Annotated in this window: 42 protein-coding genes, 1 tRNA gene and 1 CRISPR repeat array (2 of these 44 cut by a window edge); of the genes, 7 read left to right on the plus strand and 36 right to left on the minus strand. The window is 61.3% G+C overall.

Annotated features, from left to right (window positions below):
- The 6 genes from ispD to QNJ86_RS08040 all read right to left on the minus strand — a co-directional run.
- Positions 1 to 742: the 5' portion of a 2-C-methyl-D-erythritol 4-phosphate cytidylyltransferase gene (gene ispD / locus QNJ86_RS08015; RefSeq protein WP_283832087.1), read on the minus strand. 101 nt of this gene lie to the left of the window's left edge; the window shows 742 of its 843 coding nt (coding positions 1-742); it begins with the start codon at positions 740 to 742; its stop codon lies beyond the left edge, outside the window.
- A 102-nt stretch (positions 743 to 844) separates the two neighbouring features.
- Entirely contained in the window at positions 845 to 3,412 is a 2,568-nt protein-coding gene (locus tag QNJ86_RS08020) for an ATP-dependent Clp protease ATP-binding subunit (protein ID WP_283832088.1), read from the minus strand.
- 293 nt (positions 3,413 to 3,705) lie between these two features.
- Positions 3,706 to 5,664 (minus strand): lysine--tRNA ligase, encoded by a 1,959-nt coding sequence (lysS, locus tag QNJ86_RS08025; RefSeq protein ID WP_283832089.1) that lies wholly within the window; start codon positions 5,662 to 5,664, stop codon positions 3,706 to 3,708.
- 39 nt (positions 5,665 to 5,703) lie between these two features.
- A complete protein-coding gene (gene greA / locus QNJ86_RS08030) occupies positions 5,704 to 6,174 on the minus strand; it encodes a transcription elongation factor GreA (protein ID WP_283832090.1) in 471 nt (156 codons plus the stop codon).
- Between the two features lie 162 nt (positions 6,175 to 6,336).
- Entirely contained in the window at positions 6,337 to 6,603 is a 267-nt protein-coding gene (tatA, locus tag QNJ86_RS08035; protein ID WP_283832091.1) for a twin-arginine translocase TatA/TatE family subunit, read from the minus strand.
- A gap of 327 nt (positions 6,604 to 6,930) precedes the next feature.
- Positions 6,931 to 7,007 (minus strand) — tRNA-Pro (locus QNJ86_RS08040).
- A gap of 538 nt (positions 7,008 to 7,545) precedes the next feature.
- Here QNJ86_RS08040 and QNJ86_RS08045 point away from each other — a divergent pair.
- Positions 7,546 to 7,818 (plus strand): toxin-antitoxin system antitoxin subunit, encoded by a 273-nt coding sequence (locus QNJ86_RS08045; protein ID WP_283832092.1) that lies wholly within the window; start codon positions 7,546 to 7,548, stop codon positions 7,816 to 7,818.
- Between the two features lie 130 nt (positions 7,819 to 7,948).
- On the opposite strand, the gene QNJ86_RS08050 is transcribed toward QNJ86_RS08045, so the two are convergent.
- From QNJ86_RS08050 to QNJ86_RS08065, 4 genes are read right to left on the minus strand one after another with little or no spacing between them, the layout of a single operon-like run.
- Positions 7,949 to 9,109: an ABC transporter permease gene (locus tag QNJ86_RS08050; protein WP_283832093.1), complete on the minus strand. Its 1,161-nt coding sequence runs from the start codon at positions 9,107 to 9,109 to the stop codon at positions 7,949 to 7,951.
- Positions 9,099 to 9,785 carry an ABC transporter ATP-binding protein gene (locus QNJ86_RS08055; RefSeq protein ID WP_283832094.1) on the minus strand — a complete coding sequence of 229 codons (687 nt, stop codon included), beginning with the start codon at positions 9,783 to 9,785 and terminating at the stop codon, positions 9,099 to 9,101. Before QNJ86_RS08055 ends, QNJ86_RS08050 begins: the two co-directional genes overlap by 11 nt.
- Positions 9,786 to 9,803: 18 nt before the next feature.
- Positions 9,804 to 10,721, minus strand: coding sequence for an efflux RND transporter periplasmic adaptor subunit (locus QNJ86_RS08060; protein ID WP_283832095.1), 918 nt, complete (start codon positions 10,719 to 10,721; stop codon positions 9,804 to 9,806).
- Between the two features lie 36 nt (positions 10,722 to 10,757).
- Entirely contained in the window at positions 10,758 to 10,982 is a 225-nt protein-coding gene (locus tag QNJ86_RS08065; RefSeq protein WP_283832096.1) for a hypothetical protein, read from the minus strand.
- Positions 10,983 to 11,166: 184 nt separating this feature from the next.
- On the opposite strand from QNJ86_RS08065, the gene QNJ86_RS08070 reads away from it, so the two are divergent.
- Positions 11,167 to 11,847, plus strand: coding sequence for a response regulator transcription factor (locus QNJ86_RS08070; protein ID WP_283832097.1), 681 nt, complete (start codon positions 11,167 to 11,169; stop codon positions 11,845 to 11,847).
- Positions 11,840 to 13,174, plus strand: a complete 1,335-nt coding sequence (locus tag QNJ86_RS08075) for a sensor histidine kinase (RefSeq protein ID WP_283832098.1) — start codon at positions 11,840 to 11,842, stop codon at positions 13,172 to 13,174. Before QNJ86_RS08070 ends, QNJ86_RS08075 begins: the two co-directional genes overlap by 8 nt.
- Here QNJ86_RS08075 and QNJ86_RS08080 read toward each other — a convergent pair.
- The 19 genes from QNJ86_RS08080 to cas9 all read right to left on the minus strand — a co-directional run bounded on the left by QNJ86_RS08080 (position 13,171) and on the right by cas9 (position 41,654).
- Positions 13,171 to 13,596, minus strand: a complete 426-nt coding sequence (locus QNJ86_RS08080; RefSeq protein ID WP_283832099.1) for a PaaI family thioesterase — start codon at positions 13,594 to 13,596, stop codon at positions 13,171 to 13,173. The genes QNJ86_RS08075 and QNJ86_RS08080 overlap by 4 nt on opposite strands.
- A gap of 74 nt (positions 13,597 to 13,670) precedes the next feature.
- Complete coding sequence (locus tag QNJ86_RS08085; RefSeq protein WP_283832100.1) at positions 13,671 to 16,748, minus strand: bifunctional diguanylate cyclase/phosphodiesterase; 3,078 nt, start codon at positions 16,746 to 16,748, stop codon at positions 13,671 to 13,673.
- Between the two features lie 43 nt (positions 16,749 to 16,791).
- Positions 16,792 to 18,264: an extracellular solute-binding protein gene (locus QNJ86_RS08090; RefSeq protein ID WP_283832101.1), complete on the minus strand. Its 1,473-nt coding sequence runs from the start codon at positions 18,262 to 18,264 to the stop codon at positions 16,792 to 16,794.
- Positions 18,265 to 18,503: 239 nt separating this feature from the next.
- Positions 18,504 to 19,649 carry a lysylphosphatidylglycerol synthase transmembrane domain-containing protein gene (locus QNJ86_RS08095; RefSeq protein ID WP_283832102.1) on the minus strand — a complete coding sequence of 382 codons (1,146 nt, stop codon included), beginning with the start codon at positions 19,647 to 19,649 and terminating at the stop codon, positions 18,504 to 18,506.
- Between the two features lie 48 nt (positions 19,650 to 19,697).
- Positions 19,698 to 20,849 (minus strand): ATP-grasp domain-containing protein, encoded by a 1,152-nt coding sequence (locus QNJ86_RS08100; RefSeq protein ID WP_283832103.1) that lies wholly within the window; start codon positions 20,847 to 20,849, stop codon positions 19,698 to 19,700.
- Entirely contained in the window at positions 20,846 to 22,363 is a 1,518-nt protein-coding gene (locus tag QNJ86_RS08105; protein WP_283832104.1) for a lysylphosphatidylglycerol synthase transmembrane domain-containing protein, read from the minus strand. The genes QNJ86_RS08100 and QNJ86_RS08105 overlap by 4 nt, the downstream gene beginning before the upstream one ends.
- Before the next feature lie 188 nt (positions 22,364 to 22,551).
- Positions 22,552 to 23,409, minus strand: a complete 858-nt coding sequence (locus QNJ86_RS08110) for a DnaJ domain-containing protein (protein ID WP_283832105.1) — start codon at positions 23,407 to 23,409, stop codon at positions 22,552 to 22,554.
- Between the two features lie 355 nt (positions 23,410 to 23,764).
- On the minus strand, positions 23,765 to 25,339 hold the full coding sequence (gene purH, locus QNJ86_RS08115; protein ID WP_283832106.1) for a bifunctional phosphoribosylaminoimidazolecarboxamide formyltransferase/IMP cyclohydrolase: 1,575 nt from the start codon (positions 25,337 to 25,339) through the stop codon (positions 23,765 to 23,767).
- Positions 25,340 to 25,681: 342 nt separating this feature from the next.
- Positions 25,682 to 26,173: a YbhB/YbcL family Raf kinase inhibitor-like protein gene (locus QNJ86_RS08120; protein WP_283832107.1), complete on the minus strand. Its 492-nt coding sequence runs from the start codon at positions 26,171 to 26,173 to the stop codon at positions 25,682 to 25,684.
- A complete protein-coding gene (locus QNJ86_RS08125; protein ID WP_283832108.1) occupies positions 26,170 to 26,808 on the minus strand; it encodes a cysteine hydrolase family protein in 639 nt (212 codons plus the stop codon). The genes QNJ86_RS08120 and QNJ86_RS08125 overlap by 4 nt, the downstream gene beginning before the upstream one ends.
- Before the next feature lies 1 nt (position 26,809).
- Positions 26,810 to 27,799, minus strand: coding sequence for an XdhC family protein (locus QNJ86_RS08130; protein ID WP_283832109.1), 990 nt, complete (start codon positions 27,797 to 27,799; stop codon positions 26,810 to 26,812).
- A gap of 30 nt (positions 27,800 to 27,829) precedes the next feature.
- Positions 27,830 to 28,444, minus strand: coding sequence for a phosphoribosylglycinamide formyltransferase (gene purN, locus QNJ86_RS08135; RefSeq protein ID WP_283832110.1), 615 nt, complete (start codon positions 28,442 to 28,444; stop codon positions 27,830 to 27,832).
- Between the two features lie 48 nt (positions 28,445 to 28,492).
- Entirely contained in the window at positions 28,493 to 29,638 is a 1,146-nt protein-coding gene (purM, locus tag QNJ86_RS08140) for a phosphoribosylformylglycinamidine cyclo-ligase (RefSeq protein ID WP_283832111.1), read from the minus strand.
- Between the two features lie 106 nt (positions 29,639 to 29,744).
- Positions 29,745 to 30,857 carry a class B sortase gene (locus QNJ86_RS08145; protein WP_283832112.1) on the minus strand — a complete coding sequence of 371 codons (1,113 nt, stop codon included), beginning with the start codon at positions 30,855 to 30,857 and terminating at the stop codon, positions 29,745 to 29,747.
- Positions 30,858 to 31,200: 343 nt separating this feature from the next.
- Positions 31,201 to 32,973: a polyphosphate--AMP phosphotransferase gene (locus QNJ86_RS08150; protein WP_283832113.1), complete on the minus strand. Its 1,773-nt coding sequence runs from the start codon at positions 32,971 to 32,973 to the stop codon at positions 31,201 to 31,203.
- 181 nt (positions 32,974 to 33,154) lie between these two features.
- Positions 33,155 to 35,606: direct repeats of the CRISPR family, unit length 36 nt; unit sequence GTTTGACTACCAGTCAGTTTGTCACTGCTCCAAAAC.
- 55 nt (positions 35,607 to 35,661) lie between these two features.
- Complete coding sequence (csn2, locus tag QNJ86_RS08155) at positions 35,662 to 36,342, minus strand: type II-A CRISPR-associated protein Csn2 (protein ID WP_283832114.1); 681 nt, start codon at positions 36,340 to 36,342, stop codon at positions 35,662 to 35,664.
- A complete protein-coding gene (cas2, locus tag QNJ86_RS08160) occupies positions 36,339 to 36,647 on the minus strand; it encodes a CRISPR-associated endonuclease Cas2 (protein ID WP_283832115.1) in 309 nt (102 codons plus the stop codon). The genes csn2 and cas2 overlap by 4 nt, the downstream gene beginning before the upstream one ends.
- Before the next feature lie 23 nt (positions 36,648 to 36,670).
- On the minus strand, positions 36,671 to 37,555 hold the full coding sequence (gene cas1 / locus QNJ86_RS08165) for a type II CRISPR-associated endonuclease Cas1 (protein ID WP_283832116.1): 885 nt from the start codon (positions 37,553 to 37,555) through the stop codon (positions 36,671 to 36,673).
- Positions 37,539 to 41,654, minus strand: a complete 4,116-nt coding sequence (gene cas9, locus QNJ86_RS08170; RefSeq protein WP_283832117.1) for a type II CRISPR RNA-guided endonuclease Cas9 — start codon at positions 41,652 to 41,654, stop codon at positions 37,539 to 37,541. The genes cas1 and cas9 overlap by 17 nt, the downstream gene beginning before the upstream one ends.
- Positions 41,655 to 41,909: 255 nt before the next feature.
- Here cas9 and QNJ86_RS08175 point away from each other — a divergent pair, with 255 nt between their 5' ends.
- Positions 41,910 to 42,863 (plus strand): L-lactate dehydrogenase, encoded by a 954-nt coding sequence (locus QNJ86_RS08175; protein ID WP_283832118.1) that lies wholly within the window; start codon positions 41,910 to 41,912, stop codon positions 42,861 to 42,863.
- A 59-nt stretch (positions 42,864 to 42,922) separates the two neighbouring features.
- Here QNJ86_RS08175 and QNJ86_RS08180 read toward each other — a convergent pair whose 3' ends face one another.
- A complete protein-coding gene (locus tag QNJ86_RS08180; protein ID WP_283832119.1) occupies positions 42,923 to 43,759 on the minus strand; it encodes a TrmH family RNA methyltransferase in 837 nt (278 codons plus the stop codon).
- Between the two features lie 206 nt (positions 43,760 to 43,965).
- On the opposite strand from QNJ86_RS08180, the gene cydD reads away from it, so the two are divergent.
- The 3 genes from cydD to QNJ86_RS08195 are packed head-to-tail and all read left to right on the plus strand — an operon-like array spanning position 43,966 to position 48,100.
- Positions 43,966 to 45,684 (plus strand): thiol reductant ABC exporter subunit CydD, encoded by a 1,719-nt coding sequence (gene cydD / locus QNJ86_RS08185; protein WP_283832120.1) that lies wholly within the window; start codon positions 43,966 to 43,968, stop codon positions 45,682 to 45,684.
- A complete protein-coding gene (cydC, locus tag QNJ86_RS08190) occupies positions 45,681 to 47,459 on the plus strand; it encodes a thiol reductant ABC exporter subunit CydC (RefSeq protein ID WP_283832121.1) in 1,779 nt (592 codons plus the stop codon). The genes cydD and cydC overlap by 4 nt, the downstream gene beginning before the upstream one ends.
- A 59-nt stretch (positions 47,460 to 47,518) precedes the next feature.
- A complete protein-coding gene (locus QNJ86_RS08195; protein WP_283832122.1) occupies positions 47,519 to 48,100 on the plus strand; it encodes a hypothetical protein in 582 nt (193 codons plus the stop codon).
- On the opposite strand, the gene QNJ86_RS08200 is transcribed toward QNJ86_RS08195, so the two are convergent.
- The 6 genes from QNJ86_RS08200 to QNJ86_RS08225 all read right to left on the minus strand — a co-directional run.
- The gene (locus QNJ86_RS08200; RefSeq protein WP_283832123.1) at positions 48,097 to 48,978 is read right to left on the minus strand and encodes a patatin-like phospholipase family protein; all 882 of its coding nucleotides are present in this window, start codon (positions 48,976 to 48,978) and stop codon (positions 48,097 to 48,099) included. The genes QNJ86_RS08195 and QNJ86_RS08200 overlap by 4 nt on opposite strands.
- A complete protein-coding gene (locus QNJ86_RS08205; RefSeq protein ID WP_283832124.1) occupies positions 48,978 to 49,403 on the minus strand; it encodes a transcriptional regulator in 426 nt (141 codons plus the stop codon). The genes QNJ86_RS08200 and QNJ86_RS08205 overlap by 1 nt, the downstream gene beginning before the upstream one ends.
- 158 nt (positions 49,404 to 49,561) lie before the next feature.
- Entirely contained in the window at positions 49,562 to 50,323 is a 762-nt protein-coding gene (locus QNJ86_RS08210) for a TatD family hydrolase (protein ID WP_283832125.1), read from the minus strand.
- Positions 50,320 to 51,096, minus strand: a complete 777-nt coding sequence (locus tag QNJ86_RS08215) for a tRNA threonylcarbamoyladenosine dehydratase (protein ID WP_283832126.1) — start codon at positions 51,094 to 51,096, stop codon at positions 50,320 to 50,322. The genes QNJ86_RS08210 and QNJ86_RS08215 overlap by 4 nt, the downstream gene beginning before the upstream one ends.
- Before the next feature lie 123 nt (positions 51,097 to 51,219).
- The gene (locus tag QNJ86_RS08220) at positions 51,220 to 56,355 is read right to left on the minus strand and encodes a DEAD/DEAH box helicase (protein ID WP_283832127.1); all 5,136 of its coding nucleotides are present in this window, start codon (positions 56,353 to 56,355) and stop codon (positions 51,220 to 51,222) included.
- 94 nt (positions 56,356 to 56,449) lie between these two features.
- Positions 56,450 to 57,671, minus strand: the 3' portion of a protein-coding gene (locus QNJ86_RS08225) for a DUF92 domain-containing protein (RefSeq protein WP_283832179.1). The gene runs 299 nt beyond the window's last position; 1,222 of the gene's 1,521 nt are visible here — the last part of the coding sequence; its start codon lies off the right edge, out of view; the stop codon is at positions 56,450 to 56,452.

Genomic DNA, 57,671 nt, shown 5'->3' on the forward strand with positions numbered 1-57,671 from the left:
CTACGAGCACACGGCCACCCAAACGCTCAATGAGCGACGAGTCGTCGGTGCCCACAAAGCCGTCCGACAGCGCCGAGGCATGGGCGCGGCGGTAGATGCCCGCACGGAACACCTGCGGCGTCTGGGCATTCCAGAACACACGGCGGTCGGGCGTGCCCATGATCACGCCATTCTCCACCACTTTAAGCGTGTCGACGGCCGGATGCGCCACCACAGCGCCGTCGCAGTCGATGTTGCCTTTCAGCGTGGCAATGGTATGCCCAATGAGTTCGGGTGAAATGAGCGGGCGCGCGCCATCGTGCAGGATGACGTATTCGTACTCGTCGGGCACGAATTCCAGGCCGGAGAACGCGGACTCCTGACGGCTCGGGCCGCTCGGTGCCACCACCACGGGCGTCACAAACGGGAATGGGTCGATGGCTTTCTTCAGATACTCATCGCAGCGGTCTTCAGGGCACACAATAACAATGAGCCCGATGTCGCCCACCGCGTCAAACGCCTCAGCCGACCACGTGAGAATGGGCTTGCCGGCAATTTCCACCAGCTGCTTGCCGCCCTCTTTGCCGAAGCGCTCCCCCGTTCCGCCAGCCAAAATGATGGCTGCCGTCTGCGGGTTCTTGTCCACTTCGCCCTTCAGCCCGTGCAGCGACTGCGCAAGGGTATCCAAGTCCAAATCATCACTCGTCAACTCCGGCGCGCGCAGCACCTCCGACGAAAAGATAGGGTCAATGGTTTTGGGCATGGCAATCCCTCTCGCAGTCGTTCATTAGTCTTCACATAGTATGACAGAGCGCGCGGCCTTCGCAAGCCGCGCGCTCTCGTTTCATTATAATGTCAGTCGGCGTTAGTCCGCAGCGCCACCGGCGGCGGAGCCGCCTCCGGAGGTGACACCGGCGTGGCCGAGGTCGTAGTTCGTCAGCAGCAGTTCAGCGTCGCGCGCGATGCTATCGCGCTTGCGCGGCTCGGGGATAGCGCCCGAACCCTGCGTGAACACCAGCTCGCCGTCCACGGCATCCACGTCAATGATGGAGCCACTCTCCCACTTGCCCTCGAGAATTTCCTCGGACAGCGGGTCTTCCAGCAGGCGCTGGATGGCACGGCGGAGCGGACGGGCGCCGAACGTGGCATCGGTGCCTTCCTTCGCAATGAGCTTGCACGCCGCATCCGTCAAATTGATGGACATGTTCTGCGCGATAAGGCGCTCGCGCAAATCGGCCACCATGAGTTTCACAATTTCGCCGATCTGCTGTTCGGTCAGGCTCTTGAACACGATAATCTCGTCGATACGGTTCAGGAACTCGGGCCTGAACAGCTTCTTCATCTCGGACATGACGCGGCTCTTGATCTCCTTGTCGGAGAGGCCCGCGTGGTCGTCGGTGGAGAAGCCGAGCGTCGAAGGCTGCGCGATCTCGCGTGCGCCCACGTTCGACGTCATGATGATAACCGTGTTGCGGAAGTCAACCGTGCGACCCTGCGCGTCCGTCAAGCGGCCCTCCTCCAGAATTTGGAGCAGGATGTTGAACACGTCGGGGTGCGCCTTTTCAATCTCGTCGAACAGCACCACCGAGTAGGGGCGCTGGCGCACGGCCTTCGTCAGCTGGCCGCCCTCGTCGAAGCCCACGTAGCCCGGAGGCGAACCCACCAGGCGCGACACGCTGTGCTTCTCCATGTACTCGGACATGTCGAACGAGAGCAGCGCATCCTCGGAGTTGAACAGGAACTCGGCAAGCGCTTTCGAGAGTTCAGTCTTACCCACGCCCGAGGGGCCCAGGAAGATGAACGAACCGGCCGGGCGCTTCGGATCCTTGAGGCCTGAGCGCGAGCGGCGGATGGCCTTCGAAAGCGCGGTCACGGCCTCTTCCTGGCCAATCACACGCTCGTGCAGCACCGATTCCATGCGCAGCAGCTTCTCGGTTTCGGCCTCGGTGAGGTTCGACACGGGCACGCCCGTGGTCATGGACACCACATCCGCGATGTCTTCCACCGTCACCTGCTGGATGGTTTTCTGGGCGTTTTCCTCCCAGTCCTTTTCGGCCTGGGCGCGCTTATCCTTGAGCTGGGCTTCCTCGTCGCGCAACTGGGCGGCGCGCTCGAAATCTTGGGCGGCGATGGCGCCGTCTTTCTCGGCGCGCAGCTTGCGCAGTTCCTCGTCCAAGTCACGCAGTTCCTTCGGCAGCGTCATGTTGCGAATGCGCATGCGCGCGCCCGCCTCGTCAAGCACGTCGATGGCCTTGTCGGGCAGGAAGCGATCCTGGATGTAGCGGCTGGCCAGCAACACGGCCGCTTGCAGCGCCTCGTCGGTGAAGTGCACCTGGTGGTGCGCCTCGTAGCGGTCGCGCAGGCCCTCCATGATGCGCAGCGCCTGTTCCTCGTTCGGCTCGCCCACAGTGATGGGCTGGAAGCGGCGCTCAAGGGCGGAGTCTTTCTCCAGGTGCTTGCGGTACTCGTCGATGGTGGTGGCGCCGACGACCTGAATCTCACCGCGGGACAGCGGCGGCTTCAAAATGGCGGCGGCGTCGATGGAGCCCTCGGCCGAGCCCGCGCCGATGAGCGTGTGAATTTCGTCGATGAACAGGATAATGTCGCCCGCGTCCTGCACCTCTTTGATGCACTTCTTCAGGCGCTCTTCGAATTCGCCGCGGTACTTCGACCCGGCCACGAGCGCACTCACGTCAAGCGTGAACAGGCGCTTGTCGCGCAGAATGTCGGGCACCTGGTTCGACACGATGAGCTGCGCCAAACCTTCGACCACGGCTGTTTTGCCGACGCCCGGCTCGCCGATGAGCAGCGGGTTGTTCTTCTGGCGGCGCGAAAGCACCTGCATGACGCGCTCGATTTCGCCGGCGCGGCCGATGACCGGGTCCAGCTTGCCGTCGCGCGCCTTCTTCGTAAGGTCGGTGCCGAATTCCTTCAGCACGCTGTCGGAGCCCTGCGCGCTCTGATCGAATGCATTGCGACCAGCGTAGACCGGGCTTTGACCCACGAGGTCGTTCAGCGCGCTGCGCACGTCGTCGCCCGACACGCCCAGGCGCGTGAGTACCTCAAGCGCCGTGCCGTCGCCTTCGCGCACGATGCCGAGCAGCAAGTGCTCGGTGGAAATGTAGGATTGACCCATCTGCATGGCCTCGCGCAGGCTGTTTTCCAGCACGCGCTTCACGCGGGGCGTGAACGACAGGTGACCCGACACATCGGTGTCCTCGTCGATGGCCACCACCTGGCGAATGGCTTGCACCACGCCGTCGTACTTGACGTTCAGGCGGTCGAGCGCCTGGGCGGCCAGGCCGTCTTTCTCCTGGATGAGTCCCAGCAGGATATGTTCGGTGCCCACGTAGGGCTGATGCAGCGAGCGAGCCTCGTCCTGGGCAAGGACAAGCACTTTGCGCGCCTTGTCGGTGAACTTTTCAAATGACATGTAAAGCCTCGATTCTCGCGGAGCTTCTTGTGTTTCACGGTACATGCTAGCACTCTCGTCAAGAGAGTGCCAACGCAAAGCAGGCCGCACACGCTCGCTCCATAACTTGAGCCCTTGGCTACAACGGCGACCATCGTATCACGACCTCCCCCAGCCCGCGTACGAGCGGCCGGATGAGACCGAACGTGCTCATTTCTGACGAGGAACTGAAACCTCGGGCCCTCACGTACAAGGAGGCCGCCCGGCATCAACGCACGGACAGCCTCCTGGATAACGCTGCGTACCTACTTATATTAGTACAGCTTCGCTCCTGCGGGGATGCGGTCGTCTACCATGAGCAGGTTGAGGCGCTCCTCGGGCTCGCCGTTCTCGCCGGGTTCCTCGTGGATGGCACTGATAATCATGCCGCACGAGTCCACACCCATCATCTTGCGCGGCGGCAAGTTGGTGATGGCGATAAGCGTGCGGCCCACCAGCTCTTCCGGCTCGTAGTACGCGTGGATGCCGGAGAGGATGGTGCGGTCGGTGCCTGTGCCGTCGTCGAGCGTGAACTGCAACAGTTTCTTGCTCTTCGGCACGGCGATGCACTCCTTCACCTTCACAGCGCGGAAGTCCGACTTGCTGAACGTGTCGAAGTCCACCTCGTCTTCGAACAGGGGCTCGATGACCACCTTCGAGAAGTCGATGGGCTCGGGAGCGGCCGCCGCTGCGGGAGTAGCCGCCGCGGCCGGGCGCGAACGCCCGCCCACTGGGACTTCGTCGCGCATGTGCGGGAACAGCAGCACATCGCGGATGGACGGCGCGTCGGTGAGCAGCATGACCAGGCGGTCGATGCCCACACCCACACCGCCCGCAGGCGGCATGCCGTACTCAAGCGCGCGCACGTAGTCTTCGTCGTAGCCCATGGCCTCATCGTCGCCCGAGTTCTTGGCATCCACCTGCGCCTGGAAGCGCTCGGCCTGATCGACCGGGTCGTTCAACTCGCCGAAGGCGTTGGCGTACTCATGTCCGCAGATGAACAGCTCGAAGCGCTCGGTAAAGTTCGGATCGCCCGCCTTCTTCTTGGCCAGCGGCGACACCTCAAGCGGGTGGTCAATCACGAACGTGGGTTGGATGAGTTTCTCTTCGGCCACGGCCTCGAAGATCTCGGCGATCAGCTTGCCCTTGCCCCACGCGTCCTCGGCGTGGCCGCCGTTCTTCTCCAGGATGGCCACCAATTCCTCGCGCGTGCGCTCGAAGCTGACGTCCTCGCCCGCGCCGGCGCTCGCCAGTTCGGCCATGGACTTGCGCGGCCACTCGCCGGACAGGTCGATGTCCTGCCCCTGGTAGGTGATCTGGAGCGTTCCGCAGGCGGCCAGCGCCGCCGCCTGGATGTAGCCCTGCGTGAGCTCCATCATGCCCTCAAGGTCGGAAAACGCCTGGTAGGCTTCCATCGTGGTGAACTCGGGGTTATGGTACGGGTCCATGCCCTCGTTGCGGAACTGACGGCCGATTTCGAACACCTTCTCAAACCCACCCACCAAGAGGCGCTTGAGCGGCAACTCGGTGGCGATGCGCAGGAAGTAGTCGCGGTCGAGCGCGTTGAAGTGCGTCGTGAACGGCTTGGCGTTCGCGCCGCCCAGAATGGGATGCAAAAACGGCGTTTCCACCTCGTAGAAGCCCTGGTCCTCCATGTAGCGACGGATAGCCGCCACAATCTTGAAGCGCTTCTCGAAGGTGTTTTTGACCTCGGGGTTCATGACCAGGTCGACGTAGCGCTGGCGATAGCGCGTCTCTTTGTCCGCTAGGCCGTGGAACTTCTCAGGCAGCGGGCGCAGCGACTTGCTCAGCAGCTCAAACGATGTCACAGCCACGGACAGCTGTCCGCGCTTCGTGCGCATCATGGTGCCGTGCACGCCAATCCAGTCGCCCACGTCGAGGGCTTTCAATTCCGCGAAGGCGTCTTCGCCCAGCGCGTTGATGCGACAGAACAGCTGCATGTCGCCCGTGGAGTCGCGCAGCTCAAGGAAGGCCAGCTTGCCCTGGTCGCGCTTGGCCATCACACGGCCCGCCACCTGCACTTCGTCCTCGGTGGACGCGCCGTCTTCCAGGTTCGCATACTGTTCGGCCAGATCAGCCAGATGGTGCGAATACTTGAACGCGTGGCCGTACGGGTCCTTACCCGCCGCCATGAGCGCCTCACGCTTAGCGCGGCGCACCGCAATGGGGTCGTCTTCGATGACGTGCTCAGTCTGCTCGGGGGTATCGCTCATAGGTTGTCCTCAAACTCGCAGGTTGGCGTAATGGGAGCCTTAGTGCTCGATTTTGACGATGACCATGGAGATGTCGCGGCCGGTGGGGCCTGTCGTCTCCACTTTGTCGCCCTTCTTGTGGCCCAGCAGCGCGGCGCCCACCGGAGACTCGTTCGAAATCTTGCCAGCGGCGGCGTCGCTCTCGGCGCCACCCACAATGGTGAACACGCGCTCTTTGCCGCCCATGTCCACGGTCACCGTGGAGCCGATGTTCACCTTACTGGAGCGCTTCGGCGTGTTGACCACGGTCGCCTCAGACAGGATGCGGCTGATCTCGGCGATGCGCGCCTCCATCATGCCCTGCTCGTTCTTCGCGTCGTCGTACTCGGAGTTCTCCGAGATGTCGCCGAACTCGCGCGCCACCTTGATGCGCTCGCCAATTTCGGCGCGCTTCTCCGTCTCGAGGAAATGGAGCTCTTCCTCTAGCTTGTCCTTACCCTCTTGCGTGAGGATGAAATTATCGCTTGCCATTGTGCTCACCCGTCCACATACAACAGGCACGCCCGGTTGTTGAGCGTGCGACTTAACTTTATTTTGAACTGATTTTTCGGTCGTGCCGAAGGAATACAAAAAAGCGGCGTGCGCCCGGCCGAGCCGTCGACGCACACCGCGAACCGGTTCGCTACCGTCGAGCTATTCAGCCTTCTTCTTGGCGGCCGTCGTGGTCTTCTTGGCAACTGTCTTGCGGACAGGCTTCTCTTCCTCGACCTCTTCGACGATTTCTTCCTCATCCTCGGCTTCTTCGATGGCCTTCTCGCCGCCACCCATGCCGTCGCGCAGGTTCTTCACGGTCTTGCCGAGGGCGCTACCGAGCTTCGGGAGGTTCTTCGGCCCGAAGATAAGCAGGATGACCGCCAGGATGATAAGCAGCTCCGGCATGCCCATACCCAGGATTTTCATACATTCCTCCAAGCTTGTCGTGCGAAGCAAACCCCGTCTGAGCGCTCCGCCTACTCTGACCCTGTCAGAGTAGCATATTGCTATGCAAAAAAGGGATGCCCTTCAAAAGCTACATCCCTTTCAGCTCCGTAATGTGGAACCTGAATTCCCCATTGCCCCCTGGACGGGAGCGCTAACAAAAATAGCATTACCGAACCGGGAAAACAAGCCTCAATCCCCCGAAAACGCGGGGCTGACAAAAACAAAAGACACGAATCGCGAAGGCTTACCAATTGAACCATTAAGATACAAAAAAGGTCAGCCGTGTGTGGCTGACCTGATTATTCGTGGTCGGGTTGACAGGATTTGAACCTGCGGCCTCTGCGTCCCGAACGCAGCGCTCTACCAAGCTGAGCCACAACCCGAAGTACTGCGTTAAGCAGCGACGGATATAATAGCACAACGAATAGAAAAGCAAAAGAAATTACCCCGACATTTTCGCATCCATCGCATCTTCAAGCTCAAAGCCACCATATTCTTACCTTTTCTTAGCCAGCCGAGTTAGATGTAGGTAGAGTGGTTACAGCCTGGTGAAGGTATGGATGAGGCGGTGATCACACTCTTACATTACACATTTTACGGTGGTATTATATTTTTGTAATATTGTTTTGTAACTATCCTGGGAGGCGACGTGAATATCGTCTATGTTGACGACAGAGTGCCAGCAAGGCACGCTGAAATCTCGAAAGAGGACGCGGCGCACGCGTGGGAACACTGTATTTGTAGTAGGGCACGGCTGGACAAGAACCCCGACGAGTATTTGGCTATAGGCTACGATTCTAAGGGTCGATCTCTTGAGTTGGTGGCTCTACGAAATGCGGAAGGCGATTGGTTGATTTACCATGCGTATACTCCCCCGACGGAGAATGCTAAAAGGGAACTTGGGCTGGGAAGGAGTAAGCGATGAGCAACGATGTGCATAATAAGTTTGGCATAACAGCTGAAGAGCTGGACGAGCGCGCTGCTGAGTATGAGTCCGAGAACTGGTCGCATATGGAGTTCGGCGAAATTGTCAAAGGGCGCCCAAAACTCTACGATGAAAAGATGGACACCATTGTGGTGAAGGTACCCCACTCCCGCGTAGTAGCAATGAAGAGGGTAACCAGCCAGCAGGGCGGCACACGATCTGACTTTGTCCGACGCGCTATCGACAACGAACTCATTGCCTCGAATTAAACTAGAGCGCAACAACCGACCATAGTAAACGAGCGCTTCTTTACTAAGAGAACGCCGCCCTTTTTGTTGGAGGGCGGCGTTTTGTTTGAGTGCTTGGTAGGTATGGAAAGATGGGGGCGCGTTGCTTCCCCTACTCTGCCCGCAGCGCGTCGATGGGGTTTTTGCGGGAGGCTCGGTGGGCGGGGAAGATGCCGAAGGCGAGGCCGATGGCGGTGCTGGCGGCCACGGCGGCCCAGACAGCGTTCCACGACACGACGAACGTGAGGCCCACCGTGTTCAGCAGCAGGCCGAGCGCGATGCCGGCGCCGATACCCACCGCGCCGCCGACGATGCTCATAATAAGCGCCTCCAGGAGGAACTGCGCCAGGATGTCCATGCGACGCGCGCCGAGGGCCTTCTTGATGCCAATTTCGCGCGTGCGCTCCGTCACCGACACCAGCATGACGTTCATCACGCCGATGCCCGCCACCACGAGCGAGATGGCGGCGATGCCTGCCAGCAGCAGCGTCATGGTGTCGTCGATGTCGTTACCGGCGCGCAGCATTTCGTCTTGCGAGGTGACGTCGAACATGCCCGGTGCGATGCCGGCCTCGCCGCCCAGGTAGGAGCCGATGGCGGCCTTCGCCTCGTCGATGCGCTCCTGGCCGCGCGCCTTCGCGTAGAACGAATCCACGTCGGCACCCGCCCCCATGCCCACCGCGGTGGAGAACGGCACAAGCGCCACGCTGCCGGTGTTCAGACCCATGGACTCACCCTGGTTTTGCAGCACGCCCACCACGGTGAACTCGTCGCCGTCAAGCTTGACCGTGCGGCCCACGATGTCAGTGCTGCCGAAGAGTTCGGTGGCCACGTCGGTACCAATCACGATTACCTTGCTTTTGTTTTCGCGGTCGACGGCACTGAGGTTGCGCCCGGCGAGCAGTTTCAGGTTGCGCACGTGCAGATAGTGCTCATCGGTGGCCTCGATAAACGCCTTGTTGGACACCGCCTTGCCCGCCGAGAGCTTCTTGGAAAATAGCTTGGACGGAGCCGCGCCGTCGAGAGATTCCAACTGGCCAAGGGCGGCCAGATCGTCGTAGCTCAGTTTTCCCTGGTAGACGTAGGTCGACAGCGCGTCGCCGCCGAGTTCTTTCATCTTGGCCTGCACCTGCTGGTTTGAGCCATCGCCGATGCCCACCAAAATGATGACCGACGAGATACCAATAATAAGTCCCAGCATGGTAAGCGCCGTTCGCAGCCCGTTTTGAAACACAGCGCGCACTGCCGTACGCACGAGGTGGCTAAGCCGCATGATGACCCCTTTCCACTTCTTCCACGAGGCCATCGGCGATGCGAATCACACGGTCGGCCTCGTCGGCGAGCTCCGGGTTGTGGGTGATCAGCACCACGGTTTGCCCCTCGGCGTGCAGGCGCTTGAACAGCTCCATGATTTCCACGCCGGTGCGCGAATCGAGCGCACCGGTAGGCTCATCAGCCAAGATGATCTCGGGCTTGCACACGAGCGCCCGCGCGATGGCCACGCGTTGCTGCTGGCCGCCGGACAGCTGGTTCGGCAGATGATGCTCGTGGCCTTCGAGGCCCACCTGCGCCAGCAGCGTGCGCGCCCGAGCGTCGGCCTCCTTCGTGCGCACGCCGGCGTAGGCCAGCGGCAGCTTCACGTTTTCGAGCGCCGTCAGTTTGCCCAACAGGTTGAAGCTTTGGAACACGAAGCCAATCTTTTCGTTGCGGATGGCGGCCAGACGGTTGTCGGGCAGCTGGCCCACGTCTTGGCCGTCGAGCAGATACGTGCCCTCATCAGGCACATCAAGCAGCCCGAGGATATTCATGAGCGTGGATTTGCCCGAACCGGACGGCCCCACAATGGCAATAAAATCGCCGGAATGTATGTCGAAGTTGACCCGTGAAAGGGCATGGATGGTCTCCCCGCCCAGCTCATAGGTCTTGCCGACGCGTTTCAAACGGATCATGCGTGCGCTCCCGTCTTGTTACGACATCACGATGGACACGGAGGACGCGGCACCGGCGTCTGCTGCTGCGCCGCCCGCTTCGCCACCTGCCTCGTTGAGCACCACGGCGTCGCCTTCGTGCAGCATATCGCCGGACACTTCAACCGTGGTGCCGTCGGAAATGCCGGTGGTCACAGGCACCTGGGCGAGAGCGCCATCCTTGTACACGCTCACGAACTTGGCATCGCCCGCGCCACTGACGGCACTCACGGGAACGGTAAGCACGTCGGTTGCCTCAGCCACCGTGATGAAAAGGTTCGCAGACATGCCCAGCTTGATGCTGCCGTCGTTCGGCACCTGCACCGTCACCGTGAACGTGGAGCCCGTCGCGCCGTACGTGCCCACCTCGTTGATGTTGGAGATGGTACCGTCGTAGTGCCGTGTTTCATCGGCGCCCATCGTGACACGCACCGGCTGGCCTTCCGCCAGGGAGGCGAGGTCGGTTTCGGAAGCGGCCAGCACAATGTTCACCGAGTCGATGCGCTTCACTTCGATGAAGTGGTTGTCCTTCGTGACCGCACCCTTGTTTTTCTCGGGCAGGGTGTAGGAGGTCACCACCAGGTCAAACGGCGCGGTCCACGTTTCGCCGTTCGCGTAGGTGACCAGCGTGGTGCCCGCGGCCACGCGCTTATTGAGCGGGGCGTCGAACGATTCGAGCCAGTGCCAGCTGTCGGCGGGCTTCAGCTTCTCGGTGGAAAGCGGCTTCACTTCGCCCGCGCCCGTGACCGTTTTTTGAACGGACCCGCGGGTGACGGGGGTCGTGAGCGGCGGCGCTTCTTCGGCGGGACTGGAGAAGGCGTGCGCGAGGTCATCGCCCAAGGCGAGCCACGTGGCCAGACCGCCCGCAACGGCTACCAATGCAGCGATGACGAGGACTTTTCCGAGGGTGCTTTTCATAGGTGACGCTCCTTTCGAGGACAACAACAAGGCCGGTTAGTTCGCGGCCTCGTCGCCGGGTTCGAGCACCTCGGTCGCGCCGTCCGGCGGCAGCGGCAACGAGGGGTCGTCGGCCACCGCACCGGCGGGAATCTCCTTGCCGCCCTGCGTCGTTGCGTCGCTCGCGCCCACGCCGAGGTTCTTGGCCACCAGCAAACCACCCAACACGAGGATCACCACAACCAGCACGCCGACAACAATCTTGAATCCCTTCGCTTTCATGTTCGCTCCTTTCGTGCGCAGCCTCCATGCCACGCTGTTTTGCTTTGCCGGCGGCCAGTCTAGCGAAGGCCACCTTAAAACTTCCTGAACTGCGAGGGAGATTGTCAAAACGGTCGCACGGTTCCGTTTCAGGAAGCGTTAAGGTTGGGCGTGCTAGAATGGGGCGAAAGACGGACGGAGGGTCATGAAACTGCTGATCGTGGAGGATGATCGCCTTCTTTCGAGCGCGCTCGCCCGCACGCTTGGCTCCACCTATGACATCGATCAGGCCTTCGACGGCGAAGAGGGCCTCTTCTACGCCGCGCAGGATGTGTATGACCTCGTGGTGCTTGATGTGATGCTGCCCGAACGCGACGGGTTCTCGGTGCTTGAGGCGCTGCGGGCGCACGGCGTGAACACCCCTGTGCTCATGCTCACCGCGAAAGGCACCACGGCTGACAAGCTACACGGCCTGCGTACCGGCGCGGATGACTACCTCACCAAGCCCTTCGACCGCGACGAGTTGCTTGCGCGCATTGAGGCCATCCTGCGTCGCGCCACGGGTCGGCGCGACGTGTCCACCATTACCTTCAAAGACCTCGTGCTGCACACCCAAACCAAGCAGGCCACGCTTGCGGGCGAGCCGCTTACGCTCAAGGGCAAGCAGTACGACGTACTGGAATACCTGGTCAGCCACCGTGGCAGCCTCATTTCGAAGGAGCGGCTGTTCGACAAGATTTGGGGATTCATGTCCGACACGTCCTCAAACGTGGTGGAGGTGTACGTGAGCGCGCTGCGTAAGGCGCTTGCCCCGTCGGGCTACGACCGCTACATCACCACCATTCGCGGTGCAGGGTACCTGTTCAGCGAGGACGATCATGAGTGAGCGCACCCTTATTCGCCGTGAGCTAGCGAAGCAAACGGCGCTGTTGTTCCTCGTATTCACGCTGCTGTTTGCGCTGTTGGGAGTTGGAATTTACTCCATGCTGAGCGCGAGCATCTTTCAAACAGCCGACGAAACGCTGCGCTCGCTTCAGGCGGACGGAAACCTGCTCACGTTTGAGACCGAACCGAGCGGGTCTGCCGCCATCGTGCCCGACAACACCAGCGCCACCACGCCCGACGAAACCGAAGTGGACGACCTGTCGTACTCCCTGCAAAAGAGCATCGTAGACGTTGACCCGCAGTTCATCACGCTTGTGCGCGACGCAAACGGCGAGCTGGTAGACACCGTGGGCCTGTACGCCTCCTACCCCGCCTTCCTGCGCGCTATCCCCTTTGATGCGGGCGACCTCGACCACATTTACCAAACGGCAGCCGGCGGGCATACCTACCGCGGCATCACGTACCGACTGGCAGACAATGGAAGCTCCGCGTACGTGCAGGTGCTCGTGAATGTGGACTCTGAACTGGCTATTCTCGATGGATTTACGCGCATGCTTGCCGCGTATTTGGCCGTGGCGGCGCTCGTGTCGGCGGCGGCCGGCTACCTGCTGTCGCGGCGCACGCTCAAGCCCATCGTGGAGAACTGGCGTGCGCAGACGGAATTCGTGCAGAACGCCTCGCACGAGTTGCGCACGCCCCTTGCCGTGATTCAAACCACCAGCGAGTTGCTGCTTGACCACCCCGAAAGCCGCATTGTTGATAGGTTCGAAGACGTGAACGTGATTGCGTCGGAAACGAAGCGCCTTGCGCGCCTGGTGGATGACCTCATGACACTCTCGCTCAGTGACGCCGGGCGCACGTCACTCACGTACGCGGAGGTAAACGTGGGTGCATTTCTGCGCGAAACCGCCAGTGCCTACGAGGATTTCGCCGCGCTCCAGGACAAGCGAATTGAAGTGGACGTGGACAGCGACCTTATGGTGCACGCTGATGCCGATAAGCTGCGCCAGCTGCTGGGCATCCTCGTGGACAACGCGCTCAAGTACACCGAAGCCGACGACGTCATACGTCTGAGCGCCCAGGTAAAAGGCGCGAAGTGGGCGCTGCACGTGGCGGACACTGGCTGCGGGATTGACGCGGAGGATCGCGCGCACGCCTTCGAGCGGTTCTATCGCGCCGACAAGGCTCGCGGTCGCAGGACAGGCGGCCACGGCCTGGGGCTTTCCCTCGCGCAGAACATCGTGGAAGCCCACGGCGGCACTATTACGCTTGAGGCGAACGAGCCGCACGGCACCGTGGCCGTAGTCACGCTGCCCATGGCACGCTAACGGGCCTGGTTGCGCTCGCGTTCCTTCTCCGCCAAACGTGCAAGCGGCACAATCTTCGCCATGATGACGCCTTCGGATACTACATCGCCCTCGTCGTCGTAGGCGGCAACGTTCCAGAACTGCTTGACCCCACCCGCGCGCGAGGGCTCTTCGCGCTCCAACTCAGCCACGGCGCGAAGCATGCCCTCACACCCCGGCTTGCGGTGGCGCACCTGCACATCCACGCCGAACGGGCGCTCGCGCTCAAGGTCAACCTCGAAGGTAGCTCCCGCGCTCGCCGCCGTCTCCAACAGCGCAAGGGTGGCGCCACCATGCACGAAGCCAAACGGTTGCAGCACGTCAGGCGTGATGGGCATGGTTGCTTCCACGCGCTTGGCGCTTGCCGACACCACGCGAATAGCAAGAAGGTCGGTTAGACCCATGGAATTCCTCCTTGTTCAAGTTGTTATGCGGCCGCCCCGGCAGCGAGGCAAGGGGACCCCGAAGCCCTGAGGCTCTACCGCGCGCCCGACAGACGGCGAATGAGGTCGCGCACTTCATCGGGCACACCCGCGGGCTGCGCCGCGGGCTTCCCCACCAGGTAGCCCTGCACGTAGTCCGCCCCCAGTTCAATGACCACCGCCAACTCGGCCTCGGTTTCCACGCCTTCCGCGATGACGCGAATGCCGCGGTCGTGCGCATAGTGTATAAGATTGCTGGCGATATCGCGATGATCCTTCATGGTATCAATGTCGCGCACAATGCCCATGTCCAGCTTCACGAAATCAACCCGATAGTCCAACAGCGCCGTCTCGCCGTTGTAGCCGCTACCGAAATCGTCAATAGCCAATCGCGCACCCCAGCGCTTCGCCAGGCCCTCCTTATAGAGCGCCATTTCGCGACTGTACTCCGTCTCCGTAATCTCAATCACCAGGCGCCGGAGCAGGGGGCCGAACCGTTTTTGCAGCTCTACCTCGTCGTCGGACGACAGGCGCTGCGTGGCGATGCTGTTCACAAACAGTGTGGTGTCGCCGGCGCACGCGTGGTGGCTGTACTCCTGCAGTGCGCCGAAGAACGTGAGGCGCTCCACCCGGTAGAGTTTCGACTGCGAGCGTGCCAGCATGAGCACGCGATCAGGCGTGGCGATGGACTCCAACCGCGGACGCATGAGCGCCTCGTAGGCCACCACTTCACCCGCACCCGTGTCCACGATGGGCTGGAAATAGTAGTTGACCAGGTTTTCGTCCAGCAGGCGGTTCAGGTCTTCCTTGTTGTTGAGGATGAATGCGCCTTCCTCGTGGCTCTTGCGGTCGAAGCGCAGAAGCGCACCCTTGCGCCGGTTCTTCGCCTCATACATGGCGAAGTCGGCGAACTCGCGCAGGTGGGCGAAATCGGTAGCGTCTTCAGGATAGAACGCCACGCCCACCGAGGCGCGTACCTTCAGCACCGCACCGTCGGGCGCTTCCAGCACGCTGGTGTCGAGCGAGCGCATGAACTCGTCAAACAGCGTCCACGCCTCGTCGATGTCGGCGCAGCGGTCGACGAACACCAAAAACTCGTCGCCTGAAATGCGCGCGCAGTAGCCTTCGTCTGCAAACGAGCGCTCAATGACCGACGCAGCGGCCTTGATGTAATGGTCGCCCCAATCGTGTCCGTACGTGTCGTTGATGTACTTAAGATTATCCAGGTCAAGCATCAGCATGGCACCAAACGCCGGCGGATTGTCCGCCAAGCGATCGGTGACGGTCTGCTCGAACGCGCGGCGGTTGGAAAGGCCCGTCAGCACGTCGTGGTCGCGCTCGTGCTCGATGCGGCGGCGCGTGGCAATTTCGTCGGTCACGTCTTCCACTAAGCCGAACTGGCGTGTGTGGTCGTTGCTTTCCATGGTGACGAGGCGCACCCAGCGCCGCCCCTCGGCATCCGACACCAGCCAGCGGAAGTCCGCTTCGCGCTCAAAGCGATCCGCCAACAACTCCATCGTGTGTTTGAACTCAGCCAGCGGCAAAGAACCGCCGCCCGCCGTACCGCCACCTACAGCGTGCGCTTCCACTTCCCTCACCGTTTCACGCCCCAACACCGCCTCAAGCGTGTCGAAGAAACCATCGGTGAAGGAGGCAGTGCCCGCATCCAAGTTGCATTCGAACGCCGCGATGGAGCGGTCGGACAGCTTGAGAATTTGCGACAGGCGCGAGGCGGCGGTGGCCACCTCGGTACCCAACAGCTCAATGGACTCGGAAAGTTCATCCACTTCCACAATGCCCGTGGACGTAAAGGCAATCGGCTGATCGGGACTGGCGGCACGCACCTCCTGCATGAGGTTGCGCAAGCGCGACGACGACACCCACGCCGTAATAATGGCTATGACCAGGCCTATGGCGAACGAGGCACCCAGCACCTTCAGCAGATTCTCCGACAGCGAGCGCGACGCGGAGAAGAGGTCCGCCTCACGCTCAAGGCCCACGAGCGCCCAATGCTCCGAGGCGAACGGCGAGGTGCTGTCATACAGCTTGATTTCCGCAGACGCAGCACTCGCACGCGGCACCGCGTCGCGATCCGTCGGCTCCACTGCCATGCGGCCCTTGTCATCGACAACGGCTTCAAACGATTCATTGTCCACATACAGGCTTTGAGACGCGCCGGTAGCCGTTAGCACATCGTAAAAGCGCGGGCGTCCCACCAGCGGCACCGCGCCGCCATCGCGCGCGAAGCCGCCGTCCTCGTTCGTGATGGTAAGAAGGTAGGACCCGTTGCCTTCCTCGTTCAAGTCGCGATACGGGAAGAACGATGCCACACGGTCGAGGCGCACTTCCACGCCGAACACGCCCACCACATCCCCCGCCGCATTCTTCACGGGCTTGCTGTAGGTGATGGACTGCGTGCCGGTCCAGCCCAGGTCAACCGGACGGCCCCAGTAGCCCAAATCGTTCGGATCGGCGTTGGGATACTGCTCAGCCGCGCGCAGCGGCTGGTAAAAAAACGCACTCTGCTCTTCGCCTTCGGGCGCCAAGGGAAACGCCGCCGACCACTGGCTGTCAAGCGCAATGTCCAAGCGCCTCCCCACGCTGATGGGGCACGCCGCCAACAGCAAGTCGGACCCATTCGCCACATCTACCTTGGGGTTTGAGTCGCGCACATAGAATGCCGGAAGCTCTTCGTTTTCCCGCGAGCCATCGCCCAACACCAGGTAGACGCCATCCACCTCGGCGCGGCGCGCCAGCTGCAGTAAATCTTCTGACGTTCTATCAATCACCGTCAGTGCTGTTTCGGATCCCGCCGTCAGCGCGGAGGGAGTCGCGCCTGCTTGCACCAGCACGTCATCAATACGCTCGCTCACGTCATCCAACACCGAGTCAAAATTCGACCAGCGGAAGATCATGTCGTTTTCGAGATACCCCGCGCGACTGATAACCCGCTCGGAAAACAGATCGTACGCATCGGCTTCCATCTGCTCAAGCGTGGCACTCTGCGTGAGCACAAGAGTGCACACCACGCCTTGGATGGCAAGCGCAACGCAAAACGGCACCACCACAAGAGCGCGGAACGTTAGTCCGCGTCGCTTGCCGCGTCGCCCCCTTGCCTGCAAGCCCTTGTTCAAGCCGTGCCGCCTTCCCGGTTTCGTGCGCCCGTGCGCATACGCGCTAGGCGACGACCGCCTGTAACTGCTCCGTCACGTCGGCAAGCCACGCGTCAAGCACCGACTCTTCAAGATACGGCGCTATGGCCTCTGCGGGTGCGGTGCCAGCCTCAATGGCAGCTACGACGGCTGCGCGGTCGGCGATAGCTTTGTTGGACAGCGCTTTTTCAAGCAGAGCGCGTGCCTCGACACCGCCCTTGAACGGCTGATTCGCGTACACACCCGCCTCGATGGTATCCAACGTAGCAGGCAGGTTCGCCAAGTAATTCTGGGAAGCGCCTTCCGCCTCGGCTGCGGCCTGCAAGTTCTCAAGTGTGAGGGCATCCTTCTTCACCGGCACGTACCCGGCGTTGATGGAAAACGCCGTGTTTTGCTCCTTGTCGGTGAACCACTTGAGGAACTCGACACACGCCGTCTCTTTGCGCTCGTCAGACTTGGTTACCACAAAGCCCGCGCCCTGCTGAGGCGCGCAAGCCGTACCGCCTTCGAAGGTGGGGTTTTCCAGCGCGGCCAGCTCAATGGGGTAGCTGGTCTCATCATCCACCGTCACCGTTGTGGGGAAATACACCACTGACGAGGACGACCCCACATAGCACAGCAAGCCGCCCGTCTTCACGGCATCGGAGCGGAACTTGCCCTCGGCCGAAAACCATCCCTGCACCATGGGCACGTAGTAGTTATCCCAAAGCTTTTTGATCGTAGCGCGATCCAGGTCAAGCGTGCATTCGCCACCTTCGATGTTGAAGATATCGTGACCGAGCTGGCGCGAACCGCAAATGAGGTAATTCGCCATAGCATCACGCCCGAAGAACGGCCGGCCGTCGTTCGCCACGTCCGGCGTTTGCGCGTCGGTCCATTCGTAGTAGCGCTGCGCAACGGTGGTGATGCCTTCCACCGTGGAGAGCTCTTCCAGCTGAGAGCCCGTGGCATCGGCAAACTTCTGCCAATCGGTGAGGTTGATCTGCAGCGTTTCGGTTGACTTGCCCACGGGGAACACCTTAAGGCCGCCGTCGCCTGAGAGGTCGCCCTCGGCGAGGAAGCTGTCAACGTACTGGACTTTTTCGTCATCGGTCAGGTAGCTCGACACGTCGGCCACCTTCCCCATGCTATCAATGACCGACGCGGTGTCCGAATACGACAGGAAGGCATCGGGCATGGCGGCGGAGCCCACGAGTTCCTGTGCGGAATCGGTGACGGCTTGTGCCAGATCGTTCACGCCACCTTGACTTGAACTGGTCACCACCACGCCCAGATCCTTGCCACGGCTGGCATTGAACTCTTTCACCAGGTCTTCAAACGCCGTCTGCTGCGTTCCGTTGTAGTACGTCCACAATTCCACCTGAACGGGGTCCGACGGATCGAGCGGGGATGCGGAAGATTCCGGCGCACCCTGCTGCGCGGACGCACAGCCTCCGCAGACAAGCACTCCCGCAACGGCCAGTGCCGCTACTGCGCCCCTCAGTTTGCTTCGCTTCATGTCTCCCCTTTCGAAGGCATCCGCCGCCCCTCATAACTACACCATCTCACTATTCTATAGCATGCGAGCACTTCGCTAAGGCGGAAACCGTCAGTAGACTCTTATTTGAGGGCCGAAAACCCCACTTCATAAGTGGGGTTTTTGCGGGTGGTGACGGCGCGGGGTGGTGGAATGTGCACCGCAGCGTGTGCGAGAGGGGGGGGCGTGACGCGTGCGGGGCGCGCTGCGCTTGGGCCTGATCAGCGCTTTCGCGGGGCCTCTTCGGGCTTGGGGCGCTTCGCGGGAATCACGGGGTCTTCCTTTACGGCATCGAGGCGCTTGGCCTGGCCTTCTACACCGCGCAGGCGGTCGTTTTTGTGCTGCGCACGCACGCTTTTCTTCGCTTCGTGCTTAAAGGTTTTGGTGGTTTGGATGAGGATGGCCCCAATGAGAAACGGCATCCAGAACACGATGCCGCGGTACACGAGCGCAATGGAGAGGCCAGCCGCGCTTGACACGCCGAACGACGTGAACGCCACCACCACGGCCGCTTCCACCACACCCACGCCCTGCGGCGTGATGGAGATCATGGCAAACAGGGTGGCCACCACGTATCCGCAGATGAGCGCCTCAGGCACGGTCACGCCGAAGCCCACGCCCACCAGCGTAAAACACGCGAGTTCGCACGACGAGGCCACAATGGAGCAGCCGAACGTCTTGGCCGTAGCCTTCGGATTGTGCGCGATAAGCCCCGCCGCATCCGAGAACGAGCACACCGTACGCTCCACCCACGGGTCGAGCGGGCCTTTCTTGAAGCGGGCGCGGATGCGGTCAACCAGCCGCTCGATGGGACGCAGCACCCGCAACACAAGCGCCGGCCGCTTGCGACCCAGCACCAGTACCAGCACCATGGCCGCCACCAGCGCAATCACCAGCAACCCCAACAAAAACCAGAGCGGCGAGAGCCCCACCGTGAACGCGAGGATGGCAAAGCCTATGAGCATGATGGTGGCGAACCCCGTGTCCACGGTAATCTGCATGAGCAGCGCCGCACTGGTAGCTTTACCAGGTGCAATGCCGCGCCGCCGTGCGTCGTCCACCACCAGCGTGGTGCCCGCCAGGTTGAGCGAAGGCGCAATGGTGTTCATGAAGAATGTGCCGAACACGAGCGGTAGCGTGCTGCGCGGGTCCATGTGCTCGTCCACCGCCTCAAAGGCAAACGAGTAGGCGAAACTTTGCGCGAAGTATTTCCCCAGCTGAGTACAAAGCGCCGCTACCAGCGGAATGGCCGCGCCCTTCTTTATGGTTTCAATCAACTCCACCAACTGATCGCCGCGCAGCAGCACTACCGCCAGTACAATCACAATCACGAGACCTATCAGCAGGTTGCGCACATTCAGCTTCATGACCTGCCTCCGTCCCGTTTCATCGCCCGCGCCTGTACTCCCCCGCGCCTAACGGAGGAACTCCTTCAGGTCGGAGTTCTGCAGGAAGTCCAGCTCAGCCTTCGTTGAGGGGTCGGTTTCCAGGAACAGGAAGCCGTAGCTGCCTACGCGGCGCGCGTCGAACGGGCGCAATTCCAGCACATGCGAGAAGCGCGCACGGAAGTCGTCGTAGTCGAAGCGCTCATCGCCGGTGGCATCGCGCGGGGGGTTCAGCAGCGACATGGTGTACAGCTTGTCGTCCTTTCCGGCGAAGGCCACGTCGAAGTCGGGCGCGTCGTTTTCGAGAAATGCCTGGTACGTGCGGAATCCGTAGGCGTAGTAGCTCACGTCGGTGCCACCTAAGCCTGCGAAGCGCAGCGGGTTAAACTCGATGGGGCTCACATGCCCGTCGTGCACGCGCACCTCCACGTGCACAGGGAAATTGCGGGCACCCACCAGCGCATTTACGCGGTCGAGCCACGCGGCGAAGGCCGGACCGTTTTCGCGCACGATGGCGGCGCTCGTCACATACATACGATCCGAGGTGTCCTCGGGCGAGGAAAAGTCGTGACGCAGCACGTTCAGCACGTGTGCCGCGCCGTTTTCATCAAAGTAGGCGTCGAGCGCGTACTCGGTGCCCTCCAGGTAGCCTTCCAGGATGAACGACCCGGAGCCGATGACGCTTTCAGGATACCTATCGTGCCATGACGAGGCGTTTTTCTGAATATCAGCCAGCGCGCGCTCCCAGTCCTCGCGGCTGTGGATGGCGTACACACCCACACTGCAAAAGCCCACGGAAGGCTTGAGCACAAAGGGCAGGGGCAGGTGCTCGAAGTCCAGCTTGAAGAGTTCGTCGATGGAGCAGGTCTTGAAGAACAGGTCGGGGTCGAGGCCCGCCAGCGCGCGGCGCATGGCCGCCTTGTCCTTGAAGAGCTCGATGGCGCGCACGAGGCCCGCGTTGCTTGCGTTCTCAACGATCCACGCAAGCGCGTTTTCGGAGTTCGTATACACACGCTCACCTGCGTCGATGCGACGCGTAGCTTCAGCGGCATCCACGAGAGTGAGACCGTGGCCGCACTCGGCGATGCGGCGAGACACGGCGTTATCAAGCACGGGATGGCCCGACGCCTCCAGCCAGTCAATCAAGGGTTCGGACACATAGGGCTCGTCGAGCACGATCATGACGGTTGTTCCTCCTTCTCGAAGTCCTCTCCGGAAAGTATACTCTCGCCCTCAACCTGTTGCTTGATGAGGGCTCCCTTTTCGGCACGCTGTTCCCAAGTTGTTGCGGTTGGGTCGTCGTTCGGGCGCAGGGTGGTGCGACCGAACGTGAGTGGGCGGTCGAATGCGGCGCGCTTCCAGAAGAGCCATACCGCCAGTGCCACCGCCGCAAGCGCCACCTGCCACGTGTTTACGTAGAGGAATTCCGCGCCTGCCACCAGCACCAACACGCCTATCGTGAGCGCCCAGGCGGTGCGGAACCGCAGGATAAGGCCCACAGCCAGCACCATCAGAAGCACGCTGCCGCCGATGAGCGCCGGGCCTATGAGCAACCCGCCGATGTTCACCCACGAGGTGAGCATCGTGAACGGCTCGAAGGTTTGTGGAATGAGCGCCATACCCAGGTTTACCGCGCCCACCACCAGCACCAACGTACCGGCAATCCACCCGATATCCTTGCTGCGCTGCTCGTCGGTGGGCGTTTTCTTGTCCGCGAAGAAGCCGGATTGCGACAGCAGCACCGCACCAATGCAGAACGGCATCCAGAACATGATGCCGCGATACACCAGCGCAATGGCCGTGGCCGTGGCGAGCGAGCACGCGTGCGCCGTAAGGATAGCCGCAATGGCCGCCTCCACCACGCCCACCCCTTGCGGCGTGGGGCTTAAGATGACCGAGATGGCCGCCACCGCGAAGGCCGCCACGAGCGGTGCCACGTCTTGAAAGCCGAACGCGTAGCCAATGGCCACAAGGCACGCCATATTGAGAATGGCCGAGAACGACGCGTAGGCCACGGTGATGAGCGTACCCTGCGGATTCTTCGCCAAAATGGTGGCCGACGAGATGAACGAGCTGGCCGTTTTGCGACCCCAGCCTAGCTTGAGGTGCTTCTTCACCAGGCCAATAAGTTTGTTCAGCAGCGACTCAATAACCAGAAACACGCGGAACAGGATGCGCGGCTTGCGATAACCCACCATGAACAGGCCCGACAGGATAATGAGCACGCCCGCGAGCGCGAGACCCCCCACGAGGAACAGCGTATTCATGGAGCCCGAGATGAGCATGGTCAGAAAGCCGATGACCGAGATGACAAGGATGGCCGCGAAGTAGCCGATTTGCGAAAGGATGGCGCCAGAGGTGGCTTGGCCCGCGTTGGCGCCCGAGCGGTGCGCATCGTCGATGATGAACGCGACACCGGTCGCGCCCGAGAACAGGCAAAACGTGTTGATGAACACCAGCGAGAAGATGAGCACGACGTTGTGCCAGAAGCCGGTTTTATGGCCGACGGCCTCGAACGCTGCGTCGTAGGACGCCGCCTGCACGAGATGGCGCGCGAGCATGAGTACGCACGACACGATAATCGGCACGAGCGCGCCGGTTTGGAGGGTATCGAGAAAGCTCGCCAGGTAGTCTGCGTTCGCGATGAGGAAGCACACCGCCACAATGCCAATGACGAGCAGCAGCGCCTTCTTCAACCGACCCCTTCCCGCGACCTGTAGATACAAAGCGGTAAGTATAGCATGAGCCCGTGGATGCGCGATGGAGGCGCGGGTGAGGTGGGCGCACGGGCGAGATGAGGTTGGCGCGCGGCGCGAGGGTAAGGCGGGCGGGCGGCATGCGAGGGGTGCGAGCGCGGCGCGATGGTGCGCGCGGGGCAGGAGGACTACTTCGTCGCCTTGCCGGCCGCCTGCTTCGCGGCGCGCCAGGTGGCAATACTGGTGCGCAGGTTCGACACGTCGAAGGCAAGCGCAATAAAGAACGCCACGGCCAAAGCCACCGTCACGCCTCCCTGACGAGGGGCAATAAGGAATACAAAAGGAATGCCCACCACAGCAAGCGGCACCAAAAGTCCAATCAGGCACGATCCCACACGTTTCCAAAGGCCAAGGATCACCGAGGCCATTACGTAGAGAAACAAGCCCGTAGGCGCTGAGCCGAGCACGGCCAGCAGCACGAGGACGGCCGCCTTCGCGGCCACACGAGTCACTTCTGCTTTAAGGTTGCGCTCGGATTCGGCCAGCACCTCGGCCGGCGTGCGCTGCGGCTGTGCGGCATAGAACGGCGCGAAGGGGTCGAACCCTTCGAAGGGATTCGCGCCCACACCTGCCGAGCGACCGCCCTCACCCGCCGTGTGCACGCCATCCCACGACGTCCATACATAGGTAGTGGTGCGTCCCTGACCAAACGGCCAACCAGCAAAGGGGTCAGGCGGGGTGTTACCGCTCTGCCCCGCTGGACGCCCGGCTCCGGTGCCAGAATAGGTGGGATGCGCATACGGGTTCGCATAGGGCCGCGCGTCGCGGCGCGGATCGAACTCGGGTGTCCACGAGCGATTGAGCAGCACGTCGCGCGCCTCATTGATGCGCTTGGTGAGTTCCTCGGCGTCGGTGTGTTCTTTGGAACCAAGCGGAAACTTGTCGGGGTGATGCGCAATAACCAACTTACGGTGAGCCCGTTTCACCTCATCATCGGTCGCCCCGTCAGACAACCCCAGTATCTTAAGCGCTTCAGATTTCTTCATGAGGCCACTTTACGGGAAAGCAACGTCCCGCACGTTTGACACCCCCACCCCGTTGCCATGCCGTCAAAGAACATCCACAAACGAGAGAGAGGATTGGTAGGTTGAGAGCCCCAGGTTGGCGTTGTAAGCCAGCAAAGGATGCTCTGGTGCTCGAGATTCGCGGGATGGCGAAGAGTAGTCACAACGCGGCGCTAGTCCCCAAGGAAAAGGATCCCGTGTGGTGTCAGCTGGAAGACTTCCTGCTATCGCCGCTCGGGATCCTTCCCCTGCGGGACTAGCTTCGCGTCGCGACTACGCGCCTGGCGGCGCTCAGGATGACAGGGGGTTTCGGCGGCCGCAGCCGCCGAAACCCCATTTAGTGACGGAAATGACGGTGACCCGTAAACACCAGAGCCACGTTCTGCTCATCGGCGGCGGCGATAACTTCCTCGTCGCGGATGGAGCCGCCGGGCTCGATGACGGCGGTCACGCCCGCTTGAGCGAGCGCGTCAAAGCCATCGCGGAACGGGAAGAAGGCATCGGAGGCTGCCACGGCACCTTCGGCCTTTTCTCCTGCCTGCTCCACGGCGATGCGAGCGGAGTTCACGCGGTTGGGCTGGCCGCCTCCCACGCCCACGGTCGCGTAATCCTTAGCAATAAGGATAGCGTTCGACTTCACCGACTTGCACGCCTTCCAGGCGAACAGCAACTGCTCCATTTCCTCCGGCGTGGGCTGACGCTTGGATGCCACCGTGAATGCCGAGGTGTCCTCTGCCACAGCATCGGAGTCCTGGCACAAAAGGCCGCCTTCGACGGAGCGGTACTCCACTTCCCCACCAGCCGGGTTCACGCCACCGGTGGAAAGGAGGCGCGCATTCTTCTTGGCACTGTACATGTCCAGCGCGTCGCCCGCAAATTCGGGCGCCACGATGGCTTCCACAAACTGCTTGTTCTCGAAGATAGCTACCACAACGTCGCTGGTCACGGGGCGGTTGAACGCCATGACGCCGCCGTAGGCACTCACCGGGTCGCACGCGTGGGCGCGCTGGTAGGCGGCCACGAGGTCGTCATCCTGGCACACGCCGCAGGGTGTGAGATGCTTCACGATGACACAGGCCGGGCCCTCGAACTCGCGGACGGCCGTCCAGGCAGCGTCGAGATCGAGATAGTTGTTGTAGGACAGCTCCTTGCCCTGGTGCTGCTTCGCGTGCGCGAGCGAGTGCTCAGCGTTCGCGTAGTCGTCGCGGCGATAGAACGCGGCGGCCTGATGCGGGTTCTCGCCGTAGCGCAAATCCTGTACCTTGGTCAGGCGAACCGTGCGCTCAGCAGGGAATTTCCCGTCGCCTTCGCCTTCCAGCTGCGCGCCCATCCAGGCGGCAATGGCGCCGTCATATGATGCCGTGGTCTGGAACACATCGAGCGCCAGTTTCGCACGCGTCTCACGCGTAGTGGCGCCGCCGTTCGCACGCATCTCGGCCAGGATGGCGTCGTAGCTTTCCGGGCGCGTAACCACGGCCACACTCTCAAAGTTCTTCGCAGCGGAGCGCAGCATGCTGGGACCGCCGATGTCGATGTTCTCGATGCACGTGGCGAAGTCGGCGCCGCTTTCCACCGTCTTCTCGAAGGCGTAGAGGTTCACCACCACCATGTCGATCATTTCGATGCCGTGCTCAGCCGCCTGAGTCATGTGATCCGCGTTGTCGCGCTTGGCCAGAAGGCCGCCGTGCACGCGCGGGTGCAGCGTTTTCACACGCCCGTCCATCATCTCGGGAAACTGCGTCACGTCGTCGATGGGGGTAACGGGCACGCCAGCGTCTTTGAGCGCGCGGGCGGTACCTCCCGTGGAGATGATCTCCGCGCCGAATTCCTCCACGAGTGCGCGGGCGAAGTCCGCGACGCCCGTCTTGTCCGTCACGGACACGAGCACGCGCTTGACCTTAGGATTGCTCATATGGCCTTACATCCTTTCCTCTCGTCTCTCGACCGGACGACGGCGCCGTCCGACCTTTGCGCGATCATGGTACCATCTGCGCGCACCGAGCAGCAGCGCGACATGGGCGTATTCCGCAAACGCGCACGGGGAAGGGATCGGCGAGCAGCAGAGCAGTAACGAGCAACGTGAAATATCCAACTTCGCGGCGCAGATCGCGTCTTTTGTATGGATTTGGCCGATATACCGAGCCACCGCACGAACAGCTTCCATCGTTTTCCCAGATCTCGTTTCATGGGTACGGTTTTTGAGCACGGAAACCCATGCACAAGGGAGTCCGTGCCAGTTCGGGCCGATTCTCCGTCAGATGTCGGACGACGGAACGTCCCGGCGCCGGAACGTTCCCGACAGCGTGGCCGTCTGCAGGACGTGACCCTCGATGGCTTGCAGTACGTCGGCGCGGCGACCGCTCGGCGGCACATCGACGAGGCAGTCGACCGCGTACACAGTGAACGTGTAGACGTGCTCGGAGCGGAACGGGGGCTTCGGTCCCTTGTAGCGATGTCGTCCGTAGGCGCGCCCCTGCACGGCGCCGCCGAGTGACGCGACGCGCTCGCCCGGCGGCACGGCCCCCGGTACGACGTCGGCCGCGGGAACGTTCCAGATCACCCAGTGGTTGTAGTTCGGGAACAGCGGATGCGAGGCGTCGTCGAACGTGACGACGAGGGACGCCGCGCGCGGGTCCACGCCGGAGAGCCGCAGCTCGGGCGACCAGTCGGCCCCGAGCGGCGTGTGCTCGACGGGAATCCGGCCGCCCTCCGCGAACGCGGGGCTCGTGAGCGTCAAAGAACTCATCGCGCGCCTTCCCCGAACGCGCGCACCACGTCATCCGCGCACGTCACGTGCGCGTAGCGGTTGTGCCAGATGTGATTGGCGAAGTAGGTGGTGAGTGTGTCGCCGGGGGCGAAGTCGGTGTCGAACGTGGTGACGGCTTCGCGCGGGATGGTTACGTCATAGCCAAGCTCGAAGGCCACCTTCACGGACACGTCGAAGCAGAATTCCGTTTGCATGCCGCAGAGTACGAGGCGATGAGCGCTGAGCGCTTGGAGGCGCTCGTGTAGGTTCGTTTGACGGAATGCACTGTTGAAGCGCTTGTTAATGATGGCTTCGTTCGCGCGCGGCGCCACGGCGGAATGCTCACGCCAGCCATCAGAACCGCGTTCAAGCTCGTCGCCTGGCCCGCCGTCGTGGCGGACGTGCAGCACCGGCACGCCCGAGCGGCGTGCGGCATCGACCAGCGAGGCCACGGCCGCGAGGAATCGCTCCTCGTTCGCCGGGTGGGCGTTCACGAGCGCCTGTTGCACGTCGATGACGACAAGGGCGTCGTACGCGGCGGGCTCGCACGTCGCGTCAGCAGCGCCCATCACGTCAGAAGCGTTCGCCGCGTCCAAGGCCTCCAGCTCAGCCCCCGTGTTCTCCCCTTCTTCCATTTTAGCGGCCCAGGCTTTGTTCGTGCTTCGCGCGGGCGGATTCGCTGTAGCGCTGGCGGTAGCGGACGTCTACCAGTTCGGCGACGATGGCTATGGCCAGTTCGGCGGGGGTTTTTGCGCCGAACTTGAGGCCGATGGGGCGCTTCACGCGTTCCCAGTCTTCCTCGGTGGCACCACTTGCCAACACGAGTTCGCGCACACGGTCGTTCTTGCCCTTGCAGCCCATGAGGCCCACGTAGTGCGCGTGGTGGCGCGTGGCCCACACGCAGCCTTCAGGGTCGAACATGTGGCCGCGCGTCAGCACGCACACGTAGTCTTCCGGCTTGCATTCCAGCTGGTCAAGGGCGTCGAAGTTGCCGCCCGGCAGCACGATGCGCTCGGCGTTCGGGAAGCGCGCTTCGCTCACGTAAGCGGTATCGTAGTCCACCACGGTCACGGCGAAGCCCACGTGGTGCGCGAGCGCCGCCACCTCGCTGGCCGCATCGGACGCGCCGAGCAGCCACACGTGTACCTGGTCGAACAGCGGCACGGAGAGCCAGGTGAGGCCCTCGAACTGCTCGTTGTGCATCGAAGGGCCGCGCGTAATGTCCTTCATCTGGAACGTGTCGCGCGGGCTCGGCTCCCGCGAGGACACGATCTCCTTGGTGTCGTTGCAGAAGAACACGAGCGGTTGCCCGTCGGCCGAACCGGTGTCGCCGTACTTCTTCGTCACCTCGTTATCGGTGTTGCGGATGGCCTCGGCGGGGTCGTAGACGATTTTGAAGCCGAGCCACGCGAGGTCGCCCTCGGCCAGCGCGCGCAGGGCCCGCTCAAACGTGGGGACATCGGCCACGGAAAGGCTGGCAGCAATAACCTCCAGATACGCAGGCGACACGTGCTCATTACCCTCAAGCGCCTCAGCCGAGAAGCAGGAGAAATCATCAGGCGAAAGAGTTGGCGTGCGGCCCGCCTTAAGGTCGGCAACAATCTCTTCGAGCGTTTCCTTAACCATATACGTCAGCTCCTTCGCTGTTGTTGTGCTTTACGCGACATGCACCTTGCGGTCGTCGCCTACTGTTACGCGACCTTCGGCAACCAGGCGGAGGACCTGGGGATACAGCGCGTGTTCTACCTCGTGAATGGCGGCTTCCAGCTCTTCGAGCGTCCAGCCCTCTTGCACCTCAACGGCGCGCTGCGCCACGATGGGGCCCTTGTCGTAGTCTTCGTTCGCGAAATGCACGGTCACGCCCGTCACTTTCACGCCCGCTTCGTACGCCTCGGCGATAGCATGCGCGCCCTTGAACGACGGCAGCAGTGCCGGATGCAGGTTGAGCACGCGATCAGGGAATGCGTTCAGCATGACCGGCGTCACCTTGCGCATGTAGCCCGCCATAACCACGTATATCGCGCCCGCAGCCCGCAGCGCCTCCACGATGCGCGCGTCGGCGGCCTCTGGATCGGCGTATACCTCGCGGTTGAGCACGGTGGTGGGGATGCCTGCCGCTTTCGCCCGCTCGATGCCGTACGCATCCGGGCGCGACGACACTACGTGCACGATATCCACCGGCAAGCCGTCATCGCGTACCGCATCGATAATGGCTTGCAAGTTCGTCCCACTACCCGAGAGCAGTACACCAATCTTGAGCGGTTCAGTCATACTAATCCTTTCGGCTCCCTCACGCGCCATCCGCGCAGCTTCGTGCGTCTACCCCTCAAACCCGTACAAATTACCTTCGTTGGTGTAGCTCACTGCGCCCGTACCCTTGGTGATGCGACCTACGCGGTAGGTGGTTTCACCGGCTTCGGCGAGCGCGGCTTCTACGGCTTCCACCTGGGCGGGATCCACAATGAGCACCATGCCCAAGCCCATGTTAAACGTCTTGAGCGCCTCCGTCTCATCCAGATGCGCGGCATTGCACACGAACGTGGCGATGGCAGGCACGGGCCAGGTGCCCAGGTCAACCTGGGCGTCGCAGGTTTTCGGCAGGGCGCGGTCGAGGTTCTCAGAGATGCCACCGCCCGTGATATGCGCGAGCGCGCGCACGGCCCCGGGACATGCGTCCAGCACGGCGCGCACGGGCTTCACATAGATGCGCGTGGGCGCAAGGAGCGCCTCCTGCAAGCTTGCGCCACCCAGCTCCTCGCGCTCGAGGCGCAACTCGTAATGAGTTTTTCCTTCCACGCACACCTTGCGGGCCAGCGAGTAGCCGTTGGAATGGAGGCCGCTTGAAGCCAGGCCCACCAGCACGTCGCCTTCGCGCACGCTTTCCGGATCGAGCATGCGCGGCCGATCGACCAGGCCCACGCAGAACCCGGATAGGTCGTAGTCATCCGGGTCCATGACGCCGGGATGTTCTGCCATCTCGCCGCCGATAAGCGCGCATCCCGCCTGCTTGCAACCTTCGCCAATGCCGGCGACAATTTCGGCCACAGCCTCGGCTTTCAGCTTGCCCACAGCCACGTAATCCAGGAAGAACAGCGGCTCGGCGCCGGTGGCCAGAATGTCGTTTGCGCACATGGCCACCAGGTCGATGCCCACCGTGTCGTGCTTGCCGGCCAGCTGCGCCACCTTGAGCTTCGTACCCACGCCGTCCGTGCCAGAAACCAGCAGCGGATCGGCCATGTCCTTGGCCGCCGCCACGGAGAACAGGCCGCCGAAACCGCCAATGTCCCCCACCACCTCGGGGCGATACGTATCATGCACGACACCCTTGATGGCATCGACCGCGCGCGCTCCCTCGGCCGTGTCGACGCCCGCCTGGGCATACGTAAGCGCGTCCTCATCCATCCAGCTGGGCATATGAGGGCCGTCTTCGGTCTGCGCGGCGTTAACGGTAATTCTTTCAGTCATCTTCTACTCCTTGCGCCCTGAAAAGCTATCGAAGCCGGGCTGTCGTCCAACACGCTCGCCTGAGCGTCTGTTCCTGTCGTTGCGAAGTGCACCTGGGCGAACTTCCTTAGGCAGCCTCCTTGGCTGCAGCGTCAATGGCGTCGGCATCGAGCGGGTTCACCGTGGTACCGGAGGCATCGCCCGACGACTCTTCGATGGAGGCGTACAGCACGTAGCGTCCGTCCGAGGGAAGGTTATCGCAGGTAGCGAGCGCGAACGTGCGGGTAAGTTCGGAAGCAGCCGGCACGTCTGAGACCTGCACCACCGAACGGTCTATCTTGTCCTGCACGTAGGCCGTCTGCTCCGCCGCGTCAGCGAAGGATGTTTGCGCGAGCGGGTCATTTGCTGCCACGTGCACGAGCGCGAACGTGCGCAAGCGGTAAGTGGCTTTGGGCGTGAGCAGGTACACCGTGCGATGGGCATCGAACTGCACCTGATCGTCGAAGCCCGCGATGGCGGCGAACATAGAACCATCATTTAGGTGGTGGCCATACATAATGTTGTTCGCGTCCGTGAAGTCAGGTGCGTTCGCTGCAGCGAGGAAGATGGCGCCAAACGTGGCAATCCACCCCTCCGAGCCCTGGAAGTCATGCGTGAGGTACTTCTCGTCGTCCGTGGTGTGCACGATGGGATAATTAATAGGGGTGCCGGGCACGTAAATCCACCCCACCGTGTCGGGGTTGATGGCCGTGAGCGCATCCCAGTCGACCGTGAGCTCAGACAGCGGCGCGGCGGCAATGTCGTCTGGCGCCCCGAAGGCCTGATCGGCCACCTGGTTGTAGGAGTTTTGGCCCTGCCAATAGCTGAACGCGATAACGCCCAGCGCCACGAGCGACGCAACCAACACCGCCAGAGCCACCCAAAACACCACGCGCCAGGGGCCGCCCTTCTTGGGAGCGCGCTGCGAACGTGCTGCCCCTTGCGTTGCCCGTGAGCGAACCGATTGACCAGCAGCATTCCCCACCACCTGCGAACCGCCCTGTTCCGCCGCGGACGCAACCCGCTGCACTGGCTGTGCGGCAGCACGACCAGCGTGTTCAGCGCGACCAGCACGCACACTGCGAGCAGCCGGCAGCCGTTGTGCGCTCACGCGCCGCTGGTCCTGAGCGGCTGGCGAGGGCTGCGCGGCGTGACGCCCACGCGGCGTTTGTCCGTCGGAGTATGGTCGTTGCTCGGGCATTGCTCCCTTTCAAGTGGGCGAATCGGCAACCCGCGCGCGGGCGCGACATCCGCCGTTTTCAGACCGTTACCATAATAAGCAAACGCCCCCGAAATGGGGGCGCGATGCCGTGAAAACGCTCATATTTCACGCAGCAGTACGAGCAGCGCTACTTCTTCTTCATCTCGTCAATAAAGCCTTTCGCAATGAACACCACAATGATCAGGACAATGATAGCAATAATGACCCACACAGCCCACATAGGTACAACGCCGAATAATGAATCCATGTTCGGTACCCCTTTTTTCAAGCACGCCGAAGCATGCGGTTTCGCTTCCAATTATCTTGACATGGTAACGCTTACTCACTTTTCGCGCAAGCGCGCTTCAAGGGCCTCGTTGATAATTTTGAGGGCTTTGACCCGGGCAAAACGCTTGTCGTCGCTCTCCAGAATAATCCAGGGAGCGAACGGGGTGGACGTCAGGCGGAACATGTCTTCAATGGCAGATTTGTACTGGGGATACTTGTCCCGATTGCGCCAATCTTCGTCCGTGATTTTCCACTGCTTGGCCGGGTCTTGCTCGCGGTCGTGAAAGCGACGCAGCTGCTCTTCGGGGCTCACGTCCACCCAGAATTTCAGCAGAATGGCGCCCCAACGCACCAGTTCACGCTCAAACTCGTTGATTTCGTCGTAGGCGCGGCCCCACTCGGCCGGCGTGGCGAAACCTTCCACACGCTCAACGAGCACCCGCCCGTACCAACTGCGGTCGTAAATGCCCACGTGACCCGCCTTCGGCAGACGCGTCCAGTAGCGCCACAGGTGCGGGTGCAGAAGTTCCGGCTTGGTGGGTGCCGGCGAGGGAAACACCGTGTAGGCGCGCGCGTCGAGGGCCTGAGCCACGCGCTTGATGTTGCCGCCTTTGCCGGCGGCGTCCCAGCCTTCGTACATGATCATGAGCGGAATGCGCTTCTGATACATTTCCATTTCCAGCTTGTTGAGACGCGCCTGCTCGGCTTTGAGCTGGGATTTGTACGTTTCGGGGTCGAGCGCAAGGGTGTGATCCACCTCGTCGAGCACCGGGCGTTCGGCCTGCACGACGAAGCGAGAAGCACGGGGGGCGTGCGCGTGCGCCTCGGCGGCCTCGCGTTCGGCGGCGGCGTGGATTGCGGCTTCTTGTTCGGGCGTGCGCTCGGCGGCGGGGGTGTCAACCAGAAGTCCGGCCGAGTTTGCCTGCGCCTTTGCCGCCGCGGCAGCAGCGTCCGGGTCGGGCTGGGCGGAGAGCGCGCCTTTGATGGCCTCGACCAGCGTCTCGGCAATAGCCAGGTTCGCCGCGCGCTTGTCCTCGCCGTTGATCAGGCGCCAGGGAGCATAGGAGAAGTTACTGCCTTCCAGAAGGTGGTCATACAGGCGATAGGCCTGGGTATAGTTGTTGACGCTGGCCAGCTTTTCCTTGCTCACGCGCCAGCGCGTGGCCGGGTCGTTGTGCAGGCGCTCAAGGCGCTTCTTCTGCGCCTCCTGCCCCACGTGGACGAAGAATTTCACCACCACGTAGCCGTCGTCGACCAGTTGCTGCTCGAAGTCGGCCGCCGAGGTGAGGTAGCGGTGCAGTACGTCGATATGTCGCTCGTCGCGCGCCTGTTCAACGGCGGCGACGGCGGTTTTGTGGTGCGCCTTGTTCTTCCCCGTGCCGCTGGCTCCGTCTTCCGCGTTGCGCACTCCCGCCAGCGAAAGGTCGCCGAACTCGCTGTAGAGCATGTGCTGGGTGGCGGCCGTGTACCAGCCGCGGTCGTAGAACGTGATGGCGCCGCGCGGGCCAAGCGCGCGCCAAAACTCCTGCATGACCGGGTAGAATCCCGTGACGTCGTGCGCCGCACCCGCGAAGGACCGAGCCGCTTCCACATCGAGGTCCTCAGTGACGTAAACGCTGGTGGCACGCGCGTCCAGGTTGTACATGAGGTCGGAAATGCGGCTTCCCTTGCCCGCACCGTTCCACCCTTCAAACAGCACAACAAGGCCGACGCCCTGCTTCACCGCCTCTTGCTGCAACACCACCAGCTGCTCCATGAGCGCATCTCGACGACGCTTATACTCATTCTTCTGCAAAGGCTCCCGCGTAAAGTCAACGGCCTCCAACATAAGCGCGTCCTTCCCCCCGACATCGTGCCGCCATCATAGCACAGGGCGGAAACGACGTTCGAAGGCAGTACCTACTCGTTTGTTGTTAATTTAAAAACAAGCGTTAGACAAATGAAAAGTATGCTCAGAAAATGAGAAAAGACTGCAAGGTACGAAACCCTACAGCCTTTTCAGCTCACTCTCTTAATTACCAGTCAGTTTGTCATTGCTTCAAAACTTATAATCATAAGAGTGAAAAATTAAAGCAAGCAATTAGTTTCACTGCTTAAATGATATCAGAATTATACACAACTCCTAACTCACAAGACCAGTCAGTTTGTCACTGCTCCAAAACCGAAAAACCTCCCACTCGTTTGCACTCATCGTTTGACTACCAGTCAGTTTGTCACTGCTCCAAAACTACGTGCCGTCCGTGCATCGCACGACCCTCGTTTGACTACCAGTCAGTTTGTCACTGCTCCAAAACTCGAAACCGTTAATGCAGAGGTTGCCTACTGTTTGACTACCAGTCAGTTTGTCACTGCTCCAAAACGACGTCCTCTTTGACGCTTAAAATCTGCTGTTTGACTACCAGTCAGTTTGTCACTGCTCCAAAACTTCAAACGCGACCGTGGGGCGAACATTAGGTTTGACTACCAGTCAGTTTGTCACTGCTCCAAAACTGGTGCGAAGGGTGACCCCATGAGTGAACGGTTTGACTACCAGTCAGTTTGTCACTGCTCCAAAACCCAAGAGCAATGTCAGCAGCCCTTCTACGAGTTTGACTACCAGTCAGTTTGTCACTGCTCCAAAACGCGCTCGAAACACCGCTACGACGTGGTCAAGTTTGACTACCAGTCAGTTTGTCACTGCTCCAAAACAATTCGTACCCCGGGAACTCGCGGTGTTCGGTTTGACTACCAGTCAGTTTGTCACTGCTCCAAAACTACAGATGTTGCGGTGTGGTTTCAGAACATGTTTGACTACCAGTCAGTTTGTCACTGCTCCAAAACTGTCAGGGTTGGACGTTTGGCGTCTGGCTCGTTTGACTACCAGTCAGTTTGTCACTGCTCCAAAACGTGGTGTTTGTTGTTGTGAATAGTATAGCAGTTTGACTACCAGTCAGTTTGTCACTGCTCCAAAACATCTTCCAAGCGGATTGCGAACTTCCACGAGTTTGACTACCAGTCAGTTTGTCACTGCTCCAAAACATTGTGTTTGTGTATGTGAATAGTATAGCGTTTGACTACCAGTCAGTTTGTCACTGCTCCAAAACACCTAGAGGCAATCGTCCACGACGCGCAGGGTTTGACTACCAGTCAGTTTGTCACTGCTCCAAAACAGCCTGCTGCTGGTCGTACTCGTCGCTGTCGTTTGACTACCAGTCAGTTTGTCACTGCTCCAAAACCGCAAGAGATTTTTTCACCTGCGTGAGGTTGTTTGACTACCAGTCAGTTTGTCACTGCTCCAAAACCCTACTGGAAAATGGCCGAAACGTATCTCAGTTTGACTACCAGTCAGTTTGTCACTGCTCCAAAACGTGGCGTGTGTTTACCTCCCCACTGGGGGAGTTTGACTACCAGTCAGTTTGTCACTGCTCCAAAACCACGGCGATCAAGAAATGTCTGTGAAGTGGGTTTGACTACCAGTCAGTTTGTCACTGCTCCAAAACGATACGCTCGTGGGCCAGTTTCGCTACACGTTTGACTACCAGTCAGTTTGTCACTGCTCCAAAACCCTTATTTCTTTCGTACATTGACTCCAGCTGTTTGACTACCAGTCAGTTTGTCACTGCTCCAAAACAGCACGGCACGGGAACTTCCGGCAACTGTGTTTGACTACCAGTCAGTTTGTCACTGCTCCAAAACCGCCGTGCGCGGGGTAAGCTGCTGATAGTCGTTTGACTACCAGTCAGTTTGTCACTGCTCCAAAACATAGCGTTGCGCATACGGGATGCAGAATAAGTTTGACTACCAGTCAGTTTGTCACTGCTCCAAAACTAGAAGTCCTGATCGAGCAGCATGCACTGGTTTGACTACCAGTCAGTTTGTCACTGCTCCAAAACCTGCCACAAGCGCTCGCCGCGCATACAGGCGTTTGACTACCAGTCAGTTTGTCACTGCTCCAAAACGGATTCAGTCGGCCAGCTGATCGGGGTAAGTTTGACTACCAGTCAGTTTGTCACTGCTCCAAAACGCTGGTCGTGGCCTCGAAGTCTGCGGCCCGTTTGACTACCAGTCAGTTTGTCACTGCTCCAAAACTACCACCGCTCGCCGCGCATACAGGCTATGTTTGACTACCAGTCAGTTTGTCACTGCTCCAAAACCTATTAACGTAGTAAATACCCTCGCGTATAGTTTGACTACCAGTCAGTTTGTCACTGCTCCAAAACCATCGCGGATGCCAACGATGCAGTTACGGGTTTGACTACCAGTCAGTTTGTCACTGCTCCAAAACTGCACTGAATCAGCCGCGGCCCAGACCTTCGTTTGACTACCAGTCAGTTTGTCACTGCTCCAAAACGCAATTTCTTGCAGCGTAAGCATGCTTTCTGTTTGACTACCAGTCAGTTTGTCACTGCTCCAAAACGAAATTGAGCGTTGACAGCGCATAGACGTGTTTGACTACCAGTCAGTTTGTCACTGCTCCAAAACCGTTGGGGCAAAATTCTTTCTGCGGAAGAACAGACAACGGACTGGCTGGCTCTCTTCATGATTGAAGAAAGTCCTTGTCAATACACATTTTTCTTTCATACTCATAGCTTGTATCATCAGGAACATTCTCCAGCAACAGCACCTTCAATTCAGAAAAAACTGCTTGCCGATAAAACTCTTGCAGCTCGTTTTCCTCTAAAAATTGCTTCAGATTCACGAAAACGAGTTGCTTGGCGAATGCTGCATCAGACGCAAACTTCAAAAACTTTATCAGGTTGTCAAGGAGCGAGTCGGAAGGATCAATATCAACGCCAAAATCGAACGCCTTCAGATACTTCCGCATATCCCATTGTACTTCAAAAGCATAATCTGATTTAAGGCGCAAACCCAATGATGCAACCCGATCTGATAAAGCTCGCCCCATGGTCTCGATTTCCTGGCGCTCTTTATCCTCAGACAGAAACATGTTCTCAACCCGTTCGAGAACCTCGCCAAATAATGCTCGCTCCGTCCATGGAAGTTCAAACGGATTGAAAACAAAAAGGAAGTAATTCCTCGAACTACGGCGTTCCTCTCCTTCCCACAGTGCGTACGGCTCCACCGCCGCTTCATCAAGCTCAGAAAAGAAAGACTGGCACACGCGAGCAAACAGCGTGCGATTGTGAATCTCCACTACCGAAACCGCATCGCGCTCCAGTGCAAGCGATTCAGAAAAACCCGACAATGACAAGTTCATAGCACCACGAACCCCTCTAGGGTATCCACCTCGGCATACGATTCCCGCTCGCCCGTTATGAACTCCATGGCCGCAAATTGCTTCTCGGTTACTTTGAGCACTTGCACCAATCCGTATGGTGGGCGATGCTGGCGCAGGCGGCTAATACTCGCGCCAGCTTGCGCATCGTTCACCACTAATTTGGCGTAGACTGATTCCTGTAGCATAAGGAATCCCTCTTTGATGAGGTGCTTGCGGAATAAGCGGTATTCTTTTCGCTGCACCGCCGTATCAACTGGCAAGTCGAAAAACACGAACACCCTCATGAACCGCACCCTCTCTTGAACGCTCATAACTGCTCGAAGCCCTCAATCTCGGCCACTACCATAGTTTTATTAAGGGCCGCAAGACAGTCTTGCACATACAACGACACCACCGAATGCAAGCGATACGAACCTCCTTTGTACGCCACGACACGGTTCCCCAAATCGCCCAACAAGCGCCGTACTTCCTTGTCGAACACCTCCTGAGCATATTTGTACACGAGCCCATCAACCACAGGACGAAAGGGCTCCATCAAGTCGCACGAGAAGTTGAACTGGTTATATTCGCTCCGATGGCATATACCGCACTGCGTCAAATAGCCTCGGGAAACTATTTCCCGGTTCACCATAGAAAGCAGAACGGCATAGCCGTAATTCAGGGCGGCATTTGTAGGAACATTGTCATCACGAGTAAAGTCATGACCGAAAAGCGCAGCAAAATACTGTCGCGCGGCATGCGCCTCCCGGTTTGTCGTGTCCCCCGACTTCACCTCATCCCTACATACATACAAAGCCTTTGCCGCATCCGCCTGATCATTCTCCTCAAGCACGCGTGCCTGTTGGCGTATCTTCTCTTTCACAACGTGCTGCCATACCCGCTTTTTGATAGGCTCACCCCACGACAGCTGCTCCTGTACGCGTTTGCTTGCATTGTGTGCACCATAGAGCGGAAGATACTGCCCAATAGGGTTGCACTTTTCGTCAGCCACCACGAGCGATATCTTGCATTTTGCCAGCTCAGAAAGCAGATAGGCACTGAGATACACCTGTGTATTTTGCAGAATGATGGAAGATATTTCGGACAAATGAATCTTCGCAGTGTCATCTGTTTTGCGCACCACCAAGTAACCGCCTTGATAGCTGCAGCGGCATTGACTCTCGATGAACACCGTCCTAAAGGCCAATCTCATACCGCCTTTCCAGCATTCCCGTGACCGACGAGTCCACGAAGTATATCGAGCCTGAAGAAAGTTCCTTCGAGAAAGTGACGTTCATACACCCTGCGTATTTGGAACCACCAACCGCCGACAGATCAATCATATTCACGTGTGCACCAGCAATGGACACAAGCGAAAGCAATACACGACGCCGATCAGCCTCGCTCGCCTTCCGGAAAGGCTCTTCCAGGTTCATCACTTGCATTTGCTGCAACAAGCGAGGCGCATAATGCGCATACTTCCCCTGAATTGACCTGAATAAGTCAAGCAGCTCATCCTCCGAACAAGCAGCACCAGCTTCAATGCGACAAATCAACTCGGTTTCCTCCTGAGAGAAAGCCAGCTGCTGGGCATTGCGCACTTCCTTTTTCCCCGTGATATAGAGCCGAGAGTCGCCAAGGATAATCTGCTGATACTTGTACACCTTACGCCGACGAATGCGCTGAAACACAAGGCCGCTCTCTTCCGCCAACTCGCGCGCATACGTCTCCAACGCCTGAGGATCGCTTGCAAGCGCAGACGCAACCCGCACGGGAACCGGCGCAAATTCAAGCACACGCTGATTCTTCTTCGGCTTCAAAGCTTCATAGACGAAGAAGTAGGCGAATTGCTCACGTGAGTAACTTCCATATTTCTGCGGGTCAAGACCTTTCTTCAAGGGGAGGTTCAACGTTTTGCCTGCCGCTTTTGGCGAGTATATGGTCTCATCCCAAAAAGCCCCGTGCGTTTCCTCAGGCATATGCGAAATGAAGCAGTCTTTGTAGTCGAAACAGCGCCTGATACGGTCAACCTCAGCACCAGCATCCCATGCATCGCGGAATATCTCACCCGTTTCCACGTCGAACCCTGGAGTAAGGAAACTCGACACAATAAATCCTGCCGATCCGGGCAATTCGCGCGTCTTGCGGAATACTTCGGCTTGCCGCTTAATGAAGCGCTTCACCACCGCCGCCATCTTCACTGGCTCTGCGTACACATCGCCATGGCGATACCGAATGAATCGCCCTATCTGACTAGCCAAATAGGCATCATGTGCATGGTGGAAATCATTGATCGTACGACTCTTTGCTAACCCACATTCCTCTCGCAATTGGTGAGACATGCCTGCCTTGACCGGCAGTACCTCGGCGTCAGGATAGCGAACCTGCAAAAGCTGCTGCACCTGCTTGACAACCTGCCCCGTCTCGACAAGTTGGCGATTGATAAACTTTTTCAAAAGCTCGTCGCTCACCGTTGTGCGCGTCAGATTGTTGAACTTCTTCTCGCCGATAAGCCCTGCGTCGCGCAACGTACGCCAGAAACCGCGCATGCGACTGATAAGGTGCTGATCAAGCAAAAGCGTATCGAGCTTGCGTTGGTTTTCTTCCGCATACACCAGCACCTTATTTTCAAAACTGTCGTCCTTGATATAAGACTGCGGCAAAATATGATCCACCTGATACAAGTGCAAGCTATTGATGTCCAGTGGTTTTCCCGAGTACATGCATTTGCCGCACTGCATGAAGTAGAGGGTCAATCGCTCATTATTGAGGTCGCGCGGATCCCGGTCTTTCAGTTCAGTGTACACATCGGCGTACTGACTCTTTAAGCTGGAAAGCGCCGCCCCCAAGGCCTTATATCGACTTGTGGTTCGCCGACCCTTGTTGCGCGCGCTTTCGTCGCGGGTCACCTCAAGGAAGATGCATGCGGGTTCTTTTCCAGCAAGGTGCACAATCTCGTCCACAATTCGAAGAGCCTGATTGATACCGCGACGCAATGCCGGAGACCCCGTCACCTCATCAAGCGACCCACTGCTCGCGTCAAGCGCGCGGGCAAGATTGCGCTCGTCGATTTTCGACTTAAACGCCAACACGTCGTCGCTCAGTATTTCCATGAGGTTCATGGCCGCCCCCATGCGCCTGGCATGGTTCGGGTCGCCTTCCAGCAAAATATCCATAATGGTTTTAGGACCATTGTCGGTATCACTTCTCAATCCACACAAAAGCGCATTCGAAAGCCGCCCCCACCCGGTATAACGCTTCTGGCACAGCTTGCGAATCTGCGCATCACTCAGGCGCTCCCCATACACACGTTTAATTTTGCGCTTCAAAATAGAACGATCTTCAAAGACCGTATTCCAAAGAATAATGTCTTCCGCCATAGCGCTATCAGCGTCTGACAGTTCATCGACCTCAAGAATCTTACAAAAATCAAAGTGAGAAGAAAGTTGCGACTCAAACGCATCCTCTCCCTGACCCCCTGAAACGTGGTAAGCTCCCCCAGCCGACTTGCCACCTTCTGGTCCATGCTTTTGCGCCAGCCACTTCTCCACCATCTCATAGGTAACACGCTTTCGCCTCATGAACAAGTCTTCCAAAATGCCCAGTCGATCCGCCGCATCGAAGCGGTAGCTCTTGTCTCCATCCTGAGTATAACGCGCCCCATTCAGCTCATTGAGAACGCAAAACAACTCATACGTCAGCGAGCGACGAGCTAGCACCGGCTCGCCCTTCAAATAGGTGCATGTCCCGGTCATACGACGGATGAAGTCCTCAGCGCTTTGGTCCTTATCGATGACCTCTTCCCAGTTCCAGGGGTAGATGCGCTCATTCTCCTTACCAGGCAATCGGGACGACCATGCAAAGCGTGTAGCATCCTGTGCATCCCGCGCAGCATTTTTCAACGTAAGGGGTCCCACATAATATGGAATGCGAAAGGTCACCAAGGAATTAAGTTTATCCTTCTCCTGTGCAAGGAAAGAATAATACGCTGCCTGCCGCTCGATGATGGCATTCATCTCTTCCAGATGAAGCTGATAGGGAATGGTTCCGTTGTCACTCGTCTTGAGACGGCGAAGGAATGTACCCGCGTCAATCGCACGCTGAACAGCCGCATAACGCTCGTCCGCTTGGGCACCGATGCGCTCAAGCAGCTTTCGCACTTCCTTGAGGAAATCTTCGTGGGAGAGTTTACTGGTGCCCAGGTTGTACTTGGTGTAACCCTGGGCTTTGCTCGCGTCATAGTCATGGGTTCCTTCATAGAAAGGCCCGCGGAAGAATTCGTCATAGCATTCGGGTCCATAGGTACGCACGAGGTCTTTGAGCGTTTTAAGATCGCTGTGATAGCGTTCGTACTCCTTCACCTTGCAAAACGACAGCATCTCTCCTTGCGCTTCACTGAGAATACCCATGAGCACGTAGGAGGAATATACCGCGCGCAACGCTTCAAAGAGGTCACGCCCCTCATCAGGGCAGGCGTAGCCTTCAACCTTCTCGTCGTTTGAAAGCGCAAACTTGCTGGCCTCCGATTCAGCGAACATGATATGCGCGAAGTCAACCGTGTATCCAACCACTGCGCCCGAAACCGCTTTCGCCAGTTTCTTGTACTCCTTTTCGACACCCAGCGCGGCTTCCGCCTGATCGCGCTTCTCGGCTGGACGCAAGGATGCATCGCCCAGCGCCTTTGCAAGCGCTTCTGCATTGCAGGCACACTGGATGTCGTTGTTTTCACACCAGTCCTCTAGTGCCTGGCAGAGTTTTTCGGCTGCATCTTTCATGTTGGCATTCGTTGCGCTCAGCTTTGGGTTGTCCTGATACAGGAAATTACCGCGATGCTTCACGATGTTATGAAGCGCTAGATACACGAGCCGAATGTCGGCTTTTTCGTCCGACTCGATCAGCTTCTTGCGCAGATGATAGATCGTGGGGAACTTCCGATAATAATCTGCTTCGGCAAAATCACTGTCGTTAAAGAGAGGGTGATGATAGTTGGAATGGTTGGGGTCGCGATCTTCCGGCAAGAGACGCGCTTGGTTCAAGCGGATAAAAAACTCCGGGTCCACATTCGCCATTTCCTCTGCGAAGAATCCTTGCAACAAGTCGAGTCGTTGGCGACGCCGATCATAACGACGCCGCTGACCGCGATGCACGCGCGTTTCGGCGGCGGGGCTCGCCTCGGTAAACACCCGACTTCCCCAGGTAGGTTTACCTTTGAAGCGACAGATATCTCCCTGGTCATCGATTGCTGCCCACCCCACCGATGCGGTTCCAATATCCAGACCAATGTAATACGACCCAACGTTGCGCAGATTCATATATTCCCCTTTCTCAACGTTCCTGTTAGAATGGAGTACATCTTGATACCAGTCAAGATGTCACTGCGAGTCAAAATAAAGGCTCAGCCTTATCTGCCCTCTTCGGAGGGCGCCGCGGAGGCGGCACCTTTGACTCAAAACGAAAGGCCCTTCGGGGCCTTTCGTTGTTTGTGCGGGTAACGCTTGCATCGCTTGACGGGCTCCTCGGGTTGGGGTAGGTTCGACCTCTACTACTTGGGTGGAGAGGGGTTTTCTATGAGCTTATCAGTTAATGAGAGAAAAGTTGCTATTGTTGGATGTGGGTTTGTGGGATCGGCTACGGCGTTTGCGCTGATGCAGAGTGGGTTGTTCACTGAGATGGTGCTGGTGGATGTTGACCGCGACCGCGCTGAGGGCGAAGCGCTTGATATCGCTCATGGCATGCCGTTTGCCAGTCCCATGAACATCTACGCAGGTAGCTACGACGACGCGGCGGATGCGGTCCTCATCATTGTGACGGCGGGCGCAAACCAGCAGCCGGGCGAAACGCGGCTTGACCTCGTGCACAAAAACGTACGCATCTTCAAGTCCATCATTCCCGAAATAGCACAGCGCGACTTCGGCGGCATCCTGCTGGTGGTGTCGAACCCGGTGGACATCCTCACCTACGTGGCACTGAAACTCTCAGACCTGCCGGAGAACCGCGTCATCGGCTCGGGCACGGTGCTCGACTCCGCGCGCTTCAAGTACATCCTTGGCGAGCACCTCGGCGTGGATCCGCGCAACGTACATGCGCGCATCATCGGCGAGCACGGCGACAGCGAAATTGCGGTTTGGAGCACGGCAAACGTCTCCGGCATCCCCGTGAACGACTTCTGCGAACTGCGCGGCCACTTCGAGCACGAGGAATCCATGCAGCGCATCGCTGAGGACGTAAAAAACAGCGCCTACGAAATCATCGCGAAAAAGAAGGCCACCTACTTCGGCATTGCCATGGCCGTGAAGCGCATCTGCGAAGCCATCGTGCGCGACGAGAAGCCCATCCTGCCCGTGTCGAACTACCAGCACGGCATCCACGGCCTGCACGATGTGGTACTTTCCATGCCCGCCGTCGTGGGCAAGGATGGCATCGAATACCAGGTACCCGCCCCGCTCTCGGACGACGAACTCGCGCGCCTGCACGCCAGCGCCGACACGCTGAAGGCCATCATCGCAGAGCTGGATTTGTAAGGGATGCCGAGGTGTCGGGGCGGCATGCCACGCCGCGCCATGCCGCACTGCGCGACCCGCTAGCGCCACTTCGTGCGCAGCTCCCAGAAGGCAACGGCGCTCGCAGCGGCTACGTTTAAGGAATCGACGTCGTGGTCCATGGGGATACGCACGACGTAGTCGCAGGCAGCAACCGTGGAAGCAGCAAGGCCGTCACCTTCGGTGCCCAGCACCAGCGCAAGCTTCTCACAGGCACGCAGCCGCGGGTCGTGGAGGGGCAGCGCATCATCGGCCAGTGCAAGCGCGGCGGTGGCGAACCCGAGCGAACGCAATAGCGGCACACCCTCGCGCGCCCAATCGCGCTCGTAGCCGATGCGCGTCCACGGCACCTGGAACACCGTACCCATGGACACGCGCGCCGCGCGGCGATAGAGCGGGTCGTGACACGAGGGCGTGACCAGCACCGCATCAATCCCCAGTGCCGCGGCCGAACGAAACGCCGCGCCTATGTTGGTATAGTTCGTAATATCCTCAAGCACGGCTACGCGGCGCGCGCCCACCAACAGGTCAGCCACGCTTGGTAGCGGCGGCCGTTCAAGGGCTGCCAGCGCGCCGCGCGTCACCTCGTAGCCCGTCACGGCGTGGAACTGCTCACGCGTGGCCACCAGCACGGGAATCTCCGGGTCATCCGCCAGCAAGCCCTCGATAAGCGGACCCGTCTGCGCAAGCCACTTCTCTTCCAAAAACAGCGACACCGGGCGCACGCCCGCGGCCAGTGCGCGGTCAATCACCTTGGCTGACTCGCCTATGAACAGGCCATTCGCGTACTCGGGACTCTCGCGCAGCTGCGCGTCGGTCACTCCCGAGTACACCGCAAGATGCGGGTGGTCTGTCCCCTCCAAATGCACAAGCGGCATCGCGCCCTCCTTTCAGTCGGCGACCATGGTAGCACGTCACGCGCCATCCCTTCCCCATCTTCCCCACCCGTCTCTTTTATGCTACTATGCAAGTAACATTTACCGGAGCGCAACCACGGCACACCGCACGGACTGGGCTATACTAGCTGCCACGAAACCACTCACCCGCGCGCCGCGCCCGCGCTTCACATGGCAAGGGGAAGCAGATGATCGACAAGTCCATCTTCGCGCTTCCGGGGATCAAAGGCATCCTCGGGCTGCTCGCGGTTCTCGCGGCGCTGCAAGCGTGCGCGGTGCTCGGGCAATCATGGGCGCTCGCCTCCGCCCTCACCGACCTCTGGCTGGGAGGGCAGGTTGTGGCCCAACTCCCCCTCGTCGCCATCTTCTTCGTGTGCTTCGTTGGACGCCAAGGTGTGCTCACGGCACAGTCGGCCCTGCTCGACCGCTATGCCGCCGCGCAAGCAGACACCCTGCGCCAGGAGCTGCTCCGCAAAATTTTCGCCACGAACGCCGGGCTCGTGCGCACGCATGGCACCGGCAGTGTGACCGCCGCCGTACTGGAGGGCGTCGACCAGGTGGAAACCTACTTCAAGCTCATCCTGCCAAAAATCATCGGCATCGGCGTAATCCCCCTCATTCTGCTGGTGGCCGCGGTGGCGCTTGACTGGGTGTCGGGCCTCATTATGTTTGTGGCCTTCCCGTTCATCATCTTATATATGATCATCATGGGCCACACGGCGAAGGAAAAGGCGTCGCGGCAGCACCGCACGTTCCAAATTATGTCGAACCACTTCATCGACACGCTACGCGGCATCGACACGCTGAAACTGTTCGGCATCAGCAAGCGCTACGGCACCAGCATTTTCGAGGTGAGCGAGCGCTTCCGCGAGGCCACCATGAAAACGCTTAAGGTGGCGAACCTCTCCAGCCTCGTGCTTGACCTGTTCGCCACGCTCTCGGTGGCGGCGGTGGCGTTTATGCTGGGAATGCGCCTGATAGATGGCTCGGTGGTGCTGTTTCCCGCACTGGCACTGCTCGTGATTGCGCCCGAATACTTCCGCCCCATCCGCGAATTCGCAGCCGACTACCACGCCTCGCTCGACGGCAAAAACGCGCTCATCTCGCTGCAAGCCCTCATCGCCACGGCCGACAATGCGCCTGATGAGCGCCCCGTTCGCCCCTGGAGCGAAGACGCCAGCCTGGCGCTTGACAGCGTCACCTTCTCCTACCCGGACTTCACGGCACTCGACGGCATCACGCTGGAAGCGCACGGCTTTCAGAAGGTGGGCATCATCGGTGCCAGCGGTTCGGGGAAGAGCACGCTCGTGAACCTGCTCGGCGGGTTTTGCGCGCCTGATGAGGGGCGCGTGCTCATCAACGGCGAGGACGTGGGCAGCCTGCGTCTGACCGCATGGCAGCGCCAGGTGGTCTACATCCCGCAGGACCCCTACCTCTTCCACGCCAGCCTGCGCGATAACCTGGCCTTTTACACGCCCGACGCCTCCGACGAAGACATCGCGCACGCCGTGGAAACGGTAGGCCTGCAAGCGCTGGTTGATGAGTTGCCCGAAGGCCTTAACACGCGCATTGGCGAAGGGGCGCGGCCGCTCTCAGGCGGCCAGGCGCAACGCATCGCACTCGCCCGCGCGCTACTCGACCGCTCGCGGCGCGTGCTGCTGTTCGACGAACCCACCGCTCACCTGGACATAGAGACTGAACAAGAACTCAAGGAGCGCATGTTGCCCCTGATGGAAGGCCGACTCGTGTTCTTCGCCACGCACCGCCTACACTGGATTGACAACATGGATCTGGTGGTGGTCATGGAGAACGGGCGCGTGGCTGAATGCGGAACGCCGGAAGAACTGCGCGCGTCGCAGGGAGCCTTCGCGCGCCTTGCCGCGCGGTTGGAAGGAGGCGCGGCATGAGCCAGAACAAGCGCGAAACCGACCGCTGGGTCAGGCCGTTTTTCAAGCGCTACCGCAAGGCGCTCGCATTGGCGCTGGTGCTGGGTGTAGCCACGTTCGCGTTCGCGAGCGGCCTCATGGTAACCTCGGGCTACCTTATTAGTGCGGCGGCTGCCCTGCCGGCAAGCATTCTCATGATTCACGCGCCCACCATTTTCGTGCGCATCTTCGGCATTGGCAAGCCCATCCTGCAGTACCTTGAGCGCCTGACCAGCCACGACTGGGTGCTCCGCATGACCTCAAGCCTGCGGCTGAAGCTGTATGCCACGCTGGAGCGCGACGCTGTATTCTTCCGTCGCAGCCACCGCACGGGCGACATCCTGGGACTTCTGGCCGAGGACATCGGGCATTTGCAGAACCTGTATTTGCGCACGGTGTTCCCCGTGGCGGTGGCGCTTCTGGTCTATGCGCTGGGTATTGTGGTGTTGGGCCTGTTCTCGCCCTGGTTCGCACTCGTTTTGGCGCTAGTGCTGGGCGTGGAGGTGTTCTTGGTGCCGCTAGTGTCGGTGCTGGCGAACCGCGCGCGCATCGAGCGGCGCAAGGCGCTGAAGAACAATTTGTACGGCGAGCTGACCGACAACGTACTGGGTGCTTCGGACTGGATTTTCGCTGGTCGCGGGCAGGATTACCTCGACCGCTACCGCGCTTCGCAGGACGCCCTGCGCGCCCTCGACCGCTCGCTCAACCGCTTCGCGCGCTGGCGCGATGTGGCATCCACGGCCGTGTTTGGCGCGGCGGCGGTGTTGCTGCTTGCGTGGGCCGGCGGCTACTTCGGCGGCGCGCCCGGCGAGTCCGCGAACTGGATTGCGGCCTTTGTGCTGGGCTTTTTCCCGCTCATCGACGCTTTCGCGCCCCTGCCAGCGGCGGCCACGGAAACGAACGTTTACCGCGACTCGATTCGCCGACTGAATGAATTGCCGGAAGAAGAGAGCGAAGGGGAAGGCGCGATGGCGGCGCCTGGTAGCCCCACTTCCCCCGCCCCCACCTCCCCCGCAGGCCCCGTCGACCTGCGCATCGACAACGTGACCTTTTGCTACCCCGGCACCACCCGCGACGTACTGCGTGGCGTGAGTCTGCACATTCCCGCAGGTCAAAAGCTTGCCGTGCTCGGATGCAGTGGGTCGGGCAAGAGCACGCTCGCCTCGCTTATCCGCGGCGACCTCGCGCCCACCTCCGGGCGCGTCACCTTGAACGGCACGGACGCCAGCAGCTTCGGCGACGCCATGGCCGCACACATTGGCGTCATCCAGCAGCAAACCTACCTCTTCAACATGACCCTGCGCGAGAACCTGCGCGTGGGCAATCCCGGCGCCACCGACGAACACATCCGCACTGTACTTGACCAGGTGGGGCTAAAACCCCTGGTTGATCGCTTGCCTGACGAGCTTGACACCCTCGTAGACGAAGCGGGCCTGCGCTTCTCCGGCGGCGAGCGTCACCGCATCGCACTCGCGCGCGTACTGCTGCAAGACACGCCCGTCATCCTGCTTGACGAGCCCACGGTGGGCCTCGACCCCGCCACCGAACGTGCCCTTTTGGACACCATCTTCCGCAACGCCGCAGGTAAAACGCTCATCATGATCACACACCACCTGCAAGGCGTGGCGAACATGGACCAGGTGGTCTTCGTGGAAGACGGCCTGCTGGAACTGTCCGGCGCGCCCGCCGAGCTGGAGCGCACAAGCGAGCGCTACCGCCGCCTCCTCGCCTTCGACCGCGGCAGCGCCATGGCCTAACGCCACACAACAAGCCACTTTGCTTTATACTCTTTTCTACCGAATGAAAAGGAGACCCCATGGCTGCAACCGTCAAAACGCTTCTCGAGCATCACGGTGAACTGTACTGGGGCACGCGCATGGCGAACCCGGGCTACCAGTACGGCCTGTCGCTCGACGTCACGCCGCAGGGCCTTGCCGCGCAGGTGGTGTACGTGCTGAGCGACGTGGATGACGAAGATGAGGAACTGGTCACCCCTGACACGCTGCTCGACTGCTACACCCTATCTGACCTGGAGCGCAACGGTATTGTGCTGAGCGACCTCATGGAAGAGGACCTGCCCGAGCCGGTGCTTGGCTGGTACTGCGCCGAGCAGTCGTTCTTCAGTCACGAGCAGCTGGCCGAACTGCAAGCCAGCAGCGAGCGTTTGGGCGACTATCTGGACATCGTGCTACACATTCTCACCATCGACCCTGAGGAAGTGGCCACCGGCATGCCCTCGCTCGATGAGCTCTCGTTTTTCGACCTGCTTGATGAGTTGGAAGGCATCTCTGAAAAGATCGACGCGGGCGAACTGAAGCAGCCCCTCCCCTTCTCGTTCAAGCTGGTAGGCGACGCGCTGCTCGGCTGGGAATTCGCCGACGAAGCCGACTATCGCTAGCCCTCGTGTCCGAGGAATCGTTCCCATGCGGGAAGTTCCTTGAGCGCTTGGGCGCGCCCGCGTTGGAAGTTCGCGACCAGCTTCGCCTCGTCGCGTTCGGTGTTGCGTACGCCCTGGTCGGTGGCGTAGAACACGTAAGCAGCACCCGCGGCCTCCAGCTGCGCGAGGACGTCAAGTTCGTCGTTGTAGCGCTGCGCCCACGAATCCAGCAGCGCCCACATGCACGGACGGCGCCAGAAGAACACGTCGTAGGCGCGGTTCGGCTTGAGCGAACGGCGGTAGTCGCGCGGGCGCGTACAGACCACGAAAAACCGCGTGTAGTCATCGCGCGCGGCACGCGGCAGCATGATACCGCCGCCTTCGCCGATGCCACCGTCGTAGAGCGCCTGACCGTTTATCCAGGTGGGGGGCATGATAACGGGATAGCTCGACGAGGCGCGCACGCAGGTCATAAGGCTCTGCTCCGTGGAGAAGGCGGTGCGCGTGAAGTACACCGTTTCGCCCGTGTCGCGCGCAACGGCCTGGAGCGTAAGCTGAGCCGGGTTTGCCTGAAACGCCGCGAAGTTGAAGGGAAGCGCACAGCCGGGACGGGCAAGCGTGTCACCGTGCAGCGTGGCTCCGATGCCATCCGCGCCCACTGCCGGCAGCAGCCAGGGGCGAAACGCCAGGTTGTCAAGGCAGGTGGTGAACGACGCTTCGGCGCGGTGCGCGTCATGGGACAGGTAATCAATGGCGTTGGTAGCTCCCGCCGAAAGCCCATACACAGCGTCGAACGAAAGACCCGCCTCAAGCAGCACCGACACCGCACCCGCCGAGTACGAGTTGCGCATGCCGCCGCCTTCAAAGATGAGCGCCACGTGATGCGCCGCGCCGCTCATCAGGGTAGACCCTCACCGCTCCGGACACGGGAAGAGGCGCGTCCGGATTGCCGCAGCGTTGCTATATCGCGGCGGATGGCGGCGATGTCGGCGTTGGGGTCAAGAAGGCGACGATAGAGACTCGCCACCTCATCGCGCAGGTTTATTTCGCTCGGGGCACTGAGGGCGAAGAACGCCACGCGCAGGTAGAGCTTCAAATCCTCGGCACTTTGAAGGTTCTGGAGTTTTGCGGGATCGCACTGCGCGCCGCAGCGTTCGCGATCGTCGGCAAGTGCGTCCAACATGCCCGTTGTCACGCGGCGCATGCGCGCGAGGCTTTCTTGACGCTCGCGACGGGCCTGGTAGCGCGGGAGAAAGAGCGCGGTGCACACGGCGAGTACCTCGGCACACGCCGTGAACCACTCGGGTAGCGATCCCCAGTCCATCGCGCGTCTCCTTTCCGCATCGCACTACAATACGTCAATGGGAAGAGGATACGCGCGGTGGCCGAAGCGCAGGTCACCGGGCGGGCATTCGTCGGGCGGTTGTTGCGCGGATGTGAGATGCGGGGCATCGACACGCAGTCGCGTGTCGATGCGACGGTTTACGACAACGCCAGCAAACGAGCACTGGTGGCAGCACTGCGTTCGGACAGTTCGGCGCGGTCAACCCGGCGCAGTTCGGCCAGTTCATCAAGCATATCTTCCAGGCGTGCCACTTCGAGTTCCACCTCGTACGGCTCACCCTCGGGCGGCGCGTCTGTCTCCAGCAGCAGACGATCCTCCGGGATGATGCGCGCGTACTCGCGGCCGCGCTTCGTGGCCAGCATGCGCGGGTTCACGGACACACAGCACCCGGCGCGCAGCACGCGCTGCAGCTCGTCCGACGAGCCGGTGAACCAGTGGAACACACACGCATTCCCCTCAAGCGCACCGGCTTCTTCCAGTACGTCAAGCACCGCGTGAGCCGCCTTTACGGCGTGCAGCGACAGCAGCTTCCCACCGCTTGCACACGCAGCGGCCACGCGGTTGAACGCCGCCAGTTGTACCTCGCGCGATGCGGCGTGGCGGGGCCCGAAGTCGAGCCCCACCTCGCCCACAAAACGCGCGTCCACGGCCAGACGTTCGAACAGCGCCACGTCATCTTCGCCACAGCGGCCATCGGCAATCCACCACGGGTGCATGCCCAGTCCCGTGCGCACGTTTTCGCACCCCGCGAACAGGGCGGACGCACACTCGAAGCCCTCCGGCGTCACGGTGGTTGCAAACGCGCCCAGGCCTTCGCGTGCCATATCTTCCGCCGCCGTGTGCGCGTCGGGCGCAAAGTCCAGGTGACAGTGCATGTCGAACAGCCGCAGGTTCGTCATCGCGCGCCTCCCGGCTCTGCCGCACCTTCTGTACCGTCAATGTTTACGCCGGCCAACTCGCACAGCACAGCGCCAGCTATCATCTGGCCCATGATAGGTGGCACGAACGATGCCGTGCCCAGATTCGACCGCTCGCGGCGCGCCGCGCCTTCGCGAACGGGCACGTTAACCGGCTGTTCACAGGAATACAGCACGCGCAGATGGCGAATGCCGCGCTTGCGTCCTTCCTTGCGCATGATGCGGCAGAGCGGGCAGTTCACCGTGTCGTACACGTCGGCGAACCGGAAGCAATCGGGCCGCAGCTTGTTCGCCGCGCCCATGCTGCTGATGAGGCGCAGGCCCTCCGCGTCGGCATACTGCGCCACAGCCAGCTTCGCCGAGATGGTGTCGATGGCGTCAATGAAGAAGTCCACGCGACCCGCATATGCGCCCAAGAAGTCTGGCACGTCCTCGGCCAGCACGAAGCGATCCAGGGCCTCTACCTGCGCCGATGGGTTGATGTCAGCCACCATCGCGCGCGCCACGTCCACCTTCTTGCGCCCGATGGTGCTGCGAAACGCGATGGCCTGCCGGTTGATGTTGCTGGCCTGCACCACGTCATGGTCCACCACCACGAGCCGCCCCACGCCGCCGCGCGCGAGCGCTTCCACGCAGTTCGACCCCACGCCGCCCACACCCAGCACCATCACGGTGGACGCCGCCAGACGCGCCAGCCCCTCGCGGCCCATAATGAGTTCCAGCTTCTCCGTGGCCGCGTTGTCGGTTTCGGTCATCGTGCTCCTTTCGTCGGCGCCTATGGTAGCACGCACAGGCACCCCGCGGCCGCTCACGTCTCCGGTGCGGCACCCAGTTCAAACCGCGGAGAAAGGCTTAGCCGCTTCGCCACGCTTTTTTGTTTAGCTGCGGGCGAAGGGGTCGACGTAGAGGCGTAGGCCGTCGGGGAGGCGGACGAGACCGAGCGCTTGCAGTACGTCGGCGAAGGGGGACGAGAGTACCGACTTCCCGTTGAACGTTTCGACGACCATCTTTTTGCGTGCGCTGTCGCCGCCGGCGCGGCGGAGGGCATGCTCAAGGTGCGCCACGAGCGCATGGACAGCTGCGGCAAGAATGTCCTCATCCGACGTGAATGACAACAGCGCCCGCAGGCCTGCTGTTGCGTACAGCACCGCTGCGCCGTTGTGTAGCACCACGAGGCTTCCTGCGCGACGCGACGGACGCACGTCCGACTCACCTGACACAGCGTCGCCATAGCCATCCGGCTCAGCAATCGCCGACCACGGCAGCGCGACACCGTAGAGGTTTGCGGGGTCATCGACAGCCAACACCACGCAGGCGCTCTCCCCCGCCACATCGGGCACAGCGGCATCTTCGCGCGCATTTTCGCTGGTAGCAGCGTAGGTGCGCAGCACATCCACCGTCTCGCGCGAGGCGAATTGCGCCGGCCCGAGGCCCTTCACGAACGCGCCGCGCAGTACGTCACCCACGTCCTCCATCGAGCGCAGTACCGGCATGAGGGCGCCGAGGCCGCCGGGCACGCCGGAGAGCATCACCACGTCGCGGGACAGCACGCCGTAGCGATCGAGGATGGACTCCACCACCGCAACCGCCCGCACCGTGTCGTTCTCGGGCGAGGGCGCAAGAAGCGACCAGCGACCCGCCAGCGCCGCGCCGCCGGCCGTGCCGAGAAGCACGCTATCCGCCGCCGACCCCGCCGCGGTCATCCCCGCCGTCCGCGCAGGTAAACGGCTGCCGGAGCGGTGCCGCGAGCGCCGACTGCTCACACGGCGCTGCGGAGCCGGATGCGCGTGGGCACCGGCTTCCGCCGCACGCACGGGCGCGAACGTGTCGTTCGTGGCGCGGCCGCTCCACACCAAGCCTTGCAGCGCTGCGGCGATGGTTGTCTCATCCACCCGCTCAGGTGCCATCCGCCGGCGCACCGCTTCAACAATTTGGCGGAAGAACAGGCCATACCCGTTGCCAAGGACCTGGACAACCGCCTCTTCCACCGAGGGGCATACGGCAGGTTCGGCCTCTTCGGCGCCCACATCTGCGGGTTCGGGTCGCGCGGGTGCAAGCGGAGAATCCGTCGGGTAGAACGCCACGAGGCCCACCGGCGGCGCGGAGCCGCGCGCGGCGCGCCCACGAGCGGCGGGCGCATCGGCAGCAGGGCCGGCCGCCTCACGGCGCGCGCCCGCCCACACCACTTCTCCCGACGCGATAAGTTCGTCCAAAAGCGCAGGGCGATAATCGCGCACACGGCTGGGCAGCACGTGATCTTCCCACGAGACGGCGGGCAAAAACACGCCCTCGAACTGGGCGATGACCTGCGCTACGCCCTCGATGCCCTCAAGACCGCCGCCGCGCCCTGCCCCCACGCCTTGCAAGTCAAGCACATAGCGCGCGTAGGCATCCGCAGGCACCGCGCGCACGGCAGCCCGCGCCTTCGCAAGCGAGCGCGCCCTTAGTCGGCGCAGTACGTCCGCGGCAACCCAGGTTCGTTCAGGCTGATCAGAAGGCCCTGCGAAGTGGCCCTGCACAAGGCGGCCAGCCGCCGCAAGCCGTCGCAAAGCCTCGCGCGCTACCGCGGGGCCGAGGCCGAAGCGCTCCGCCACATTCTCGCTGGAGAACGGCCCATGCGTGCGAGCATAGCGAAGCAGCAGGTCATCCAGGGGAAAGTCAACCGCTGCATCGTCTCCCGCCGCACGAAACACCGCAGGCACCTCATCCGGCACCGCAACACCCAGCGCCTCGTGCAAGCGCCACGCATCCTCCACCGCCGCCCAGCGCTCCGCACCACCGATGAGCACCGAGAATGCACGGCGGTCACGCGCCAAGTCTTCCAGCGCCGCCTGCGCTTCTACTACGGTCGCACAGGGCACGTCATCGGCGTCATCAGCCTCATCACCTGCACCATCGCGCACGCTCTCGCTCGCAGCCGGCTCCAACCGGCATGCAACTTCTTCCGCAGACAGCGGGCCCAATACGCGCAGCATATCGGCCACACCTTCCGCACCGCGCGCACGCCGACCAGGTGCCAGCCGCTGCAACTCAGCTTCAACAGCTTCCCCCACCTGCGGATCCAACAGCTCGCCCACATCGGTTGACCCCAAGAGTTCACCCAACAGCGCCGGATCCACCGCCAAAAGCGACGCCCGCCGCTCGGCGTGCGGCAAGTCGCCCTGATACAAGTGCTCGCCCACGTAGCCGAACAACAGCGGCGCGGCAAACGGCGACGGCACGCTGGTCTGCGCCTCCACGATGCGCACCGCACCCTCCCCGATTCCCTGCATGACCTCGCGCAACGCGCCGAGGTCGTACACATCCTGCAAGCATTCGCGCGCCGTTTCCAGCATGAGGGGAAAATCACGCTCACCGCGGGCAGCCTCCAGCAGTTGTCCCGCTTTGAGGCGTTGCTGCCACAGCGGTGCGCGCTTGCCCGGTTGCGTGGGCGACATGAGCAGCGCCCGCGCGGCACATTCGCGAAACCGGGCGGCGAACAGGGCCGTTGCGTCCACGCGGTCGCGCACGATGCGTTCGAGTTCGTCCGCATCGAATACGAACAGCTCGGCGCCGGGCAGGCGCGTTTCGGTCATGGGAATGCGCAGCACAATGCCATCGTCGGCCGCCTGCGCCTGCGGGTCGAAGCCAAGGGTAGAAGTAACCCGGTCAGACACCGCCATGGCCCACGGCTCGTGCACGCGCCGACCGTAGGGCGAGTGCAGCATGACGCGCCAGTCGCCTGTTTCGTCCTCGCACCGCTCCACCACCAGCGTGCGGTCGTTCGGCACCACACCCGTGGCCGTGCGCTGCTCGCGCACAAGGGAGGCCAGGTTGCGCTGTGCGTCTTCGTCAAGGCCGGCCGCCGACAAACGTTCAGCCAGCGCCGGGGTAAGAACCAGGCCGTCGTTCGCCGCACGTTCGGCATCTTCGCCTTCACCCTCGCGCCCATCTTCAAGTCCCGCGTCCACCGCACGCAGAAACGCCCCACGAGCTCGCCCCATTTCGGCAGGTCGCCCCACACCTTCGCCATGCCAAAACGGCAGGCGCGCCGAGCGGCCCGGCGCCGGCTCCACCACCACGCGATCGCGCGTGATCTCGCTGATGCGCCACGAACTGGTGCCGAGTGTAATAATGTCGCCCACGCGCGACTCGTACACCATTTCCTCGTCCAGCTCGCCCACACGGCGGCGGCCCTCGTTGCCATCACCCTCCGGCAACACCACCGAAAACATGCCGCGATCGGGAATAGTACCCGCCGCTGTCACCGCGAGGCGCTGGGCGCCTGGGCGCGGCGTGAGTTCGCCCGTTTCGCGATTCCATACAATACGAGGCGAGAATTCGGCCAGGTCAGCTGAGGCATAGCGGCCCGACAGCATGTCGAGCACGCCGTCGAATGCCCGCCGTGGCAGCTCCGAAAACGGCGCGGCGCGGCGCACCGTATCGTACCAGGCGTCGGCCGTGATGTCGCCCATCGCTACGGCGGCCACCGTCTGCTGCGCCAACACGTCCAGCGGGTTGCGCACGAGGGCCGTCGCTTCAATGGCGCCGGTGCGCATGCCCTCGGCCACCACGGCCGCATCAATTATCTCCGTGCGCGTACGCGGAAAAATAGTCCCTGTTGAGCGCCCACCCACCTGGTGATTCGCGCGCCCGATGCGCTGAAGCCCGCTGGCCACCGAGGGCGGCGCGGCCACCTGCAACACCAGGTCGATGGAGCCCATATCAATACCCAGCTCCAAGCTGGACGTTGCCACCACGCACGGCAATTCGCCCGCCTTCAGTTCGCGCTCCACCTGCAAGCGCTTTTCCTTCGACACCGAGCCGTGGTGCGCTTTCGCAATGACCTCGACGGGCGGCTGCACCAGTTCACTCGTGGAGCCCATGTCCGAACGCATGGCCGCCGCACCCGCGCCGTCGGGCGCACCAGCCAGAAGCCCTTGGCGTTTCGCGTACAATTCATTGAGTCGTGCCGTCAGCTTTTCGCATAAGCCGCGCGAGTTCACGAACACGATGGTAGTGCGGTGCGCAAGCACCTCATCCAGAATGGCGGACTCCACATAAGGCCAGATGGAGGAAGACCCCAGGCGGCTGTCGGGCGGCGCGTCCTTCAGCCGCTGGCCGTCCATGACGGCCCGCAGCGCGCGATCGGACTTCCACGCCACCTCGGTGGCAGCACGCCGTGGGCTACGAGCGGCACCTTGGCCGCGTCCCCGCGCGCCAGCCGGGGGTAGCCCCTCGGCCTCGAAGCCGCCGAACGCGGGCACAGCCGTCATGTCATGCACGGGCACTTCCACATGCACGTCCAAGCTCGGGCGATCCTCGGCGGCAACAATCTGCACCGGGTGCGGGCCTCCCAAGAAGTGCGCCACCTCTTCACGCGGACGCACCGTGGCCGATAGCCCAATGCGTTGCGCCGGACGTTCCAGCAGGTCATCGAGGCGTTCCAAACTCAACGCCAGATGCGCACCGCGCTTGTTGCCGGCGAGCGCATGCACCTCATCCACAATGACCGTCTCCACCGTGCGCAGCACTTCGCGGGCCTTCGATGTGAGCATGAGGTAGAGCGACTCGGGCGTGGTAATGAGGATGTCGGGCGGGTTGCGCTGGATGGCGCGCCGCTGATCAGGCGTGGTGTCGCCCGTGCGCAGGGCCGTGCGCACGTTAGGCGCACCGGTACCCGCGGCGGCGCAGCGGGCCGCAATGCCCGCGAGCGGCTCTTGCAGGTTGCGCTCCACATCGGCCCCGAGGGCTTTGAGCGGCGACACGTACAGCACGCGCACACCCTTCGCGCGTTTTTGCGCGCCGCGTTCCGCCTTTTCGGCCATGAGTTTGTCGAGGGCAAACAGAAACGCCGCCAGCGTTTTGCCCGAGCCCGTAGGGGCAATGACCAGCGCATTCTCGCCCGCGCCGATAGCCTCCCACGCGCGCTCCTGCACGGGCGTGGGGCCGCGAAACGCATTGAGAAACCACGAACGGACCGCGTCGGAGAAGCGGTCGAAGGCGTCAGAGGCGCAGGGTGTGGCGGCGTCCATAGGGCTCTTGTCCTTTCGTGGCTAGGGGGAGTGCGCCCATCATACCGCATGTGGCCCGCGGGCGAGCACCGAGCACCTCGCCTTCGCCACCTCCCTACACCACTATCAGCAAGCCAAGCGCCACCACGGCGATGCCGCTTAGCAAATTCACGGCGTCGTTGGTAACCCACGCGAAGCCGGACACCAGCGTGTAACCGCCGGCGCCGCGGCTCGGCGAGGCCTCCACCAGCGCGCCTGTGCCCTCGTCCGGCGCGCGGTACTTCGCCTGCAACAGGGCGCCCAGCAGGCTGTCCACCAGCGACCCTACCACACCGCACGCCACAATGAACAGAAACGCGCCCAGCCCCACCGGCACGGCGAATCCGAAGACGGGGAACAGCACCATGGTTAGAAGCGCCGAGGTGGCCGCACCCACCACCGTTGCCACCAGGCCCAGCGGGCTCACGCCGCCCGACAGTCCGCGCTGCATGGGCTTGCGCGTGACAATGTTCACCGGCGGATTGCGGCTGAAAATGCCAATCTCCGAAGCCCACGTGTCGGCCGTACTGGCCGCCAGCGCGCCCGCCGATACCACCATGAGCCACGGCTCACCCGTCACCGCGAAGCCCGCCGCGCACACAAGGAACGGCACGCTGTTTGCGAGCACCTGGCGCAGCCTCCGGGCCTCGCCTTTGCGCTTCGGTGAGCCGCCTGACTGCACGCCACGCCGCTTCCGCACGATACGCGCCGCCACGTTCGAGCTGCCGAAGAACCACATAAGCAACAGCCACAAAGGCCAGCCGCCGAACGCGAACGCCAGCATGCCCACCGCCGCCGCGCCGAGCGCGCCCGGCACCGTGAGCAGGCACAACCGCAGCGACATCACGGCTACCGCACCCGACAGCAGAAGCCCCGTCGCGCCTGGCGTCCACCAGCTGGCGGGAAGCAGCAGCACGGCGAACAGGCCCGACACGCCCAGCGGCACCGTGACATTGTCCAGCCCGGCGGGCGACACACGCTCGAACCACGTTGCTGCCGCGGCGAGGCCCACCGCGATGGCCGTCGCAACCGCGAAGCCCACCACGTCCGAAAGTCCCGCGAACACCGGCGCCGCGCCTTGCCACCCACCAACCGCGCCCCATACCAGCACGCCTACGCACGACACAAGGCTCGCCAAGAACATAGTCACACTTCCCGCAACCGTCTTCCCGGCACCAGCACCGCCAAACCGCTTGCCCACCACAGCAGCCAGTCCATCGCCAAACGCCATACAGAACACCCCCAGCGCGCCCACATACGGCGCACCAAGGCCAAACGAAAACAGCGCGAGCGCCGTC

The sequence above is a fragment of the Gordonibacter faecis genome (assembly GCF_030077735.1).
Lineage (GTDB): Bacteria > Actinomycetota > Coriobacteriia > Coriobacteriales > Eggerthellaceae > Gordonibacter > Gordonibacter faecis.

Bases quoted from the DNA above. Each gene is read 5' to 3' on its own strand.
- QNJ86_RS08020 (WP_283832088.1), bottom strand. From the start codon at position 3,412: ATGTCATTTGAAAAGTTCACCGACAAGGCGCGCAAAGTGCTTGTCCTT.
- lysS (WP_283832089.1), bottom strand. From the start codon at position 5,664: ATGAGCGATACCCCCGAGCAGACTGAGCACGTCATCGAAGACGACCCC.
- greA (WP_283832090.1), bottom strand. From the start codon at position 6,174: ATGGCAAGCGATAATTTCATCCTCACGCAAGAGGGTAAGGACAAGCTA.
- tatA (WP_283832091.1), bottom strand. From the start codon at position 6,603: ATGAAAATCCTGGGTATGGGCATGCCGGAGCTGCTTATCATCCTGGCG.
- QNJ86_RS08045 (WP_283832092.1), top strand. From the start codon at position 7,546: ATGAGCAACGATGTGCATAATAAGTTTGGCATAACAGCTGAAGAGCTG.
- QNJ86_RS08050 (WP_283832093.1), bottom strand. From the start codon at position 9,109: ATGCGGCTTAGCCACCTCGTGCGTACGGCAGTGCGCGCTGTGTTTCAA.
- QNJ86_RS08055 (WP_283832094.1), bottom strand. From the start codon at position 9,785: ATGATCCGTTTGAAACGCGTCGGCAAGACCTATGAGCTGGGCGGGGAG.
- QNJ86_RS08060 (WP_283832095.1), bottom strand. From the start codon at position 10,721: ATGAAAAGCACCCTCGGAAAAGTCCTCGTCATCGCTGCATTGGTAGCC.
- QNJ86_RS08065 (WP_283832096.1), bottom strand. From the start codon at position 10,982: ATGAAAGCGAAGGGATTCAAGATTGTTGTCGGCGTGCTGGTTGTGGTG.
- QNJ86_RS08070 (WP_283832097.1), top strand. From the start codon at position 11,167: ATGAAACTGCTGATCGTGGAGGATGATCGCCTTCTTTCGAGCGCGCTC.
- QNJ86_RS08075 (WP_283832098.1), top strand. From the start codon at position 11,840: ATGAGTGAGCGCACCCTTATTCGCCGTGAGCTAGCGAAGCAAACGGCG.
- QNJ86_RS08080 (WP_283832099.1), bottom strand. From the start codon at position 13,596: ATGGGTCTAACCGACCTTCTTGCTATTCGCGTGGTGTCGGCAAGCGCC.
- QNJ86_RS08090 (WP_283832101.1), bottom strand. From the start codon at position 18,264: ATGAAGCGAAGCAAACTGAGGGGCGCAGTAGCGGCACTGGCCGTTGCG.
- QNJ86_RS08095 (WP_283832102.1), bottom strand. From the start codon at position 19,649: ATGAAGCTGAATGTGCGCAACCTGCTGATAGGTCTCGTGATTGTGATT.
- QNJ86_RS08100 (WP_283832103.1), bottom strand. From the start codon at position 20,849: ATGATCGTGCTCGACGAGCCCTATGTGTCCGAACCCTTGATTGACTGG.
- QNJ86_RS08110 (WP_283832105.1), bottom strand. From the start codon at position 23,409: ATGAAGAAATCTGAAGCGCTTAAGATACTGGGGTTGTCTGACGGGGCG.
- purH (WP_283832106.1), bottom strand. From the start codon at position 25,339: ATGAGCAATCCTAAGGTCAAGCGCGTGCTCGTGTCCGTGACGGACAAG.
- QNJ86_RS08120 (WP_283832107.1), bottom strand. From the start codon at position 26,173: ATGAGTTCTTTGACGCTCACGAGCCCCGCGTTCGCGGAGGGCGGCCGG.
- QNJ86_RS08125 (WP_283832108.1), bottom strand. From the start codon at position 26,808: ATGGAAGAAGGGGAGAACACGGGGGCTGAGCTGGAGGCCTTGGACGCG.
- QNJ86_RS08130 (WP_283832109.1), bottom strand. From the start codon at position 27,799: ATGGTTAAGGAAACGCTCGAAGAGATTGTTGCCGACCTTAAGGCGGGC.
- purN (WP_283832110.1), bottom strand. From the start codon at position 28,444: ATGACTGAACCGCTCAAGATTGGTGTACTGCTCTCGGGTAGTGGGACG.
- purM (WP_283832111.1), bottom strand. From the start codon at position 29,638: ATGACTGAAAGAATTACCGTTAACGCCGCGCAGACCGAAGACGGCCCT.
- QNJ86_RS08145 (WP_283832112.1), bottom strand. From the start codon at position 30,857: ATGCCCGAGCAACGACCATACTCCGACGGACAAACGCCGCGTGGGCGT.
- QNJ86_RS08150 (WP_283832113.1), bottom strand. From the start codon at position 32,973: ATGTTGGAGGCCGTTGACTTTACGCGGGAGCCTTTGCAGAAGAATGAG.
- csn2 (WP_283832114.1), bottom strand. From the start codon at position 36,342: ATGAACTTGTCATTGTCGGGTTTTTCTGAATCGCTTGCACTGGAGCGC.
- cas2 (WP_283832115.1), bottom strand. From the start codon at position 36,647: ATGAGGGTGTTCGTGTTTTTCGACTTGCCAGTTGATACGGCGGTGCAG.
- cas1 (WP_283832116.1), bottom strand. From the start codon at position 37,555: ATGAGATTGGCCTTTAGGACGGTGTTCATCGAGAGTCAATGCCGCTGC.
- cas9 (WP_283832117.1), bottom strand. From the start codon at position 41,654: ATGAATCTGCGCAACGTTGGGTCGTATTACATTGGTCTGGATATTGGA.
- QNJ86_RS08175 (WP_283832118.1), top strand. From the start codon at position 41,910: ATGAGCTTATCAGTTAATGAGAGAAAAGTTGCTATTGTTGGATGTGGG.
- QNJ86_RS08180 (WP_283832119.1), bottom strand. From the start codon at position 43,759: ATGCCGCTTGTGCATTTGGAGGGGACAGACCACCCGCATCTTGCGGTG.
- cydD (WP_283832120.1), top strand. From the start codon at position 43,966: ATGATCGACAAGTCCATCTTCGCGCTTCCGGGGATCAAAGGCATCCTC.
- cydC (WP_283832121.1), top strand. From the start codon at position 45,681: ATGAGCCAGAACAAGCGCGAAACCGACCGCTGGGTCAGGCCGTTTTTC.
- QNJ86_RS08195 (WP_283832122.1), top strand. From the start codon at position 47,519: ATGGCTGCAACCGTCAAAACGCTTCTCGAGCATCACGGTGAACTGTAC.
- QNJ86_RS08200 (WP_283832123.1), bottom strand. From the start codon at position 48,978: ATGAGCGGCGCGGCGCATCACGTGGCGCTCATCTTTGAAGGCGGCGGC.
- QNJ86_RS08205 (WP_283832124.1), bottom strand. From the start codon at position 49,403: ATGGACTGGGGATCGCTACCCGAGTGGTTCACGGCGTGTGCCGAGGTA.
- QNJ86_RS08210 (WP_283832125.1), bottom strand. From the start codon at position 50,323: ATGACGAACCTGCGGCTGTTCGACATGCACTGTCACCTGGACTTTGCG.
- QNJ86_RS08215 (WP_283832126.1), bottom strand. From the start codon at position 51,096: ATGACCGAAACCGACAACGCGGCCACGGAGAAGCTGGAACTCATTATG.
- QNJ86_RS08220 (WP_283832127.1), bottom strand. From the start codon at position 56,355: ATGGACGCCGCCACACCCTGCGCCTCTGACGCCTTCGACCGCTTCTCC.